Below are 57317 nucleotides of genomic sequence, written 5' to 3' on the forward strand. Positions count from 1 at the left end.
CCCGCCCCCGGCACGGGCACGGGCGCCGCCAGCGCCAGCACCGGCGCGGCCACCGACACCACGCCCGAGAAAGCCACCCCCGCCAGCGCCACCCCCGAGAGCGCCAGCCGCTGGTGGGCCCGCAACAAACCCCACCACAGCGACATCGAAAAAGGCATCCGCGCCCTACTCCACGAACGCCTCGACGAACTCATCGACCCACCACCGTTCTAGGCGGCTGGGTGGGCGCAGACCAGTGGGGCGTGGGTCAGTAACCGGTGTAGCGCTCCGGCTCCTCGCCGAAGGTGAATCCGCGGCCGGAGATCTTCTCGGGCGTGATCTCGACGAAGTTGTACTTCAGGGTCGGGATCCAGGGTTTGAGCCCGAGCTCTTCCGCGCGGTTGATCTCCGCGAAGCTGTCGAGCCGTCGCGCCGTCCCGCGGACGACGATCGACCAGGCGTCGTCGCCGTCGATGTGGTCGACTTGGAACACGACGTCCGGATGGACCGTGATCCCGGCGAGCTTGGAGCCCTCCGCGGTGCGGAAGAAGAGCTTGCCCTCCGGGGAGAGCGCGTAGTTGACGGGGAAGATGTCGGCACGGCCCTCGGAGACGGTGACCAGGCGTCCCAGGGAGACCGTGCCCAGAAGCTGCAGACTTCGCGCCTCGTCGAATTCGGTGATCGGGTTGGCGTCCATGTCCTGATTCTCTCACCGCAGGGCCGGCGCCGGAACCGTTGTCGGAGACTGCCGCGTGACCGACCTCACTCCCCGGCGGCCACCTGCACACTCATCGTGTTTTCAGGTAACGAATTGGGGAAGGGTGATGCAACAACGTGGGGACGTCACTACGGTGGACACCGACTATGAACCCAGGAGAACGAGTAGTACCCCGTAACCCTGATTCGTCCGACGCGCTGTTCCGAGTGCCCACCGCGGCCGACGGAACCCGCATGTGGGAGATCGCCCGAGACAGCGGCGTTCTCGACCTCAACTCCTCCTATGCCTACGTGCTGTGGGGGGCGGAGTTCTCGGAGAGCTCCGTGGTGGTGGAGGTCGAGGGCCGGGTCGTCGGATTCGTCACCGGATTCATCCGCCCCTCGGAGCCGGACACGATCTTCGTGTGGCAGGTCGGCGTCGACGCCGACCAGCGCGGCAAGGGACTGGCGGCGCGACTGCTGCACAGCCTCATGGACCGGCTGGCCGAGCGCGGCGTGGTGCGCCTGCGCACCACCATCAGCCCGGACAACGAGGCGTCCCAGCGCACCTTCGGTGCCGTCGCGCGAGACCGCGGGATGACGCTGTCCGACGAGGACTACCTGAGCTCCGAACTCCTCGGCGAAGGTCACGAGCAAGAAGACCTGTACACGATTTCCTAGACGAGGGCGCGCGGGCCGCCCGGCCCGCCACCGTCGCCCGCCTCTTCACAAATGGAGTGATCTGAAGACCATGACCGAGTCCACGCACGACACCAGCACCAATACGGACATCTTCTCCGACCGCGAGTCGGAGGTCCGTAGCTACTCGCGCAACTGGCCGGTGGTATTCGACACCGCCAAGGGCACCACGCTCACGACCGTCGACGGAGACGAGTACCTCGACTTCTTCGGCGGTGCCGGCGCACTGAACTACGGCCACAACGACGACGACATGAAGAGCGCGCTGTTGGAGTACATCCAGCGCGACGGCGTGACCCACTCGCTCGACAAGTACACCGTCGCCAAGCGCGCGTTCCTGGAGACCTTCTCCTCGAAGATCCTCGAGCCGCGCGGGCTGGACTACAAGGTGATGTTCCCCGGGCCGACCGGCACCAACGCCGTGGAGTCGGCACTCAAGCTGGCCCGTAAGGTCACCGGCCGCGAGGCCATCATCAACTTCACGAACTCTTTCCACGGCATGACCCTCGGATCGCTGTCGGTGACCGGCAACTCGATGAAGCGCGCCGGTGCCGGCATCCCGCTGGTCCACGCCACGCCGATGCCGTACGACAACTACTTCGGTGGCGTCACCGAGGACTTCCAGTGGATGGAGCGCGTCCTCGTCGACTCCGGCTCGGGCATGAACCGCCCGGCGGCCGTGATCGTCGAGTGCGTCCAGGGCGAGGGAGGCATCAACGCTGCGCGCGCCGAGTGGCTGAAGGCCCTCGACGAGCTGTGCAAGCGCCACGACATCCTGCTGATCGTCGACGACGTCCAGATGGGCTGCGGTCGCACCGGCGAGTTCTTCTCGTTCGAGTTCGCGGGCATCAAGCCGGACATCGTCTGCCTGTCCAAGTCGATCGGTGGCTACGGCCTGCCACTGGCGGTCACCCTGTTCAACCGCGAGCTCGACGAGTGGACCCCGGGCGAGCACAACGGCACCTTCCGCGGCAACAACATGGCATTCATCACCGCCGACGTGGCGCTGCGCAAGTACTGGTCCGACGACAAGCTGCAGAACCGCACGCTGGAGAACGGCCGTATCCTGCGCGAGCGCTTCTCCCCGCTGGTCTACAAGTACGAGGGCAAGCTCGAACTCCGCGGCCGCGGCATGGCGTTCGGTATCGCCTTCCTCGAGAAGCCGGAGCTGGCCGGAGAGGTCATGGCCCGCTGCTTCGACAACAGGATGCTGGTCGAGACCGCCGGCCCGAGCGACGAGGTCGTCAAGTTCCTCGCCCCGCTCACGCTGACCGACGAAGAGCGCGATCGGGGCATCGAGATCTGCTACGAGGCCGTCGACCACGTCCTCGCCCAGCAGTACCTCTGAGCGCCCAGACCACACACCCTCGACCCACGACCTCGCCGAGGAGGCCCCGCATGATCGTTCGTACCACCGCAGAGATCACCGACACCGACCGCCACATTAAGGGCAACAACGGCAACTGGGAGTCCAAGCGCATCGTCCTGGCCGACGACCGCGTCGGGTTCTCGTTCCACGAGACCACCATCGCGGCCGGCACGACCAACGACTTCCACTACGCCAACCACATCGAGGCCGTGTGGCTGACCCGTGGCAAGGGCACCCTGCGTGACCTGACCAACGACAAGGAGTACCCGCTCGAGGCGGGCTCCATGTACCTGCTCGATGGCAACGAGAAGCACCAGGTCATCGTGGAGGAGGAGATGCAGATGCTCTGCGTCTTCAACCCCCCGGTCGTCGGCGACGAGAACCACGACGAGAACGGCATCTACCCGCTCCTGCGTCTGCAGGACGACGGCTCGGTCGTTCGCGAGAAGTAGACTCCGGGTCGCTTCCGGGCCCTCCCCGGTCGATTTCGTCCAGTGCGGACGAAACCGGCCGGGGATTCTCGCGTTCTGGGGCAGTATCTGTACCCGTGCCCATCCTTGACACCCGTCCAGTCGCCATCATCGGGGCCGGGCCCTCCGGCCTGGCCGCAGCCCGCAACCTCGACCGCCAGGGCGTCGACTGGGTGGGCTTCGATCTCGCCGGAGACGTCGGCGGACTGTGGAACATCGATTCCCCGCGCAGCACGGTCTACGCGTCGGCCCACCTCATCTCCTCCGCCCGCACCACGGAGTTCGCCGAGTTCCCCATGCCGGCCGACACCCCCGACTGCCCGGACCACCGCCGGTTGCTGGCCTACTTCCGCGACTTCGCCGACCACTTCGGCCTACGCGAACGGTTCCGCTTCGGCACCGAGGTGGTCCGCGCGGAACCGGTGAGTGACGCGCGCGACTCCGGGTGGCGACTCCACGTGCGCGCGGTGGGTGGGGGCGGCGGTGGGACCGACGACGAGGTGGGCCCCGGGCCCGAGGCTGACGCCGGGGAGTTCTCGGCGCTGGTGATCGCGAACGGCACCCTCTCCGAGCCCAAGATCCCGGAGTTCGCGGGCCGGTTCAGTGGCGAGGTCCGCCACACCAGCCGCTACAAGTACCCGCGGGAGCTGGCCGGGAAGCGCGTCCTCGTGGTGGGCGGGGGCAACAGCGACTGCGACATCGCGGTCGACGCCGTCCACCACGCCGCGTCGGTCGACATCAGCGTGCGGCGCGGCTACCACTTCGTGCCCTAGTACCTCTTCGGCCGACCTGCCGACACCCTCGGGTCCGGCGGTCGCCCCCTGCCCCCGCGGATCAAGCAGTCCATCGACTCGCGGGTACTCAAGGCCTTCACCGGCGATCCGACCCGGTTCGGCTTCCCCGAGCCCGACCACAAGATCTACGAGTCCCACCCCGTCGTCAACAGTCTGATCCTGCAGCACGTGGGCCACGGCGACATCGGGGTCCGGGCGGACATCGACCGGTTCGACGGGCGGACCGTGCGTTTCGTCGACGGGACGTCTGGCGAGTACGACCTCGTCATGCTCGCCACCGGCTACGTGCTGAACTACCCGTTCATCGACCGCCGCCACCTCGACTGGGCCGAGAGCGCCCCCGCGCCGGACCTGCACGTCAACATCTTCCCGTCGGCCCGCGACGACCTCGCGGTACTCGGCATGCTCGAGGCCTCCGGCATCGGCTGGCAGGGCCGCTACGAACAGGCCGACCTCGTCGCCCGCTACCTCGCGGCACGCCGTGACGACTCACCGGCCGGGCGTGCGGCCCTCGCCGTCGTCGACTCCTCCCGGCGCGGCCCCCGCCCGGACCTCACGGGGGGCTACAACTACCTCGGGCTGGACCGGATGGCCTACTACGCCAACAAGAGCGCGTACCGCGGCGCCGTGACCGGGCTGGTCGCGCGCATGGAGGCGGCGGGTTCGGACTCCGCGCAGACACCGGGGGCCGGCTCGTGAACGTCGACGACATCCGGATCGCGTTCGACTCCGGGTCCCTCACCACGCTGAAGATCGTCCTGGGACTGATCCTGTTCGGCATCGCCATGGACACGCGGCTCTCCGACTACCGGCTGGCGCTGCGCAAGCCCAGGGCGTTCGCGGTGGCCGTGGCAGCACAGTTCGCGCTGCTGCCCGCGCTGACGTTCCTGCTGACGCTGCTGCTCGGCGTGCAGGGGTCGGTCGCGCTCGGCATGATCCTCGTGGCGTGCTGCCCGCCCGGCAACGTCTCCAACATCCTCACGCACCGGGCGCGTGGCGACGTGGCGCTGTCGGTGTCGATCACCGAGGACCACGCCGTCCGCGGCACCAGCGCGTTCGCCTACAGCCACCACAAGGCGCTCGTCGAGCACATGCTGGCCGACGCCCGCCGCGAGCACCCCCATCTCGACCAGGTCGTGTTGCGCATCGGCACGATCCTCGGCGACACCGTGGACAACAAGATCACCGCCCTGTTCCACCGTTGCTCGCCGTCCGGGGGTCGGACTCGCCGTTCGTCTTCATCTGGGACACCGACCTGGTGGCGATCATCGTGCGCGCCGTGGGCGACGGGCCGGCCGGTGTCTACAACGTCGCCGGCACGGGAACGCTCACCATCGACCAGATCGCTGCGCCGCTCGGCAAGCGCACCCTTGCGGTCCCCGAGCCGGTGCTCGACAACAGCCGGCTCCGTGAGGTCTTCGGCTACACGCCTGAGCTGACCAGCGCCGAGGCGTTCGACCGCTGGCTCGCGGGCCATCCCGACGCACGGGCGTGACGCCCCGCGCGGGGCGGCCGGCAGGGCAGAATGTCCGGGTGTCGACCATCGTGTTCCTCCACGCCCATCCCGACGACGAGACGTCCCAGACCGCGGGGATGATGGCGCTCGCCTCCCGCGCCGGGCACCGGGTGGTGACGGTGTTCGCCACCGACGGCGATCACGGTGAGCGCCCCGAGCACCTCGGACCCGACGGCGACCTGGTGGAGCACCGGCGAGGGGAGGCCCGTGCGGCGGCGGCGGTGCTGGGCGTGGCCCGGATCGACTGGCTGGGGTACCGGGATTCGGGGATGACCGGGTGGGAGCAGAACGATCACCCGCTGAGCCTCCACAGCGCCGACGTCGACGAGGCCGCCGCGCGGGTGGCGCGGATCTGCGACCGCGAGGACGCCGACGTCCTGGTGGGCTATGACCACCACGGGAACTACGGGCACCCCGACCACATCGCGGTCCACCGGATCGCCCGGCGCGCGGCGGAGGTGGCCGCGCGACGTCCCCGCCTGATGGAGGCCACGACCAACCGGGACGCCCAGTTGGAGATGCTCGACAGCCCCGCCGCGGCCGAGTTCATGCAGGCTCTCGCGGCCGGCGGAATGGACCTCGACGCGGATCGGATCCGGCAGGCGATCCTCATCGGCGACGACGGACAACCGATCGGGGTCGCGGAGTCGGAGATCGCGTGGGCGATCGACCTGCCGTCGGACGTGATCGACCTCAAGCGCCGCGCGATGCAGTGCCACGCCAGTCAGACCAGCGACATCGGCATGATGCTGGCGTTCCCGCCGGACATCTACGCCGCGGCCTTCGGCACGGAGTACCTCATCGAGCCCGACGCGAGTGGGTCCGGAACGGACGTGCCGATGCGGCGCGGGTGGCCGTTCGGCTAGCTCAGGGCAGGTCGAGCGCGCGGACCCAGTCACCGTGGCCGTGCGCCGTGGCCAGGGGGCGACCGTTGACGGCGACGACGAAGATGCCCTTGTGTCGACGGAGCGACTCCGGGACCTGCTCGGCGACGTCGGGCAGGAGGGTCACACCCTCGACCGAGATCCACACACAGTCCAGCTCGGTGACCCGGCGGACGAACTCGGCGCGGGCCGGCGGCTCGAGGTAGCCGAGCACCGCGGTGTGGAACACCACCGGTGTCGATCCCGCGGGACACGCGGCGACGGAGGCCTCCAGCTCCTCGACCAGGTCGCCGGCGATGATCTGCGGCGGGTCGGCGGCCGCGATGTCGAGCGCGGCGTCCAGGCGGGGCACGCGCTCGGCCTGCTGTCCGGGCCAGACCAGGCTGCGTAGCCAGTCGCGGGAATCCGGGTCGGCTGGATCGATGGGGGAGAGGTCGACGCCGCCCCGGTGGACGACCTCCGGCAATGCGCGGGGCAGCGGGACGCCGTCGCGCAGGTCGCAGTCCAGGACCGGGGGCGCCGCGGGAGAGGCGACGGTTGCGGGCGTCAGCTCGCGGGTGGCGCCGCCGTCGAGCGTGTACCGGTAGGCGTAGCGGTCCGGGTACAGGCACAGGCCGGCCGACGCGCCCATCTCCACCAGCGAGAGCGGTCCGGGCAGCAGGGACAGGAACGGCAGGAGCACCGCGCAGCGCTTGGCCTCGTTGGTCTGGGTGGAGTGGCTGAGGACGATCTGCTCGATCTCCGGCCAGTGATCGTGGACGAAGTCGCGGAAGGCCGGGTAGTCCTCGGTCTCGGGCGCGCCGGCGTGACGGGCGGCGGCGAAGAACAGTGCCGGCTGACGCTTGATCCGGGGCAGAGAGGCGATGAGGTCGCTGGTGGCGGGGTCGTCCGCGATGCCCCGGGCCCAGGAGAGGTACACCGGGGTGCGTCCGCGGACCTCGAACTCGGCGAAGTCGGAGTAGCGGGCGGGGACGTCGTCGACGTGCGCGGAGTCCATGGTGCCCAGCGTCGCACACCCCCTGTGGGGAGGAGGGCTGGCCTGGCCACATTCCACCCGGTATGTTGGTGATGCATCAATGACCTCACGCCGACCTCTGGAGGCCCTCATGGCTGCCGACACCGACTTCACGCCCGCCAGGAACGCCTCGACCGACGGCGAGTTCGTCCGCGACGCCACCTACATCAACGATCGCGTGGTGGCGGACGTACCGGCCGGGTCGGAACCTGTGGGGGACAGGGTGGGCGAGATGCGGTGGCCGGTGGAGCCCGGCCGGTATCGACTCATGGCCGCCCGCGCCTGCCCGTGGGCCAGTCGCACCATCATCGTGCGCCGACTCATGGGACTCGAGGGCGTCATCTCGATGGGTCTCGCGGGCCCCACGCACGATGTCAACTCCTGGGTCTTTGACCTCGACCCGGACGAGCGCGACCCGGAGACCGGCCTGCACCGCCTGCAGGAGGCCTACTTCAACCGGATCCCCGATTACCCGCGCGGCATCACGGTCCCCGCGCTGGTCGATCTGCCCACGAAGTCGGTGGTGACCAACGCCTATCAGAAGCTCAACTTCGATCTCCTCTCCGAGTGGACGGCCTTCCACCGCGAGGGTGCCCCGGACCTGTACCCGGCCGAGCACCGGGACGAGATCGACGAGCTGGACTCGTGGATCTACCCCACCGTGAACAACGGCGTGTACCGCTGCGGATTCGCGGCGGACCAGGACGCCTACGAGCAGGCGTACGACGAGCTGTGGGAATCGCTGGACCGGCTCGAGGAGCGGCTGTCCACGCGCCGTTACCTCGTCGGCGACACGATCACCGTCGCGGACATCCGGTTGTTCACCACACTGGTCCGCTTCGACGCGGTCTACCACGGCCACTTCAAGGCCAACCGCAACAAGATCTCCGAGATGCCCGCGCTGTGGGGCTACCTGCGGGACCTGTTCCAGACCCCCGGTTTCGGTGACACCTGCGACTTCCCGCAGATCAAGGAGCACTACTACGACGTCCACCGGGACGTGAACCCCACCGGTGTGGTCCCCAAGGGGCCGGACCTGTCCGGTCTGCTCACCCCGCACCACCGCGAGGAACTGGGCGGTCGACCGTTCGGCGACGGCACCGCACCCGGGCCCATCGAGGACCCGGCGGAACGCATCGCGGAAGGACACGGCGCGGCCTGAGAGGGCGGTGAACGCCTACACTCATCGCCTGTGACCCCAGCCCTCCCCGAACCCGGCCGCTACCGTCGTGGCGCCCGACAGTTCCTCATGTTCGGGATCGTGGGTGGCTCCGGCATGGTCGTGAACATGATCGTCACGGTCCTGATGAACAAGGCCAACGGCGGGACACAGAACGCCCAGGACATCCTCTTCCCGCTCGGGGGGACGGAGTTCAACTTCCGGTTCACCACGCTGGTGTGGATCGTGGCCTTCCTCGTGGCGAACGTCTACAACTTCCTGCTCAACCGGCACTGGACGTTCGGCAAGGGGCACAAGGCGCCGCCCTGGCAGGAGTTCTGGCCGTTCCTCGTGGTGGGGTCGGTGGCGGCGGCCGCGGGTATCTTCATCAAGCTCGCGTTCACCAACCCCACCAGCCCGTTCTACCTACCGGAGCCGCTGTTCCACGAGGACGCCGGGATCAACTCCCGTGAGTACTGGAGTCAGCTGCTGACGATCCTCATCACGATGCCGATCAACTTCATCGTCAACAAGCTCTGGACGTTCCGGGCGGTGCGCAACCGTCATCACGCGCGTTCCACCACGGATGCGTCGGACGCGGCCGACGCGGTGGTCTAGGCCCCGCCGTGGAGTCCTCGCCGCTGGTCCTGTGGTTCGACCTGATGGGTGTGTTCTTCTTCGCCCTGTCCGGGAACCTGCTGGCGGCGCGGAAGGACATCGACATCACCGGTGGCCTCGTGCTGGGGCTTCTCGCCGGTCTCGGTGGCGGCATCATCCGTGACGTCCTGCTGGGGGTCACCCCGCTCGCGCTGTCGGAGCCGATCTACCTGGTCGCGCCCGTGGTCGCGGCGGCGGTCGTGTACCTGCTCGGTTCGCTCATCCACCGCGTGCAGACCCTGATCGTCGCGTTCGACGCCGCGGGCCTAGGGCTGTTCTGCACCTTCGGCACCGCGCGGGCGCTGGATCACGGGATGCCGGTCGCGTCGGCGCTGCTGCTCGGGGTGGTCACGGCGGTGGGCGGCGGGTTGCTGCGGGACGTGGTCGCCAACGAGATCCCCGCGGTGTTCAGCGGCTCCAACCTGTATGTCATCCCGGCGGCGACCGGTGCCGCCCTGACGGCCCTCGCCGTGGCCACCGACACCTGGGGGCCGATCGCCGCGACCGTGTTGTCCTTCCTCGTGTTCGCGTTCCGCATGGTCGCGTGGTGGCGACAGTGGCGTGTCCCGGCACCGGTGCGGAGCTGGACCGTGCGGGACCTCGACGTGCTGCGGCGCCGCGAGCGGTCGGTGTTCGGCCGCCCGCGCCGGGAGGGGAGCTCTGCCGGCGAGCGGGACGACGGCGAGCGGGACGACGGCGAACGGGACGACAACGAGGGCCGCGACCGCGACGACGACGCTGATCCCGACGGCCTCCGAGACTTCCGGCCGGGCCGACGTCGGTAGGGTTGTCCGGTGCAGTACTACCTCAGCCTGCTGGGTTTCGCGGCGATCGATTCGCTCAACCTCCTGGCCTTCGCCGTCATCGCGGGCCTGTGGCTGACCTCTGCCGGACGCGGGGTCGCGTTCGCGCCGCGGGCCGCACGGTTCACCGGCGGCGCGTTCTGCGGCATCGTGTTGCTCTCGCTGATCTCGGTGTGGGTGATCGGCAACAACCAGGAGTTCGTCCGCAGCCTGTTCTACAACCTGTGGGCGATGGTCGCGCTCGGCGTGGTCGGCCTCGTCATCACGGTCATGGGGTTGCGGCAGCCCGCCGAGGCCAAGGAGGAGAGCGTCGAGGCGCCGCTGACGCAGAACATCCTGCAGAAGTTCGGGATCATGGCCACGGGTGTCGCCCTGGGCGTCATCCAGTCCGGGACGTCGGCGCCGTTCGCCGCGGGGATGGTGCTCATCTCCTTCGCCGAGACCCCGTGGTGGTCCAAGCTGCTGCAGATCCTGTACTTCGCGATCATCGCGATCCTGCCCAGTGCCGGGTTGATCGTCGCCCTGGCGCGGGTCCGGTCGGGCGGGATCACCGCGGCCACCCGCCGGATCGACCGGTTCCTGTCGTACGGCCGCGTGGCCGGGCGCGTGCTCACCCTCGTGGTGGGTGTGGCGCTGCTGGTCCTGGCTCTGGTGCGGATCGTCCAGCTCACGGGCGTGCTGTCGTAGCGCGGTCCTAGGGTGGCGGGCGACCGCCACACGGGTGGTCCGATGAACCCGGGAGACCCCATGCAGACCCAGCCCCAGACACAGATCCAGACCCAGAACCAGACCCAGAACCACGCCTCCGCCGCCGGCACGGTGCTCTGCGAGGACGGACTGAGGCGACCTCCCTGGGCGGCGCGGGACCCCCTGCTGCGGGAGTACTACGACACCGAGTGGGGCGTGCCCGTCCGCGACGAGGCCGGCCTGTTCGAGCGGCTGGTCCTCGAGGGATTCCAGTCCGGGCTCAGCTGGGTGACGATCCTGCGCAAGCGCCCGGCCTTCCGGGAGGCGTTCGCGGGGTTCTCCCCGGACGCCGTCGCCGCCTTCACCGAGGACGACGTGGCCCGGCTCATGTCCGACGAGCGGATCGTGCGCAACCGCCGGAAGATCGACGCCGCCATCGCCAACGCGCGTGCAGTGGTAGCCCTGCGGTCCGAGGGCGGGCTCGGGGAGCTGATCTGGTCGTACCGGCCGGAGACCACCCCGCAGCCGCGGACCGCGGACGAGGTACCCAGCCGCTCGCCGGAGTCGGAGGCGCTCGCGAAGGAGCTCAAACGACGGGGTTTCAGCTTCGTGGGACCGGTGACCGTCTTCGCGCTGATGGAGGCGATCGGGGTGGTCGACACCCACCTGGTGGATTCGCACCGTCGCGGATCCTCGGGCGTGTGGACCGGGGGCGCGGCGACTCCGGAGGGCGCGGGCTGACCGGTCAGCCAGGTGGCCCCGGCAGTGCGGGCAGTCCGGCGCGGGGGGCGAGGTCGGGGATCGGTGCGGACAGCGCGGCGGCGCCCTCGACCTGCCCGGTGGCGGGGCCGCCCACACAGCCGGGGATCCCGCGCAGTGCCGCCATGCGCATCAGGGAGCGGTCGAGGGCCTGTCTGCTCAGCGCGCCATTGGCCAGGGCCTGTTCGACGGCGTCCAAGGCCTCGCCGATCCCGGCCGTGGTGATCCACAGCGGGGAGTCCGCGCCGGCGATGAGCGACTCGGCGACCGCCCGGGGCAGCGGGAAGGCGTCGGTGACCGCGCGCATGCCGGACAGGTCGTCGGTGAAGATCGGTCCGTCGAACGGTTGAGCCCCGTAACCGTGGCCCTCCCGCAGGAGTCGGTACGCCGCCGGTGAGAGCGAGGCCGGACGGTTCACCCCGGTCAGTCCGGGCACCTGCTGGTGGCCCAGCATGATGCCGGCGCCGGGGGTCCCGGCGAGTTCGGCGAACGGGTGCAGGTCGTGGGGCACGAGCTGGTCCAGGGGTGGCACGGTCACCGACTGGTTGTGGCTGTCGCCGGAGGAGCGGCCGTGGCCGGGGAAGTGCTTGAAGACCGGGGCCACACCGGCGTCCTGCAGTCCGGTCGCGAACGCGCGGGCATAGCGCACCACGCGGGCCGGATCGGGGGAGAAGGAGCGGTCCCCGATCACGGCGCCGTCCGGTTGCGCGGACACGTCGACCGAGGGGGCGAAGTCGACGGTCACGCCCATCCCGCGCAGGAACTCGCCGCGCGCGCGGGCCGCCGACCGGACCTGCTCCGGACTCATGGTGGCCGCCATGACCCGGGCGGACGGCAGCGGGCCGGCGTAGGGGGCGATGCGGGACACGCGGCCGCCCTCCTCGTCGATCGCGACCAGCAGCGGGAGGGGAGAGTCCTGCTGGAGACGGGCGAGCGCGTCGCCCGAGACCACCTCGCCGACGACGCCGCCACCGAGGAAGATCCCCCCGATCTTGTGTTGCTCGACCGCCTGCCGGGCGTCTGCCATCGAACTCACGCCGACGGTGAACAGTTGCGCGATCCGCTCCCGCTGGCTCAGTGAATCCAGGGGCGACTCGCACGGCGGTGCAGGTGGCGGCGCCGGTGGCGCGGGCGGCGCAGCGCCAGCCGCTGTCGCTGCCGGGGTGGCCGCAGCGCTGACGGGGGCCGGGTCCACGGGTTCGTCGTCCGCGCACCCGCTCATCGCCAGTCCGGTGATGAGGACGGCAGCCGTCACGCGGAGCCGGCGGGTGAGGGACACGACCCCCAATGTATCCGGACCGGCGGGTGAGCCGAATTCGAGCGGGGGGCCGGGTGCCACGTTCATCTGCCGTCCACCCGGGTTTGTGATGGTGACACGGTGACGTCGACTCTGGAGCGCAGACTGGGCCTGTCCGATGCCGTCGTCCTGGGGCTCGGCGCGATGGTGGGGGCCGGGGTGTTCGTGGCGTTCGCGCCCGCCGCGGCCCGCGCCGGCTCGCTGGTGTGGGTCTCGCTCGCGGTGGCCGCGGTGGTGGCCGTGTGCAACGCGTTGTCGTCGGCCCGGCTGGCGGCGCAGTTCCCCTCGGCGGGAGGGACGTACGTCTACGGGCGCGAACTCCTCGGGCCGCTGCCGGGGTTCCTCGCCGGCTGGGGTTTCGTGGTGGGCAAGACCGCGTCCTGCGCGGCGATGGCCCTCACGGCGGGCCTGTACCTCTGGCCCGGGCACGCCGGCCTCGTCGCGGCCGCGGCGGTGCTCGCGCTGACGATCCTGTCGGTGCTCGGCGTGCAGCGCACGGCCGCCGCGTCGAAGGCGCTGGTCGGAATCGTGCTGGCGGTTCTGGCGGTGTTCGTCGCGATGGCGTGGGTGACGGGGCCCGCGAGTGCCGGACCGGTGGCGTCACCGCCCGCCGTCGACGGTGAGGCGTGGCCCGCCCGGGTTCTCGGGGTCCTCGGGGGCGCGGGGTTCTGCTTCTTCGCCTTCGCCGGGTACGCCCGCATCGCGACCCTCGGGGAGGAGGTGCGTGAGCCCGCCCGCACGATCCCCCGCGCGGTCGTCGTGGCGATCACCGTGGTGATCGGGGTCTACGCGGCGGTGTTGGCCGCCACGGTGCACCTCCTCGGGGTGGGGGGAGTGGCCGCGAGCGCGGCGCCGGTGCTCGACGCGGCCGCGCAGATCGGCGGTGCGGGAGGCGGTGGCGCAGGAGACGGTGGCGCAGGAGACGGTGGCGAGTCAGGCGGTGGCGGGGTGCTCGCGTCGGTGGTCCGGGTCGCCGCCGGGATCGCGGCCCTCGGGGCGTTGCTCGGCGGGGTGCTCGGCGTATCCCGAACGGCGATGGCGATGGCTCGCGACCGGCACCTGCCCGCGCCGCTCGCGGCCGTGCACCCCACCACGCGGACGCCGTACGTCGCCGAGCTCTGCGTGGGCGTGCTGGTGGCCGCGATCGTGCTGGTCGCGGACGTCCGTCAGGCGATCGGGTTCTCCTCCTTCGCGGTGCTGATCTACTACCTCGTGGCGAACACCGCCGCACTGCGCCTCGATCGGCGACGCCGGCGACTGCCGGCCTGGGTGCCGGTGCTGGGTGCGATCGGGTGCGTGGTGGTCGCCGGGAGTCTGCCCTGGCAGTCGGTGATCGGGGGCGTCGTCGTCTTCGTCGTCGGCGGCGCGGTCTATGCGGTGACCCGGCGCCGGGCGGTACCGCCGGGCGTATCGTCGGGGGCATGACCCACGACGACACCCGCCACGTCCGGCCCCGTCTCCTGCCGTCCCACCTGCGGCGTCCCGTGATCGGTGCGCCGATGGCGGGCGGACCCACGACACCGGAACTCATCGCCGCGGTCGGCGAGGCGGGCGGGCTCGCGATGATCGGTTCGGGGTACCTCGACGCCGCCGGCCTCCGCGCGGCGATCGCGCGTGTGCGTGAGCTGACGGACGCGCCGTTCGGGGTGAACGTCTTCCTCGTGGACCGGGACGACTCCGACGCCGCCCTGTCGGCGGCGGGTGGACGGGACGCGGTGGCGGGGTACGCGGCGGCGATCGGGCCGGTCGCACGACGGCTGGGGGTCACGCTCCCGGAGGAGCCGGAGTTCACCGACTTCGACCAGAACGCCAGCCTCGCGGCGCTGGTGGCGGACCCGGTCGCGGTGGTCTCCTTCACCTTCGGGATCCCGGATCCCGGCATGGTCCGGGCTCTGCAGGAGGCGGGGTCGGCCGTGGTCGTCACGGTGGCCGGGGTCGCCGACGCACGCCGGGCGGTCGAGGCGGGGGCGGACTGGCTGTCGGTGCAGAGCGCCGAGGCCGGAGGACACCGCTCCACCACGACGGTGGGGGAGGAGCCCGACGGCATCACCACAGTGGCGCTGGTGCGGGCGGTGCGTGAGGCGCTGCCGGAGACGCAGTTCGTCGCCGCCGGCGGGATCAGCACGCCGGAGGACGTGGTCGCCGTGCTCGACGCCGGGGCGGACGGTGTGCAGCTGGGCACCGTCCTGCTGCGCACCCCGGAGGCCGGCACGAGCGACCTGCACAGGAGCGCGCTGGCCGACCCCGGGTTCACGGAGTCCCGGCCGACCCGCTGCTACACCGGCCGCTACGCCCGGGCGCTCGTCAACGGTTTCGTGGAGGAGTTCGATGCGGTGGCGCCCCCGGCGTACCCGCATCTCCACCTGCTCACCGGGCCCATGCGCAAGGCCGCCGCGCAGGCCGGGGACTCCGAGGTGCCGCCGCTGTGGGCGGGGTCTCGCTGGCGGGCGGCCGACGCCTACGCCGATCGGCCGGCGTCGGAGGTCGTCGCGGACCTGTGGGACCGGGCGGTGGCGCTGCGGGGCTGATCGGCGCCCGGCCGGGTGCGGGTTACCCGGCCCGCCGCTCGGCCTCGGCGGCGATGTCCGCCAGGTCCTGCTCCATCGTCCTACGGGTCGACCTCTCCGCGAACCGGCCCATCACGGACATCACGACCCGGGAGACCGCGGGGGCGTGAGCGGTGTGTGCACCGAACCGCATCCGTAGGGTCGAACCGCCGTCGGCGTCCGGGGTGATGGTGAAGACGGTCTTGTACTCGGTGCCGCCGCTCTCGGCGACGATCGTGGTGGAATGTGGCGGCTCGGCGGCCTGCACCATCATCTCCTCGGTCGCCTTCATCCCGAACATCTTGCGCGTCTCACGCCAGCGCAGGCCGGGCTGATACGGGCCGGAGGTGAGGATCTCGACCGCCAGCACGCCACTGAGCGTGCGATGCGCCTCGGGGATGTCTGTGAGCACGGCCCACACGGTGTCGGGGTCGGCGGCGACGTGGCGGGTCAGGTCGAGTTCCATGGCTCCACGGTACCGGCGCGTGTGGACGAAACGGGTCGCGACAGAACGGGTTGCGGAAATGCGGAAACCGGCCCCCGCCGGAGCGGGGGCCGGTCTCACTGTGCGCTCGGGCCGACCGCAGCCGGGCCCGGGCGAGGCGCCGTCAGGCGCGTCGGCTCAGTTGGTCAGCGAGCCGGTGGCCTGCGCGACGAAGCCACCGATGGTGTTGAGCACCTCGGCGATGATGCCTGCGCCGGCGTCGACGACGTCGGAGCCGGTGTTAACGGCGGCGGAGCCGGTGGCGAGGCCGGGGAGGAAAGTCTCGATGGAACCCATGATGTGGTCCTTTCGTCGGGGGATGCGACGCCTGGTGCGTCGATCGGTGTGCGTGGTTCCCGGCGAGCTCGGGGCTCATCGGGAACTCACCTTCGGACACTACGTAGAGCTGCAGCGGGATTCACCCGGTTCAGTGCCAATCGCGGGCGGTCCACGGGGAATGTCTTTTACTTACGCTGGCCGGCCCGGGTTCGCGGTTTAATGTGATCTACGCCACATTCAGCCCTGAAAGGCGTGCTGCGCCTTTCCGGAAAAGCCCGGAGGCGGGAGAAGAAGGGGCTGGTAAATGCACAACGCCGGCATCCTCGAAAGAGAATGCCGGCGTTGAAAGTGACTAGGACCTCGTGGGTCCAGCGTCACTCAGCTCAGAGCGCGCCCACGACGTTGCCGAGCGAGCCGGTGACGGTGCCGTAGACACCGTCGGCGGCGGCGGAGCCGGTGCTGACGAAGCCCTCGGCGGCGTCGGAGCCGGTGCCGATCAGGCTGTTGAAGAAGTTGAGGAAACCGGTGAAGATGCTCTCGATCATGAGAGACCCCTTTCGTCTGTGGGCGGCGCGAGGGTGCGCCGCTCTCGTGGTGCAGTCCTGCTTTCGGACTCGTGATGTACATCCCGAATCCGCTGGAGGACGTTACGCAGCACCCGCGGAATTACTACCTCCGGGGAGGTTTTCGCCCGGTGTTCCGGTCGCACACTTTCTTATCAATGCAGATAAGGGGGCTCCCCATTTTTCTCGTGTTAGTTGGGTCACATTACTGAAATACCTCGGGCTTCAGCAGGCGCCCCGGCCCGACACGGGCGGTCGCATACCGCCGGCGGACCCCGGCGGGGGAGAATGGTCACCATGACTCCGCCGAACGCCGCCGTCGCCGCCCAGACGATCCCGCTCCCGCCGGGCTTCCGCGCCCACGCGGGTGCCGCGGGTCTGCGTGAGCGCGGGGATGACGTCTTCGTCGTCGTCAACGACGGTCCCTCCCCGGCGTCGTCGGCGGTGTTCACCCGATCCCTCTTCGCCGGACCGTCGGTCGTGCTCAGCCGCGCCAACGCGGCGAGCGGTCGGGCGCGCGGCGTGGTGGTCGTGGCCAAGAACGCCAACGTCGCCACCGGCGAACAGGGCATGGCCGACGCGCGCGAGGTGCTCGAGCATGCGGCCGCCGCCGTGGGGGCGGCGCCGGAGGAGATGCTCATCGCCTCCACCGGCGTCATCGGCCGGCGGTACCCGATGGACCTCCTGCGCACGCATCTCGACGGCCTGGCCGGTGCCGGGTTCGACGCCGACGCGGTCGCGCTGGCCACCGCGATGATGACCACGGACACCCATCCCAAGACGGCGCGGGTGGAGGTGACGACGACGACGGGCGGCACCGCCGAGATCGTGGGCATCGCCAAGGGCGTCGGAATGGTCGAACCGGACATGGCCACGATGATCGCGGTGCTGTTCACCGATGCCGCGGTGGAGCCGGGGGTGCTGGACTCCGCGTTCAGGGCCGCGGTGGACGAGACCTTCAACTGCCTGTCCGTCGACACCGACACCTCGACCTCGGACACCGCGATCGCCCTGGCCAGCGGCGCGGGCGACCCTGTCGGCGAGGTCGAACTGCGTGAGGCGTTCGAGGCGATCTGCCTCGACCTGACCCGCCAGCTCGCTCGCGACGGTGAGGGCGCCACCAAGCTCCTGACCGTCGAGGTCACCGGCGCGCGGGACCGGACCCAGGCCAAGCGGGTGGCCAAGGCGATCCTCAACTCCCCGCTGGTCAAGACCGCGGTCCACGGCGCCGACCCCAACTGGGGACGGGTCGCCATGGCGATCGGCAAGTGCCACGACGACACGGACATCGACCCCGAGCGGGTCCGCATCGTGTTCGGCGACCTCGAGACCTACCCGGCGTTCCCCGGCGAGGCCGAACTCGAGCGGCTCACCGAGATCATGCGGGCCGGGGAGGTCACCATCGCGGTCGACCTGGGTGTGGAGAGCGGCGCCGGCGTGGCCGGCGGGGCCTGCACCGTCTACGGCTGCGACCTGAGTCGCGAATACATCTCGATCAACGCTGATTACACGACATGAGCCGGCTGCACGACGGGAGCGCGGTGGAGGACCTCGAGGCGATCCGGGCGGTCTTCGCCCGGCGCCTGTACGTCATGGACACCAAACAGTGGGACGCCTACGGACCGTGCCACACCGAGGATGTGGTCAGCGAGTCGTGGGCGGCGAGCGGCGGCGCGGCCGAGGTGCGCGGGCGCGAGGCGCTCACCGCCGCGATCCGCGACACCCTCGACGGTCCGAACCCGGTGACGAGCGTCCACCATGGCCACACGCCGCTGCTGGAGCTGACGGGCCCGGACCCGACCACCGGTGAACCCACGGCCACCGGCATCTGGGCGATGGAGGACCGGTTGTGGTGGTCGGTCGACGGCCGTGAACGGCGGCTCCACGGCTGGGGGCACTACCACGAGCGGTACCGGAGGGTGGACGGGCAGTGGCTGATCGCCTACCGGCGGCTCGAACGGATCCGCGTGGACACCGGCTGGAATTGACACCGCCTGGAACTGACACCGCCTGGAGCTAACCCGCCGGGTTGGGATTGCGGCGGGCCATCGCCAGCAGCGTGTCGCGGGTGTCGTGCCACACGGTGCCGCTGATGTCGCCCCACGGGTCGTGCCCGCCGGGGACCAGTGAGACCCGGGCCGGGTCGCCGGCGCGGCGGGCCGCCCGGACATACGACTCGGACTGCTCGGGCAGGACCACCTTGTCGTCGCGGCCGTGGACGCACACCACCGGCACGCCGGCGGGAAGATGGGTGGTCGGTGAGGCGTCGACGTAGCGCTGGCGGCGATCGTCCGGGCGGCCACCGAGGAGCCTGTGGACGTACCGGTCGCCGGTGCGCTCGGCCATGAGCAGGTCCGTCACCCCGGCCAGGGAGACGCAGCCGGTGACCGGCACGACCGGTCGGGACCCGGGCAGTGAGGACGACAACCGCGCCCGCCCCGCGACCCACAGCGCGAGGTGACCGCCGGAGGAGTGCCCGGCCACCACCACCCGGCGTAGGTCCAACCGGCCGTCGAGCTGCGCGGAGACCTCGGCGAGGTGGTCGACGGCATCGCAGACGTCCGCCACGGTGGTGGGCCATCCGCCGCCGGAGTCCACCCGCCGGTACTCGACGTTCCACACCGCCACGTCGAAGGACGCCAGGTCGCGTGCATGGTTCTCCATGTACGCCAGGCCGAGCGAGTCCTTCCACCCTCCGCCGTGGACGAGCACCACCACCGGCAGCGCCGGGTTCGCGGAGTCGGGCAGGTACAGGTCGCCGAACGTCTGGCCATCGGTGTCGCCCGGATCGGCGTAGTAGTGGCGGCGGGGCTCCCGCACCGCGACGGCGCCCTCGGGCGGCACGTACGGGCGCGGCCCCACCGAGTCCGCATCCTGGCCGGAACCGGACCCCTCGTCGTCGTCACCCGCCCCGATCATCGACGTCAGGGCCCACCCCGCCGCCCCGCCGAGGCCGGCCGAGAGGCCGATCAACAGCGAGCGGCGGGACAGGTCGGGCCGGGCGCGGCGCGACGTTCGGCGGCTGGGCATGCGACTACTGGGCATGCGGCGGCTGGACCTCCTGGTAGGGGGGCGCCGGCCGGGTCGGGCGGGGGGACTCAGACGGTGCCGGCGACGACGTCGTTCTCCGCGCCATCGTAGAACGGGACGTACCCGTTCTCCTTGGACAACACGTAGAGCGGGTCATCGAACTTCGAGGTGTCGAACGCCTGATCACGTAATTCGTTCTTGCGGCTCTTGTAGGTCGAGGTCTGCTCGAGCTCCTTGGACAGCCGGACGAACAGGGGCACCGCGTACGAGGGCAGCGAGTCGCGCAGGTGCTTCGCCATCGCCGCACCGTCGAAGTCGGACTTGTCGTGCAGACGCACCGCCGCCATCCCCGCCTTGCCGTCGGCGTCCGGGACGGCCACGCCGTAGACCACGGCCTGGTCCACCTCGGGAAGGGAGCTGACCGCGGCCTCGACCTCGGTGGTGGCCACGTTCTCGCCCTTCCAGCGGAAGGTGTCGCCCAGGCGGTCGACGAAGGACGCGTGCTTGAGTCCCTGGTCGAGCATGAGGTCGCCGGAGACGAACCAGGCGTCACCGTCGCTGAAGGCGTCGCGGACGATCTTCTTCTCCGTGGCCTCGGCGTCGGTGTAGCCGTCGAAGGGCTGGGAGTCGGAGATCCCGCTGATCAGCAGGCCGGTCTTGCCCTTGCCGACCTTCGTCAGACGGCCGTCGTCGCCCCGGCGGGGCTCACCCGTCTCGGGGTCGTAGTCGACGATCGCGAAGTCCATGGGGCAGTAGCCGGTGGTCCGTGGGACGTTGAAGGCGTTGACGAACGCGATGTTGCACTCGCTGGCCGCGTAGAACTCGCAGATTCGACCGATCCCGAACCGCTCCTGGAACTCGTGCCAGATCTCGGGGCGCAGGCCGTTGCCGGTCATGACGCGGATGGAGTGGTCGCGGTCGCCCGGGCCGGGATCCTGGTTGAGCAGGTACCGGCAGATCTCGCCGATGTAGATGGCCGCGGTCGCGCCGGCCGCGCGGGCCTGGTCCCAGAACTTCGACGCCGAGAAGTGCTCCTCGATCGCCATGCAGGCACCCGCGGCGAGCACGCAGCCGAGGCCCACCGTGAGGGCGTTGTTGTGGTACATCGGCAGCGGACAGAGCAGGACATCGTCCTTGCGCAGGCGCACGCCCGACAGGCCGAACCCGGCCATCGCCTTGTTCCAGCGGTAATGGGACATCGTCGAGGCCTTGGGCAGGCCCGTCGTGCCCGAGGTGAAGACGTAGTAGGCGGTCTCGTCCCCCACGGTGTCGTCGGCTTCCGGCGGGTTGGTGTCACCCACGTCGTCGCCCAGTGCGTCGAGCTCGTCCTCCAGCCAGGTCAGGTCGGACAGCTCCTCCGGGCGGTGGTTCGCGCGGAACTCGCGGAAGGGCAGGTCGATCGGGGAGCTGACGGCGACGAGCTCGCCGACCCAGTTCTCCCGGGGGACGGACTGGACGGCCTCGGCGCACTCGGCGCCGACGAGCACGACCTTGGACTCGATGATCTTCTGCGAATGGTCGAGGACCTCGCCGCGCTGGTGGTGGTTGAGCAGGCCCACCGACGCGCCGACCTTGACCGCACCCAGGATCGCGAGCATGACCTCGGTGCGGTTGACCATGCAGATGCCGACGGTGTCGCCCCGCTGGACCCCGCGCGCCCTGAGCACCTCGGCGAAGCGGTTGGCCCGCCGGTTGGCCTCCCCGTAGGTGATCTCGGTGCCGAGGAACTTCAGGAAGGGGGCGTCGGGCCGGTCGGCCGCGAGCTTCTGGAAGCGGCGGCCGATGGACACCTTGTGGCTGCTGCGCGAGGTGCGGACGATGCGGAGACCGTTGAGGACGGACGGCAGGTCGGCGACCAGGGAGGGCAGGCCCTTGGCGAGGTCGGCCGGGCTGAGGGTCCTGGCGGCCTCGGACCGGCGGGCGGTGGCGGTGGACGTGTCGGTCACGGCTTCTCCTCTGTGGCGGTGGTGAGTGACTTCGCTGGGTCGCCCGCGAGGCCACGCCAGGCGAGCTCGACGACGACCCCGGCGGCCACCGACGTGGGGATCGAGCGGTGCGCGACGCGGTCGGCGACCGCCTCGCCCGCCCCGACGAGGGCGGTCGCGACGACCTCGAGCACCTCGCGGCTGCGCTCGTCGACGGAGTTCTGCGCGAGGAGGTCGGTGGTCAGATCCACCAGGACCGACCGGGTCTTCTCGACCTCCTCACGGAACTGGGGTTCGGCGAATGCCTGACGGTAGACGACGTTCCACGAGTCCGTGTGCTGGTCGACGAACTCCAGGAACGCCTGGACGACGCCCTCGAGTCTCCGCCGTGGCCCGGCGCTGCCGGTCGCGGCGTCGGTGAGGTGGTCGATGAGCCGCCCGGACTCCCGGACCACGCACGCGGCGAACAGTTCCTCCTTGGAGCCGTAGTACAGGTACAGCATCGGTTTGGAGATGCTCGCGTGGCGGGCGATGGTGTCCATCGAGGCCGACCGGTAGCCGAGATCGGAGAACACGCTGATCGCGGAATCGAGCATCTGTTGCTCGCGGATCGCGCGTGGGATGCGTTTGGTCCCCGTCGTCACAGGTCTCCTCCCGGCGGGCGCTCTGCGGTGCGGTGTGGTGCGGTCTGGTGTGGCGCGGTGTCATGTGCCACACCCAACTTACCCGCCGGTAAGGACTTATGGGAGCCGCTCCACCGATCCGGCGGGCCGCGGGTGCTACTCTTCCGGCGTCGGTGTGCTCCACAGCACCCGCCGTGAGACATCGTCAGACATTGTCACGTGAACCGCAGGGAGAACCCGATGAGCTTCGGTACCGGAGCGCTCGCCAGCGCAGTCGGCGGAATCGTCCTCGGCGGCATCGTCGCCTTCGGGGTCAACACCGCCATGGCCGAGAACTCCATCCCCGAGGTCGCGCAGCCGCCGGCCGACCAGGCCCTGCTCGGCCAGGTCGAGTACGGCGCGCGCTGATCCCGCGCAGCCGTCAACCCCTCACGCCGGCGTAGGTGATCCGCGGGGCCCGATTCGGCGCCGGCGCGCGTGACGCGGTCGTCGCGTTCCTCGCTTTTCTCCTGCTGGCGTGCCTGCAGTCCCCGGGTCTGGTCGTCCCGGACACCAAGTACGACCTCGTCGTGGACCCCGGGCGCTTCCTCGCCCAGGCCACCCACCTGTGGACCGGGCTGTCCTTCTCCGGCCAGGTGCAGAACCAGGCGTACGGATACCTGTTCCCGCAGGGCCCGTTCTTCGCGGTCTTCGACCTGGTCGGGATGCCGGCCTGGCTGACCCAACGCCTGTGGTGGGCCGTCGTGCTGACCGTCGCCTTCGTCGGCGTGGTCCGCGTCGCCGCCGCGCTGCGCATCGGCACCCGCGTCACCCGCCCGGTCGCGGGCGTCCTCTACGCGCTCGCGCCGCGCATGCTCGGCGACCTGGGCTCGATCTCGTCGGAGATCTGGCCGGTCGCCCTCGCGCCCTGGGTGCTGCTGCCGGTCATCCGGGTACTGCAGGGGCGGATGTCGCCGCGCCGGGGCGGGGCAGGTGCCGCGCTGGCGTTGGCACTGATGGGTGCGGTCAACGCCGTCGCCACCGCGGCCGCCTGCCTGCCCGCGGTGCTGTGGTGGGCCCTGCACCGTCCGGACCGCACCTGGGCGCGGCTCGCCGCGTGGTGGCTGCCGCTGTCTGCGGCGGTGTGCGTGTGGTGGGCGATGCCGTTGGTGCTGCTCGGCCGGGTCTCGCCCCCGTTCCTCGACTACATCGAGTCGGCTCAGGTCACCACCCGGTGGTCCTCGGTGACCGAGGTGCTGCGTGGCGCCTCGACGTGGGTCCCGTTCGTGTCGACCGACCGGACCGCCGGCGCGGACCTCACGAGCGAGCCGGTGTTCGTCCTGGCCACCGGGGTGCTCGCCGCGGCCGGCGTCGTGGGGTTGCTGTGGCGCGGGATGCCCGCACGGGGCCGGCTGCTGGTGATCGGCGCCGTCGGCCTGGTGGCGATGGCGGCGCCGTGGGTCGGGCCCGCCGGTGGCGGCCTCGCCGAGACCCTGCGCGCCGTCCTCGACGGCCCGGGCGCCGCGCTGCGCAACGTCCACAAGTTCGAGCCGCTACTGCGGTTGCCGCTGGTACTGGGCGTCGCCCACCTGCTGTCCTGTCTGCTCGCGGGACTCGCCCGGGGCGGCGACGGGGCCGCCCCGGGCGAGACCCCCCGCGTCCGCGTGGTGGACGCGCTGGCGCACCCGGAGCGCCACCGGTCGGTGGCCGTGGCGATGGTGATCGTGCTGGCCGCGGGTGTGTCCGTGGCCCCGGCGTGGCTGGGCAGGCTCGCGCCGGTCGGCGCGCATGAGTCGCTGCCCGACCACTGGCCGGACGCGGCGCGGTGGCTGTCGGAGAACGCGCCGGTGGACCGGCCGGGTGCGGACGGCGAGGACGGGGAGGACGGGGAGGACGGGGAGTCCGACCCGGCCGGCACCACGCGTGCGCTCGTGGTCCCCGGCGCGTCGTTCGCCCGCCAGGTGTGGGGGGTCACCCGGGACGAACCCCTGCAGCCGTTGGCCCGGACGCCGTGGGCGGTCCGCGACTCCGTGCCGTTGCAGCCGGCCCCCGCGATCCGCGCCCTCGACGCCGTGCAGCAACGACTGGCCGACGGCCGCGCCGCGCCCGGGATGGCCGCCACACTGGCGTCGCTGGGCGTCGGTTTCCTCGTGGTGCGCAACGACCTGTCCGAGGACGCCGCCGCGCCGCGCCCGGCGCTGGTGCACCAGGCGATCGACGGCTCGCCCGGGTTGGTGAAGGTCGCCGAGTTCGGCGACCCCGTCGGGGGATCCCGGGTCGGTGACGACGGGGTTGGTGACGACGGGGTTGGTGGCGACGGGGGTGGTGACGACGGGGTTGGTGACGACGGGGCCAGGAACGACGACGAGGTGGTCGTGGTGCCCGATTCCGGGCTGCGGCCGGCTTATCCGGCGATCGAGATCTACCGGGTCGACTCACGACTGGGATCGGATGCGGCGCCGCCCGGACCGCCCCGCTCGGCGACCGCGCCGTACACGGTGGAACTCCGCGACCTCCAGGTCGTCGCCGGAGGGCCCGAATCACTGTCCCGGTTGGACGACCTGCTGGCGTCTCAGGACACCGTCGGCTCGCCGTCCCGGGTCACGCGCCTGCTCGAGGCCGACGCGCTCGCCGCCGGCGTCGACCCGGCGTCCGATCCGTTCCCGCGGCCGCGGCCGCTGAACTCCACCGGCCCGGTCTTGACGGACTCGCCGGCGGATCGCGAGACCGACTTCGGCCGGGTCGACCACAACTCCTCGGCCGTCCGGGCCGAGGGCGACCTCCGCCGCAGCCGCGGCACGGTCCCCGACTACCCGGCGACCGTCGCCGAGGACGACCCGGCTCTCACGCGGGCCCGATGGTGGGACGCCCGGGTCACGGTGTCGTCCTCGGCGGCCGACTCGGCCCAGACCGGACCGGTGCGGCCGGCGCACTCCGTCGCCGCCGCCGTCGACGGTGATCCCGACACCGCCTGGCGATCCGGCGGGTACGGGTCCGCGTTCGGTGAATGGATCGAGATCGACCTGCCCGAGCCCCTCGACCGCGGCGTCCTGACGCTGACCGTCCCGGACCCCGCCGCCGGACCGCCCGTCAGCAGACTGGAGGTGCGCACCGACACCGGAACCACGACGGTGTTCCCCGCGGTGGGCGAACAGACCTCCGTGCCACTGCCGCCCGGCCCCACCGGGCGGGTCAGGGTGACGGCCACGGGCTTCGCCGACGGCGGCCGCGGCACCTACCTCGAGGTCTCCGAGATCGGACTGACCGCCGGTGGCCAGGACATCCCACTGCTACGGACCATCGCCCTGCCCGGCCGGCCCGAGGACTCCCGCGCGCCGTCCGGCTGGCTGCTGCGCCAGGAACTGTCCGGCCGCTCGGACTGCGTCCACGCCGGCAGCCCGGTCGAGGGACTCGCCGGGGCCGAGGAGTCCACCGGCGCCGCCAGGTGCGCCCCCGGCCTGGCGATCGACCCCGAGGAACCGGGCCGCTTCGCCCGCCTGCTCGACGTCCCCGCCGCCACGACAGTGATCCCGCGACTGCTCGTGCGCCCACGTCCCGGCCCCGCCCTCGACGACGTCCTGCGCGGGGACCCGGCCACCCGCGCACGGCAGGTCCGCGCGACGGGCGAGTCGCTCGTGGACGACCCCGCGGGCAGGCCGTCGGCGGCCGTCGACGGCGATCGTTCCACCAGCTGGCACGCGCCGGACGTTCCCGCGCCGTCGCTCGCCCTGAGCCTGCCCGGTCGCCAGCTCGTCGGCTCGCTCCGCCTCTGGGCACCCCGCTCCGCGGCCCCCGCCGCGCCCGAGGTCATCACCGTCGACACCGGGGTCCAACGCACCCGCGTCGACCTGGCCACGCTCACCCCGGAGGAGGACGGCTCCGTCGTCGTCGACGTCCCCGCCGACCACACCGATCGGATCACCGTCCGCGTCGACGACACCCGGGACGTGCGCGGTCCCACCGGCGCGCGGCTGCCCACCGGCATCGCCGAGGTGTGGGTACAGGACCCCACCGGCGCCCGCATCGGCGCGCTGCCCGCCGCCGACGACGAGCCCGTCACCCTGACCTGCCGGGACGGGCCGAAGCTGCACCTCGGCGACCGGGTCGTCGGCACGCGGATCACCGCCAGCCGACGGGCGCTGCTCGAGGGCCGCGCGGTCACGGCCGAGCTCTGCGACGACTCCGCCGTCCGGCTGGACGCGGGACCGCAGGAGGTCTCGGTGGACCCGGGTCAGGCGTTCTCCGTCGACACGGTGGGCCTCGTCGTCGTCGACCCGGGGACCGGGAGCCGCACGGGAGGCACCGGGGGCGGCCCCGCGCCGATCCTCGGCGGTGCCCCGCACCCCGCCCGGGCCGTCGCCACCGCGCTGTGGGACGACTCGCGGCGCGAACTGCGCATGCCGTCCGCGCCGCGCGAACGCGTCCTGGTGATCCCCGAATCCGTCACGCCCGCGTGGCAGGCCCGGCTCGTCGCCGACGACGGCACCGACCTGGCCGACCCGCGTCCGGTCACCGTCGACGGGTGGAAGCAGGGCTGGGTGCTGCCCGCCACCACCACCGGCGCCACCCTCGTGCTCACCGTGCCGCTCGATGCGCCGTACCGCGCGGCGCTGCTCACCGGGCCGCTCGCGCTGCTGCTGGTCCTGCTGCTGTTCCTCGTCCGCGGCAGCCGTGACCGGGCGGGGGCCCGCGCCACGCCGTGGCGCGGGCGCGGACCGTTGACGGTCGCCGCGACCGCCGCGTTCGGGTTCGCGGTGGCCGGGCCGGTCGGGCTGGGGGTGACCGCCGGGATGACCGTGGGTGCGCTGGTGGCGAGTCGGTACCTCGGAGCCGGGCGGGCCCGGCACCTGCTCGTCGTGGGGGCCGGGGCGGGGATCGTCGCCGGCGCCGCGGTGCTGTCCCGCGCCCCGTGGCCGGACCCGCTGGGCTACGCCGGTGACGGCTGGGGGCCTCAGGTCGCGACGGTGGCGGGGCTCGTCTGCGCCGGGCTGGCCGTCAGCTGGCCGTCCGCTGGCCGTCCGCGCGGCGCGCGCCGGGGTGCCAGCCAGCGTCCGGCCGGCACCTCGACCAGCGCGTAGCTGGCAGCCGCGACCACCGTCGAGACCACCGCGGTCACCAGCCAGATCCGCAGCATCTGTCCGGAGAACATGGGCACCGCCGCGATCTGGAACGCGAAGTGCAGGACCAGGACGTGCCACAGGAACACGCCGTACGACCACCGGCCCAGGGTCGTGAGGACGGTCGAGCCGAGAATGGCGAAGCGCAGCCCGCCGCCGTCCGCGGTGCCCGGGCCTGCGGGGGCGGTGGACGGCGCGCCGGCCGGGGCCAGCGCGGCCGGCGCGCCGGCCGGGGCGAGCGCGGCCGGGGCCAGGAGGCAGAACGCCACCACGGCGCCGAGCGCGGTGCGGATCGCGAACTCCGGACCCGACGGGTGCACGAACCCCTCGGTGAACCACTGCGGCACCGTGCTCACCAGGAACGCCGCGGCCGCGACCGCCCACCACCCCCACCGTGCGTGGCGGTGGCGGGCCAGCGCCGCCGCCCGTCCGGGCGGGGCGCAGGCGAGTTCGGCCAGGATCATCCCCGCCGCGAACCACGACGCGAACGCCGGCGGCAGGATCTGGTCGTTGAGCCGGTCGTGCAGACCCAGCTCGTACCACGGCAGGAGCGCCCACCCCAGGCTCGCCACCCCCACGACCGCGATCGCCGGGATGCGCCACCGCGCCGCCCGCCCGCGCAGGCCCGCGAGCGCCCACCACAGCAACGGCAGCACCAGATAGAAGCTCATCTCCACGGACAGCGACCACGCGTGCGTGAGCCCCTCGACGAGGGAGTCCGGGACGTACACCTGGGTGAGTGTCAGGTTGGACGTCCACGTGCTGGCGGAGCTCCGTGCGTTCCGGGGGATCAGCAGGAACACCGCGGCCACCAGGACCAGATACGCGGGCATGATCCGCACCAGTCGGGAGCGCAGATAGTCGCGGGCGGACCGGGCGGTCCCCGTGCCTCCCCGGCGTGCGTGCAGAGCGTGCGCGCGCCACAGCAGGAAGCCCGACAGAGCGAAGAACACGGCCACGGACAGGTCGAATCGGCCCCAGACGCGGTTGAGGAACGACCCCGTCGAGGCCCCGGTCTGGAACGCGACATGGGTGGTGAGAACGCCGAACGCGGCGACCGCACGGAGCCCCTCGAGCGCCGGCACGAAGCCCGTCGCCGAGGGCAGTGTCCCGACTCGGTGGTCGGGGGTGCCAAATGCGTTCTTCATCACTGTTAATCTTCTCCTGATGATGGTCCGGTCTGGCAGCCGACCCGGGGACGTTACCCGGGCGTGACCACGGACCGAGGGCGCGACTCCAGGAGGACAACCGATGGCACGACAGAGCAGTTCCGCGGGACGGAGGTCGTCAGTGCCCGCGCTGGTCCTCGTCGGGCTCGGCGCATTCTTGATCACTATCGCACTGGCGCTCGTGTTCTTCGTGGTGCCGGCGCAGAAGAAGACCCCGCTGGACATCAATTCGACGACCGTCACCGAGGTCGCGCCGGGGGCGGTCCTCGTGGGCAGGGCACTGGCGGGCAACGCACCCACCGAGCTCAACGCGGACCGGCCCGAGTGCCGCCCCGAGGACGGGGCCGAGGCCGCGTCCGGGGACGAGGGAGAGGCCGACGCGCCCGAGGGTGAGGCGGTCGAGACCCAGGACGGCGCCGAGGCCGACGACTCCGAGGTGCAGTTCCCCGTCTCGTGCTTCATCGACAACGACATCCCCCTGTACTCGCAGCGTCGGGTGATGGCCGTCGAGCCGTCGGACGCCGACGTCATCACCCTGCAGGCCGCCCAGTCGTTGCTGCGCGAGGACATCGCGGGCGGCGACGAGGTCGAGTCCCTGATCAACGCCACCGTCGACCGCATCACGCTGGACCGCGTCACGGCGCAGCCGGTCGACGAGGCCACCAGCACCCTGCAGGTCGTCGCCGGCGGCGCCGACGACACCGCCCCCACGGGCTTCGTCCGCGAGGGTCTGCAGTACAAGTTCCCGTTCGACACCGAGCAGCGGGCCTACGACTACTTCGACGCCAGCACCTTCACCACCAACCCGATCGAGTTCGTCGGCGAGACGTCCGTCGGTGGGATCGAGGCCTACGAGTTCACCCAGGACCTCGGCCCGATCGACATGTGGTCCTCGATCCGCGACCACTTCGCCTCGATCTCCGACGGCTACGACCCCGCCGTGGAGTCGGTCCTGGCCAGCTACCGCCGCGAGGGCATGACCGCCGGCCAGTGGGGCCTCGAGGGTGACCCCGAGCGCGAGGTCGACATGCGGCGCTTCTACACCAACACCCGCACGGTGTACGTGAACCCGGCGACCGGCCAGATCATCAACGGCAAGGAGGACATCTTCCAGTTCTTCGCCGAGGACCAGGCCGAGGCCGACGCCTTCTTCTCCGACAAGGCCCGTCTCGAGGAGGAGAAGGCCGAGCCGACCCGCACGGCCGTCCGCTTCCAGTCCGGCTGGAATGACGAGACCCAGGAGAGCACCCTGGCCGCGGCGCAGGACAGCGCGGACACGCTCAACACGTTCGGTCGCGTCGTCCCGGCGGTGCTGGGCATCCTCGGCCTGCTCTCGCTGATCGGTGGCATCGTGCTGGGCCTGCGCGGGAGCCGCGGCGGCACCGGCGGACGGACCACCCGGACCCGCGCCTGATTCGTCCTACCCCGCGGCCCCCGCCCTGTCCGGAGCGGGGGCCGCACCCGGAGGATCGCCGAGAGCGTTCCGCACACAACACCCGAGAGGGAGTGTGCGGAACGCTCTTCTCGTTGGGTGACGGACCCGCGACCGCCGCGCAGCCGCCGCGCAGCCGACCGCGACCGCCGCGCGACCGTCGGGGACACCAGCCGCCCGGCTCCCGCGATCTGTCCCTCGGATCGGGCGCTGCGAACCCGCAGCCGGCCTCGGCGATCCCGCTCCGCCAGCCGCTCCGCCAGCCGCTCCGCCAGCCGCTCCGCCAGCCGCTCCGCCTATCGGATCACGCGCCACCTAGCGGATCCGGTAGGTGAGTCGCCAACGGATAGGCGACGTGGCTCGGCTCGAGGGCGCGGCCCGCTCGGCGCCCTCGCCTCAGGCGGGGCGCACGCGCAGCGCCCGCCAGCCTGCGGCGACCGTGGTGAGGGCGACCGCGACGAGTGTCGCGCCCAGGACGCTCTCGACGCCGCGGGGCGCGAGCCACACCGCGACGGCGGTGAGCACCAGCCCGCACCAGGCGATCGCGGCCTCCACCGTCCGGTCGGAGGCGATGCTCGCCAGCAGGAACGCCTGCAGCACGCTCAGTGTCACGCCCAGGGCGGCGAACGCCCACAGCAGTCCGGCGACGGGCCGGTAGGCCTCGCCGACGACCACCGGCACGAGCGGGGCGGCCGCGGCGGCACCGATCACCACGACGGCACCGATGCCCAGCAGGACGCCCACCGCGGAACGGACCGCGCCCCGGTGCCCGGCCGGATCGGCCATCCGCGGGTAGAGGACGGTGCCCACGGCCTGGGGCAGCCAGAACGCGGCCTTGGCGGCGACCGCCCCGAGCGCGTAGCGGCCGGCGTCCCCCGGGGACAGCAGGGCACGTGCGAGGAGCAGGTCGACGGAGGTCAGGGCCATCATCACGAGCTGCACCTGACCGGCCGCAAGCACCGCCGCGACGCCGGGTGAGGTCGAGGAGGTCCCGGTCGGCGGTCGCCACGCCCCGGGCCCGAGTGTCGAGATCCACCCCGCCACCAGCCAGGCCACCGTCACGCCGACGGCCCCGGCCGCGAGCGCGAGCCCCACGCCCCCGCCCGCGGCGAGGACCGCGACGGCCGGCACCACCTTGCCGGCGCCGGCCAGGGCGAGCACTCCTCCGAGGGCGCGGAACCGTTCGGCGCCCTGCAGCACGCCCTGCTCGGTGGTGAGCAGACAGAGCACCGGGCCGGGGGCCAGCGCGGCGGCGGTGGCCAGGACGGGGGTGTCCAGCAGCAGCGACACCGGGACGACCGCCAGTGCGGCGACCACCGCGACCAGGAGCGCGACCCGTCTGCCGAGCGAGCGCAGGACCCCGTCCGGTACTCCGCGCACGTGGTCGCGGGCAACGACCGCCTGCAACGCCAGTGACGGAACGGCGACCAGCAGCTGCGCGGAGAGCAGGGCGGCGAAGGCGCCGTAGCCCTCGGGCCCCAACCACCGGGAGGCCGGTAGGTGCAGCAGGTAGGCGGCGATGTTGGCCAGCATCGACCCGGCCGTCACCGCCCCCGCGCCGGTCAGGAAGCGCCTGGTGGCGGTGCCGGGTGCCTCCTCGCGCGCCTGATGGTCCACACCGGGAATCGTAGGGGGCAGCCGCGGTGGCCCGGTGGCTGGCCGCCGGCGGCGCGGCCGCGCGGTGGCGGCGGGCCCCGCGCGCGGGCGTGGTGGAATGAGCGCATGTCGTCCGCTGTCGGTTCCCGTCGCGTGACCTTGCGATCCACCGGGAGGGACGCCGCGGTGGACGCGGCCGTGGGGGCGGTGGTCACCGCCCTGCTGCTGGCGGGGGTGGCGCGGCCCGGGTTCCCCCTGATCAGGGACTGGGTGGCGACGCCGACGCCGCCCCTGTCGGACGCCGCGCTCGGGCTGGGGGAGTCGGCGGCGCGGGCGGTGCCCCAGGATGTGGCGGTGGTGTGGGCGACCCGCGCACTGCAGGCGGTGGGGCTGCCGGTGTGGCCGCTGACCGGCGTGCTCACCGCCGTGTTCTGCATCTGGTTGGCGGTGGCGGCGGGGGCGCTGGTGCGCCGGGTCCTGCCCGGCGACGCGGCCGTGGGGCTGTCCGGGCTCTGGCTGCGCCTGCCCGCCGTGGTGGGGGCGGTGTGGAACCCGTTCGTGGTGGAGCGGCTGCTGCAGGGGCACTGGTCGGTGCTGGCCGGGGCGGCGGCGGTGATGTCGATGCCGGTGCTGCTGGCCCCGTCCCGGGCCCTCGGTGGCGCGCTCGGTGGGGCTCCCGGCCGGCGCCGGGTGGCGGCGGCGTGCGCGGCGCTGGCCGCGGCGGGCCTCACGCCGACGGGCTGGGTGCTCGCGGTCGTCGCCGCGGTGGTGTCCCTGGTCAGTGGCAGTGGCAGTGACAGTGGCAGTGCCGGTGCCGGTGCCGGTGCCAGTGCCAGCGCCGGTGACAGTGCCGGTTCCGCCGCGCGGCCGGGCCGACGCACCCGGGCGGCGCTGCCGTTGGCCGCCACGGCGGGGGTGACCGCGCTGCCGTGGCTGCTCGCGACCGCGCTCGCCCCGGCCGGGACCGGCACCGCGCCGACCGCCGCCACGGGCGTGAGCGCGTTCGCCGCCCGCGCCGAGCCCGGCATCGGCACCCTCGGGTCCGTGGTCGCCCTGGGCGGAATCTGGAACTCGGAGGCGGTGCCGCCGTCGCGGTCAACGTGGTGGGCGGCCGTGGCGCTCGTGCTGCTGCTCGTCGTGTGGGCGGTGGCGGCGCGCGGGGTGTGGCGGGAGCGCCGCGATCCGGTGGTGCGGGCGACGGTACCGCTGGCGGTCGGGACGTGGCTGCTGGTGGCGGCCGCCGCGACGGGGCCGGGCCTGGCCGCGCTGGACGCCGTCGTCGCCGCGGTCCCCGGCGCGGGTCTGCTGCGCGACACCCAGAAGTTCGTCGCGCTGGCGCTCCCGGCGACCGTGCTGGCGCTGGGCTTCGCCGCCCGCGAGCTGGCCGGCCCGGACCCGGCCACCCGTGCACAGGCCACTCGGGCACCGGCCGGGCGACTGCGACCGGCCGGGGCGGGCCTGCTGCTCACGGCGGTGGCCGTCGCCGCCGTCCCCGACGCCCCGCGCGCCCTGTGGGACCAGCTGCGGCCGGTCACCTACGGCCAGGACTGGGAGCAGGTGGCGCGGATCGTCGACGGGAGGCCCGGTGACCTGCTGGTCCTGCCGGCGGGGTCCTTCCGCTCGACGCCGTTGTGGGCGGGCGGCGCGGCGGTGCTCGATCCGGCGCCCCGACTGCTCGACACCCGCGTGCTGGTGCCCGGAGACCTGGTCGTCGGCGGGGCGGCCGGCGACGACGCGGCCGCGGTGCCGGGCGAGGGTGATCGCGCGAGGCGGGCCACCGCGGCGCTGCTGCGAGGGGACGACCCGAGCGTCCTGGCCGGACTGGGGGTGCGGTGGGTGCTCGACGAGCGCACGTCCGCCGGCCCGCGCGGGCGGGCGGCGCGGACGCTGGCCGGGACACCGCCGGAGTCGACGACAACGAGGTTCACCGGCTCCGAACTCGTCCTGCACGAGCTGGCCGCGCCGAACGGGCCGGGTGGGGCGGATGCCCGATGGGAGGCCACCGCCGAGCCCGCGGCTCCGGCGTCGGCCCGCGGATGGGTGCTGGCGGCGCACGCGCTGTGGCTGCTCACGCTGGTCCTCGCCCTGGTCGTTGCCAGCGTCTCCACCGCGACCACCACGGCGCGCCGGGACGCGTACGCCGCGGAAGGTCCGGTCAGCCGGCCCGGCCGCTGATCACACCGCTCACGCGCCGGCCCTCGGTGACCGCCCGGAGGACCTGCGCCATCGCCGCTCCGGTGGCGGGCCAGGACAGTCCCGCGGCCTTGCGGCGGGCGGCCTCACCCATGCGCGCTCGCAAGTCGGGGTCCGCCAGGAGGCGATCGGTGGCCAGGGTCATGGCCGCGACATCGTCCACGAGGAGGCCCGTCTCGCCGTCGTCGATCGAGTCCCGTAGTCCCGCGGCGTGGTGGTAGCCGACGGTGGGCACCCCGTGCTGCGCGGCCTCGGACACCGCCAGGCCCCAGCCCTCCTTGCGGGACGGCATGAGGTGCAGTGTGGCCCCGGCGAGGATGCGGTGCTTGGTGGACTCGTCGACGTGCCCGTGGAGCCGGACCGCGCCGGTGTCCGGGCCGTCCGGGTCGAGGAGCCCGCGCTCGGCGGCGTACTCACGCAGTCGGTCGGACCACCAGCCGCTGCCGATGACGTCCAGCACCAGGCCGGGCCTGCTCGCGCGCAGGGTGGCGACCACGTCGAGGGCGTCCTCGACGTGCTTGTGCGGCACCAGCCGGGACAACACGACCAGCCGCGGGGCGTCGGTGTCGGTGTCAGTGCCGGGGCCCTCGTGCGCGGCCGGCTCGCCCGGCTCGACGTCCGCCGGGAGCGGGTCGAGTCCGTTGCGCACCACGGCGATGCGCGCGGGGTCCACGCCGAGCCCGGCGAGCTCGTCGGCGGACGGCAGCGACACGGTGACGTACTGGCTGCGCCGGTGCACCCACGGGGACAGTCGCGACTCGATCCACCAGCCGATCCGCGCGACGAGCCACCCGGCGACCGGCCACTGCTCGCGGTGGATGTGGTGGACCAGGACCACGACGGGCGCCGTGGTGGCCAGGCGGGAGAAGAAGGGGACGCCGTTCTGGGTGTCGACGACGACGTCGGGCCGCCGTAGCGAGCCGAGCGGCCCCAGTCCGACCCTGCCGAACAGGATGGCCAGCAGGGCGCGCGGGTAGACCGTGAAGCGCCCACCGGCCCGGCTGAACGTCACCCCGGACCCGGTCGTGGTGGAGCGGGCCGCACCCCGCGAGCGTGAGGTCCGGTAGATGACGGTGTGCCCGGCGTCGGCGAGGCCGTCGGCGACGTGTTCGAGGTAGCGTTCGCTGCCACCGCCCTGGGGATGGGTGCTGTCGCGCCAGCACAGCAGCAGGATACGAGCCACGCGGACACTGTACGCGGGCGTCGGGACCGCCGACGGGGTGGTCAGCGCTGCCGCCGGTATCGTCACCGCCGTGATCACCGACCCGCTCCACCGCTCGACCGCACTGCGTTCGGTGGCCCGCCGCGCCACCCTCGGGCGGTCGCTCGGACTACTGCGCTCGTTCCCGCTCGAGCAGTCCGACCCGGACGTCTTCTACTCCGGCCTGGCCCACGACACGGTGGAACTGGTGGCCGACCTGTGGGAGCGCTCGGGGGACCGGGCGGCCGAGCCGGGCACCGGGCCGGGCACCGGCAGGCTGCCGGGGCTCACGGTGCTGGACGTCGGCGGCGGGCCGGGCTACTTCTCGGATGCCTACGCCGCCGAGGGGGCGCGGTACGTGTCGGTCGAGCCGGACGTCGGCGAGATGTCGGCCGCGGGCCTGGACCAGGCGGGCTCGATCCGCGGCAGCGGCATGTCGCTGCCGATCAGGTCGGACGCCGTCGACGTCTGCATCTCGTCCAATGTGGCCGAACACGTCCCCGAGCCCTGGACGATGGCCGAGGAGATGTGCCGCGTCACGCGACCGGGCGGCCTCGTCGTCGTCTCCTACACGCTCTGGTACGGACCCTTCGGCGGCCATGAGATGGGGCTGACCCACTACCTCGGCGGCGAGCGGGCACGGCGGATGTACGAGCGGCGCCACGGCCGCCCGCCGAAGAACGTCTACGGGGAATCGCTGTTCGAGGTGGGGTGCGCCGAGGGGCTCGAGTGGGCGCGCAGCACGTCCTCGGGCGAGCTGCTGGCGGCGTTCCCGCGCTACCACCCGCGGTGGGCGTGGTGGCTGGTGCGGGTGCCCGGCGTCCGCGAGGCGCTCGTGTCCAATCTGGTTCTGGTGTTGCGGGCTGAGTAGGCACCCACGCCGCGGCGGACCCTCGACTACAGTGAGGTGGAACACGTTCTTGTTTTCTACCTCCCGGAGGTCCTCCCGTGGTCGTCGTCCATGACAAGCTCTTCTCCGGCACCCGCTGGACCGATCCCATCACCACCGGCGTCCTCGAGGTGACCTCGCCGGCCACCAACGCCGTCGTGGGCCGGGTCGCCGAGACCACCACCGAGGACCTGGACGAGATGGTCAGCCAGGCGCGCGACTCGTTCGAGTCCGGCGTGTGGCGCTCCACCCCGCCCGCCGAGCGCGGCGCCCTGCTGGCACGCGTGGCCGACATGCTCGAGGAGCGCCAGGCAGAGGTGTGCCAGATCCTCTCCGACGAGATGGGCACCCCGCCCGGCACCGCCGCCATGATCCAGGTGACGCCGACCCTGGGCGTGCTGCGCTACTACGCCCGCCTGGCCGAGACCTTCCCGTGGTCCGAGGTGCGCCACGGCGACTTCGGCGCCTCCGTGGTCACCCGCCAGCCCGTCGGCGTCGTCGCCGCCATCACGGCGTGGAACGTCCCGCTCTACCTCAACACCGCCAAGCTGGCGCCCGCGTTGCTGTCCGGCAGTTCGGTGATCCTCAAGCCGTCCTCGGCCACGCCGCTGTCCGCGCTGTGGCTGGCCGACCTGTTCCGTGAGGCCGGGCTGCCCGAGGGTGTGCTGTCCGTGGTCACCGGCCCCAGCTCCGTGGGCGACCACCTCGTCTCCCACGTGGACGTCGACAAGATCTCGTTCACCGGCTCCACCGGCGTGGGCAAGCACATCGCCGGGATCGCCGCCCAGAGCCTCAAGCGGTGCTCGCTGGAGCTGGGTGGCAAGAGCGCCGCCATCGTGCTCGAGGACGCCGACATCGCCGCGCACGCCGGCACCATGGTGTTCTCCGCGCTCATGAACTCCGGCCAGGCGTGTGTGTCGCAGAACCGCATCCTCGCGCCGCGGTCGAAGTACGACGAGGTCGTCGAGGCGCTGGTGGAGAACGTCAAGGCCATGCCCGTGGGTGACCCGGCCGACGACGGCACCGCCTTCGGCCCGCTGGCCAACCACAAGCAGAAGGCGTCCGTCGAGGGCTACATCCGCAAGGGGGTCGAGGAGGGCGCGACCATCGCCTACGGGGGCGGCACGGTCGAGGGACTGCCCGAGGGTGTCGCCGAGGGCGCCTACGTGCAGCCGACCGTCTTCCGGGACGTCGACAACTCCATGACCATCGCCCAGGAGGAGATATTCGGGCCGGTCCTGCAGGTCATCGCCTACGACACGGTCGACGAGGCAGTGCAGATCGCCAACGACTCCGAGTACGGCCTGGCCGGGGCCGTGTACTCCGCAGACCCGGACGCCGCGCTCGCCGTGGCCCGGCGGGTGCGAACCGGCACGATGGGCATCAACTGGTACGCCTTCGACCCGAGCGCGCCCTTCGGCGGGTTCAAGAACTCGGGCCTGGGTCGCGAGAACGGCCCCGAGGGGCTCGAGGCCTTCTGCGAGCTGCAGAGTGTACTCATGCCGTTCGGTTGGGAGCCCGGCGAGGGCTGAGCCGCTCCGGCGGTCCCCGCTCCGACGGCCCCCGCTCCGTGGTGGGGGCCGTCAGCCGGGAAACAGGCCGCCCAGTTCGCGTACCGTCTCGTCGAACAGGGACAGCGGGTCACGGTCCCGTCCCTCGAGCTCCTCGCGGTCGAAGGACTGCCACGCCACCCGCCAGGCCGCGGTCACGACCTCCGCCACCAGGTGCGCCTGCAGGTGGGGCAGGGCGCCCCGTGCGGTCAGGGCGGTTCTGAGCGTCTCCACCAGGACCCTCTCCTGCTGTGCGACCGCGTGCAGCAGGTCGGGCTCCCGCATCAGCAGTCGGGAGACCCGGCGGAAGACGCGCCGCTCGACCTCGTGCGCGAACACCTCGCGGCTCGCCGCGAGCAGGTCGTGGAGGATCCCGGCGGGGTCGGATCGGGCGCTCTCGACGGTCATCAGGGCGTCGATCAGCCCCTGCTGTCCGGGCATCAGTGCGTGGACCTTCGAGGAGTAGTAGCGGAAGACCGTCCGTTCGGAGATGCCCACCCGGGCCGCGATGTCCGCGACCGTGGTGGCGTCCAGCCCGTTCTCCTCGACCAGGTCGAGGGCCGCCCGCTGGATCTCGACCAGCATCCGGGCGCGGTGCTCGTCGCGGATTCCCATGGCCGTCGGCCCCCTCACCATAATGTGTGTCACACTCTGACAGCTTCAGCTTACCGATTCTGTCAGTGGGTGACATGATTCGTCGGGTTCAGCTCCCATAGACGAGGTATCCCCGATGACGAATATCGCCGAGGGCGAGGCCGCCCCGCCGGCCCCGCCGACCTCCGCCACCCCGGCGGACACCGCCGCGACCTCCGCGGTACCCCCCGGCCCGCCGGCCCCGGTACCGGCCGAGGCTCCCGCCCTGCCCCGACGGCAGCTCGTCGGCATCATCGGCGCGCTCGCCCTCGGCGCGTTCCTCATGATCCTCAACGAGACGGTCCTGACGGTGGCGTTGCCGTCGATCATGGCCGACTACGGTGTCTCCGCCGCGGCCGGTCAGTGGCTCACCACCGGGTTCCTGCTCACCATGGCCGTGGTCATCCCGACCACGGGCTTCCTGCTGCAGCGCTTCCCGATGCGGGCCCTGTTCGTATTCGCGCTGGGCAGTTTCCTGGCCGGCACGCTGCTGGCCATCGTCGCGCCGGTCTTCGGCGTCCTGCTGGCCGCCCGCGTCCTCCAGGCGGTCGGCACCGCCATCGTGATGCCACTGCTCATGAGTACGACCCTGACCCTCGTCCCGCTGCGGCACCGGGGCACGGTGATGGGACTGAACTCGATCGTCATCGCGGTCGGTCCGGCGATCGGCCCCACCGTCTCCGGCATCGTCGTCAACTCGCTGTCGTGGCACTGGATCTTCGTCGGCATGACCCCGCTGGCCGTGCTCATCCTCGTCCTGGGCATCGTCTTCATCAAGATCCCCTCGGCCACCCGCAGGGTGCCCCTCGACGTGCCGTCCGTGGTCCTGTCGGTGCTCGCGTTCGGTGGTCTCGTGTACGCGATCTCCATCTTCGGCGACGTCCTCACCGAGCCCGTACTGCCGCTGGCCGGTGCGGCCATCGGCCTGGTCTCGCTCGCCGCGTTCGTCGCCCGTCAGATCGGCCTGGCCCGCACCGGTGGCGAGCTGCTCAACCTGCAGCCGTTCGCCAACCGGACCTTCTCGTTGAGCGTGGCCATGATCATGATCGCCATGGGCACCCTGCTCGGCACCGTGGTCATCCTGCCGATCTTCCTGCAGAACGGCAGCGGCCTGAGCACGTTAACCATCGGCATGATGCTGCTGCCCGGCGGCCTGGTGCAGGTCGCGGTGGGGCCGATCTTCGGCCGCGTCTTCGACCGCCACGGCCCGCGCCCGGTCCTGATCCCGGGAGCCCTCATGCTGGCGCTGGGCCAGTGGTTGTTCACCACCATCCACCCCGACACCGCGCTCGGGCTGATCGTCGCCTTCCACACCGTCTTCTGCATCGGTCTGGCCATGCTCATGACCGGTCTGCTGTCCGCGGCGCTGAGTGACGTCCCGCAGCGGCTCTACGGTCACGGCTCGGCGATCTTCAACACCGCCCAGCAGCTCGGCGGGGCCATCGGCACCACGATCTTCGTGACCGTCATGAGCACGGTCGCCCTGGGGCGGACCGACGGCGGGGCCCCGCTCGTCGACGGGCTGTTCGAGGGGGCCCACATCGCGTTCCTCGTCGGCGGGGTCCTCGCGACGATCGCCGTGGTCTGCTCGCTGTTCGTCACTCGCGCGCCGCAGCGCCACTGACCGCGCCTCCCGGTCCCGCCGCCGACGAGGAGACCCCCGGCCGTAGCCGGGGGTCTCGTCGTCTCGGACGGGTCGGCGCGGCGCCGGCCTGTCGGGTGTCACTCCACGCGGTAACCGACGCCGCGGACGGTCTGCACCTTGTTCTCGCCGATCTTGCGGCGCAGGGAACGGATGTAGACGTTGACGATGTTGGAGCCCGGGTCGAAGTCCATGCCCCACACGCTCTCGAGCAGCTGCTCGCGGCTGATGGTCTCGCCCTTGTTGCGCAGCAGCATCTCGAGCAGCGAGTACTCGCGGTTGGTCAGCTCCTGGATCCGGCCGTCCACCTCGACGCGGCGGGTGCGGATGTCCAGGCGCATGCCCGCGTGCTCGAGGATGCCCGGATCCTCGGTGGCCTCGTGCTCGCGCAGCCGCAGACGGATGCGGGCGAGCAACTCGGGCACGCGGAATGGCTTGACCATGTAGTCGTTCGCGCCGGACTCCAGCCCCTCGACGGTGTTCGCCACACTGTCGCGGGCCGTGAGGATGATGACGGGTGCGGCGAACCCGCGGTCGCGGGCCTCGCGGAGGAGGGTCAGCCCGTCGGTGTCCGGCAGGCCGATATCGAGCAACATCAGGTCGATGTCGGAGATCGTCGACAGGATCGCCTGGGCGCTCTCCCCGTCCACGGCCTCGAGTGCGGTGTACTCCGCGCCGCCGAGTGCCTTCACCAACACCGATCGGATGAGATCGTCATCCTCCACGACGAGAACATTCGTCATGCAACCCTCCTTCTCGAACCCGGAGTATCCCACGGGAGGACATCAGTTGGACGCTGCCCGGTACCGTGTCCGCAGTTTCGTTCGAGGGGTGCGCAGGATCAGCGCGTACCGCTGTCCCCCGACACGACCGGGCCGGCGCCGGCGTCCCCGTCGTCGCGGGGCCGCTTCTCCGGTGGTGGTGCGATGAGGGGGACGACGATGCAGAACACCGCGCCCCCGCCCTCGGCGTTGAACGCGAACGCACGTCCCCCGTGCGCCTTGGCGATGGTGGAGACGATGGCCAGACCGAGGCCGGTGCCGCCCCGGCCGTCGCGGAGCTGGCCGCGCGCGGTGTGGAAACGCTGGAAGATGCTCTCCTCTTCCCCGGGCGGGATCCCCGGTCCGCTGTCGCGGACCCACCACAGGAGCCGTCGGCGGTAGTCCTCCCGCTTGGGCGACGGGGCGACGGGCCCCGCGGCGAACCCGTCGGGCACGGTGGGATCCCCCGGCTCGATGATCCGGCACCCGATCTCGATGGCGTCGCCGGGGCCGGTGAAGCGGACGGCATTGGAGCAGAACTGCATGAGTGCCTGCGTGATGCGGTGCTGGTCGAGTCGGGCCACGCCCTCGGCGTAGGGGAGCACCCGCCAGTCACGGTCGGCGATCACGTCGATCTTCGCCTCGACGTCCAGCACGAGTTCGGCGACGTCGGTCGGGACGGTCCGGAGGAAGTCGGGACGGTCGGCCCTGGCGAGGGTGAGCAGGTCCTCCACGATGCGGGTCATCCGCGACAGCTCGTCCTGCATGAGGCGGGTGGCCTCGGCACGCCCGTCGGGGTCGTCGGGCATGAGGTCGAGGTTGCCCTGCACGACGGTCAGGGGCGTCCGCAGTTCGTGCCCGGCATCGTCGAGGAACTCCCGCTGGGTCCGGTAGGCCTCCTCGACGCGTTCGAGCATGGCGTTGACCGTGTCGGCGAGTGAGACGATCTCGTCGGGTCCGTCGGAGGGGACGCGCCTCGACAGGTCGGCGGCGGAGATGGTCTCGGCGGCCTCGCGGATACGGCGCACCGGCACGAGCATCCGCCCGGCGATCCACCACGCGAGTACCGCACTGACGACCATGCCTCCGGCGCTGGCCCAGCGCATGTAGAACACGACGCGCCGTGTCTCCTGGTGGGTGCCCCGGTCGTTGACGGCGACGACGATGTTGGCCAGCCCGGCGGGGCTCTCGACCGTGGTCTTGCGCCACCGCACCGAGCCGTCGAGGATCCCCGAACTCTCGGTGGAGACCAGGCTGATCCGTTGGATCTGTGAGCGTATCGCCGGCGGGAAGAGCTGGTCCTCCTCGGGCCCGTACCGGGAGAGCGTGAACTGGGTGCCCGACTCGGTGGCCGTCCCGACCAGCAGCAGCTCCGAGGACGGGTACTGCTGGGCGAGGTATGCCCGGATCAATTGCTCGACCGTGGGGTTCTCCGACTCGAAGGACGGCAGGATCCCGGCCGTCATGAAGGTCGTGAAGTCGGCGGCCTCCCGGTTGAGCCGCGAGTCCATCACCCGTTCGGTGCTGAGGTTCAGCAGCTGGAACGTGAACACCATCATCGCCGCGAACACGGCGGCGGTGATCAACGTGATGCCGAGGGTGATGCGGAGCCGGGCGGAGTGCCACCAACGGATCGGGGCCGACGTCCGTATCGAGGCGTTCACCTCGGCATCGGGTGGTCGTCGCCGGACGCTCTCGGGCTGGACACCGTCGGGCTCGCCTCCGTCGCGCCCGCCCCCTGCGAGGTCGTCACCAGCCCGCTCGCGGCACGGTCCCCCACGGGAGGTCGGCCGAGCACCGGAGCGCCGCCGGCGGGCGACCGACCCGCGTGTGGGGGAGGCCCGGTCTCGTCGGCATGGGCCGGTCGGCCGGTCTCTCCGGCGTGGGGCGGGGGCCCGGGCAGCGGGCCACCTGCTGCGGGCGGTCCGGGAACGGACACGGGAGGCCGACCGGCATCGGGCGCCGGTACGGCGGGACGGCCGCCCGGCCCGCGGTCGTCAGGCGTGTCGCCTCGATCGACCCCGCCCTCGGAGTGGGGTTCGAAGGTCACCGGCTGGTCGTCCGCCCCGGAGCCGGGACCGGGGCCCGTCGTGGGGTCGCGGGGCACGAGGTCGTCCCGGACCCGGTCCGGGCCCTGCCCGGCGCGCGGACCGACGGTGTCCGCGGGAGCAACCCGGCCGTCGACCTGCGGGGGAAGCGGTGCCAGCGGCACGGAGGGCACCGTCAACAGCGAGAGGAACGACGGGATCGGCTCCGGTACGGGCAGGGCCGACCTGCCGTCGATCACCGTGAGGAACGGCTTGATCCCCTCGATGGCGGTGCCCGCGTACTCCTCGTCGACGGCCGGGGACGCGTCCGTCGACTCGCCGGTGATCCCGGCGGTGGCGGTCGGCCCGGCAGGAACGGACGTCGGGGCGGGGAGCCCGAAACCGGCCACGGCGGCTGCTGCGACGCCGCTCGCCACGATGGGAAGCGCGATGAGGCCGATCACGCTGGCTCTCATGCCCCTCCTTCCGGGCGGGAACGCTGTTGCCCGCACAGCCAGTAACTGTGACATCAACAAGGGCAGTAGTACAGGGCTTCGCCCAGATTGTAGAGGCGGACGGGCCACACCGGGGAATGGTGTGGCCCGTCCGCGTGGGTCTTTCCGTGCAGGTGCCGGTGTCAGCCGAGCCGCTCCTTGAGGGCGGCGAACTGCTCGTGGACCTCGGCCGGGACCTTGGGTCCGCAGAACTCGAGCCACTCGGTGATGAGCGGCAGCTCGCGGCGCCACTCCTCGGGGTCGACGGCCAGGGCGGCCTCGACGTCCTCGATCGGGGTGTCCAGGCCGGTCATGTCGATGTCCGCGGCGCGGGCGGTGATGCCGGCGGCGGTCTCGTCACCCTCCACGCGACCCTCGATGCGGTCCACGACCCACTTGAGCACGCGGCTGTTCTCGCCGAAGCCGGGCCACACGAAGCGGCCGTCGGCGCCCTTGCGGAACCAGTTGACGAGGAAGATCTTGGGCATCTTGTCGCCGCCCCGGGCGCCCATGTCGACCCAGTGCTGGAAGTACTCGCCGACGTTGTAGCCCACGAACGGCAGCATGGCCATGGGGTCGCGACGCACCGCGCCGACCTGCCCCTCCGCGGCAGCGGTCTGCCCGGAGGACAGGGTCGCGCCGATGTACACGCCGTGGTTCCACGAGTAGGCCTCGCTGACCAGCGGGACCGTGTCGGCGCGGCGACCGCCGAAGAGGATGGCCGAGATCGGCACGCCCTCGGGCGAGTTGAACTCCGGCGCGGTGACCGGGCACTGGTTGATCGGGACGCAGTAGCGCGAGTTGGGGTGCGCGGCGTTGCCGGCCTTGCCGTCGCCCTCCGGGGTCCAGTCGTTGCCCAGCCAGTCGATGAGGTGGTCCGGGGTGCCCTCGAGGTCCTCCCACCACACGTCACCGTCGTCGGTCAGCGCCACGTTGGTGTAGATGGCGTTGCCCGGCTCCAGCGTCTTCATGGCGTTGGGGTTGGACGAGTAGTTGGTGCCCGGGGCGACGCCGAAGAAGCCGTACTCCGGGTTGACGGCGTAGAGCCGGCCGTCGGCGCCGAAGCGCATCCACGCGATGTCGTCACCCACGACCTCCGCGCGCCAGCCCTCGATGGTGGGCTGCAGCATCGCGAGGTTGGTCTTGCCGCAGGCGGACGGGAAGGCCGCGGCGATGAAGTGGACCTCGTCGGCGGGGGAGATGAGCTTGAGGATGAGCATGTGCTCGGCCATCCAGCCCTCGTCGCGGGCCATGGCGGAGGCGATGCGCAGCGCGAAGCACTTCTTGCCCAGAAGGGCGTTTCCGCCGTAGCCGGACCCGAACGACCAGATCTCGCGGGTCTCGGGGAAGTGGGTGATGTACTTCTCCTCGTTGCACGGCCAGGGCACGTCCTGCTCGCCCTCGGCGAGCGGGGCACCCACGGAGTGCAGGCCCTTGACGTACTCGCCGTCCGTGCCGATCTTCGCCAGGGCCGCCGAGCCCATGCGGGTCATGATCTTCATCGAGACCACCACGTACGCCGAGTCGGTCAGCTCGATGCCGAGCTTGGGGTCCTCCGCCTCCAGCGGGCCCATGCAGTACGGCACGACGTACATCGTGCGGCCCCGCATGCTGCCGCGGAACAGTCCGGTCATGTGCTCGCGCATCTCGGCCGGGTCGCGCCAGTTGTTGGTGGGGCCGGCGCCCTCCTCGGTCTCCGAGCAGATGAAGGTCCGCGACTCGACGCGGGCGACGTCCTTCGGGTCCGACTGGGCCAGGAAGGAGTTCGGCTTCTTCTCCTCGTTGAGCTTGACGAAGGTCCCGGCCTCCACCATCTCGGTCGTGAGGCGATCCCACTCAGCGTCGGAGCCGTCGGCGAAGACGACCCGGTCCGGCTGGGTGAGCTCGGCGACCTCGGCGATCCACGCGAGCAACTCCGCGTGATCGGTTGGTGCCTGACCCTCGAGGCCGGGAATGGTGGTGGTGGTCATCACAGCTCCTCGCGCGTGGTGCATGGTGTTAGTCACAGAGTATCGTCAAGCGTTGTCGACTGCTCAGTCGCAGCCCCCTTTGCACACCCGGACATGAGGGATTCCTCAGGTCGCCGGTCAGATGTGGCCGTGGTCGATGCGTTCCCACCGGGCGGGCGACGGGAAGTCGCCGGTCGTGTCCCCGCGAGCCTCGTTCGTGAATCCCCCGAAGGGCACGCCCTCCGCGGGGTTCGCCAGCCGCCATGAGTCGTAGCTGCCGTCGAACCGCACGGTCGAGACGTGGTCGACGGTCCCGTCACCGTCGGCGTCGGTGTACACGGTCAGCCCCCGATCGTCGCCGAGGGTGACCGCCTCCATGAAGCCGTCCCCGTCGAGGTCCGCCTCGGGGGAGCCGAGGTCGAGGACGTCCTCGCCCACGGGCACGTGCAGTCCCAGCGACGAGGGTTCGGCCAGCGGGGCGTCCTGGAGGCCGCACACGTCGGGCGCCGGGTGGTGATCGAAGGAGTCCGCACCGACCAGCGGATCGGTCATGAGGGACTCCCTGTCGTGGGGGCCGGCGGGGCGGTCTGTCCCGCGCGGGTGGCTCGGATGCGGCGTTCGAGGTCGGCGACCCGGGGGCCGGGATCGTGGGCGAAGCCGTCGGTGATGGTGGCCTCCGCGGCGAGGATCCTCGAGCCGAGTGACTGCTCGGCATCGGCCCGCAGCGCCGCGAGCCTGTCGGCCACGGCCGCGACGGTGTGGGTGCGCAGCGCCTGCGTGCGGCGGACGGTGACGGTGATCCACCCCAGCACCAGCCCGCACAGGAGGGCGAGCGGGATGACCACCGCCGCGACGCCGGGGATCTCGGCGAGCGGGGACAGCAGCATGCGTCCCACCCCGGTCCCGCCGGCGGCGCCCATGATCATGACGAGCAGTTCCTCGCCCGTGTTGCGCGGCGGTCGACCCGGGGCGATGCCGCTGGTGGGCGGGGGGATGCGGGGACCCGCCGGCGCGGCGGCGCCGAGATGCCGGGCCACGAGGGCGTCGGCGCGGAGGTCTGCGCGGGCGATGGTGCCCGCCACCGCGGAGTCGGCATCGGCGGCGAGCTGGTGGACCAGCGCGTCGACTCGGGAGCGGGGGGCCGCGGCGAGCTCCTCGCGCGCCCGCCCACCGAGGTCGCGCACCGATCGGTGGAGATCCTGGATGACCTGCATGCGCAGCGCCTGGACGTCCTGCCGCAGCGCCTGAGAACGGGTGGTGATGGCCTCGGTGCGACGGGCGAGGAGCCAGTCGACGGTCGCGACGGCCGGATCCGGTGGCGGCGCTCCGCCGGGGCCGGGGCGCGCGGTGGGCGGACGGCGGCCGCTGGAGACGAGGGCGGCGACGGCGGCGAGCAGGGCGGCCGGGGCCCCGGGGCGACTGGCGTCGACCACGTGGACCGGCGCCGTCACGCCCACCTCGGCCAGTCGCCGGGTGGTGACGTCGACCGTCTCCGACAAGCCCTCGGCCGTGCACTGGCCGGCGCGCCCGGCCAGGGCGACCGCCATCGGCAGTCGGGAGGCGACGCCGCGCGCGACCTCGACGTCGTCGGGGCGCACCGGACAGACGGCGTCGACGACGAGGACAGCGGCGTCCGGCCGGTCCTCGGGTGCCGCGTCGACGAGCACACGGATCCGGGCCCCGCCATCGACGGCCGGGCCCGCGGCCGAGGTCAGCGCCTCGGCGACGGCGGGCGCGGCGGAGTCCCGTGCGCCCAGGACCGCGATCGTCAGGTCACGGGGTGGGGAGTCGCGGGGCGGAGAGTCACGGGGCGGAGAGTCACGGGGCGGAGAGTCACGGAGCGGTGCGGGTGCGGCGGTCACGACGGGCCCGATCCCGCGAGGACGCAGAGGGCGGCCTCCGCGAGGTCGCCCACCTCGTCGTGGACCGCGAGGCGTTCCAGTTCCGCCTCGAGACGGGCCACCCGGACCGTCGCCAGGGCGTCCAGGGCGCGCTCGAGGAAGGACACGACGCCGTCAACTGACCGGTGCCCCGGCTCGCGCGCATCCACGGCGGGCAGCCCACGGGCCCACCGCGGCAGGACCTCGTCGTCGTCGGATTCGCCGCCGTCGGTGCGACTGTCGGCGCCCCCGCCACCGACACCCGTGGCCACCACCAACAGGGCGTGCCGGCGCGGGCGCCGCACCCACGCCTCCTCGTGGCGGCAGGGGGCGGTGCGCAGGCACACGATCTCCACATCGGGCGCCGTCGTGGCCGACGCGCCGGGAGCGGCGAGCACGTCGAGGTCGTCGACCTGCGCCCGCCACCCGCGCCGCGCCCGCAGCGCCGCGGCCAGGGTGCGGCGCCCCGACCCCAGGCCGCCGCGGATCCGGATGTCGACGGGCGCGTCGAAACGCGCGAGGGCCTCCTCCACCGGGCCGTACGCACCAGGGTCGTACACGACAGGGCCGACGGCGGGGTCGACCGACCGTCCGGAGCGTTCCCGGGCGGAGGAGAGCAGGCGTCGGACGCGCGCGGCGGGATCCGGGCTCTCGGGTCGCACCGGGGCCTGGGGCTCGGTGTCGTGGGTCACGGTCGGCACGCGATAATCGTGACGTGGGGACCTGCCCGCGGCAAGACCTTCCCCCAGGCAGGGTCACCCGCGCGGCGCGGCGAGCGGCCCTTCGGCACGGGCGGGGACGTCGGTCGGATTCGTAACCCGACCACGGATTACGGGATGATGGCCGGGTGAACCAGAGCGAGAACCCCGCCCCGGCGGCTGACGGGACCCCGGACGACGGTGCCACTCCGGACGACGGTGCCACTCCGGACGACGGTGTCACTCCCGACGACAGTGCCCGTCTGTTCCCCCGGGTGACGGCCTACCGGTTCCGCCGCGGAACCCTGCGGCCGGGCCAGCAGCGCAACTGGGAGGAGCACTGGCCCACCTACGGGCGCAACGTCTCCGACGAGATCGTGGACCCCGAGCAGATGTTCGGGCGCCGCGCACCGTTGATCGTGGAGATCGGGTCCGGGACCGGGACCTCGACCGCCGCGATGGCCGCCGCCGAGCCGGACGTCGACGTGATCGCCGTGGAGGTCTACCAGCCCGGACTGGCCCAGCTGCTGGGCATGATCCTGCGCGAGGGGCTCGAGAACGTGCGGATGATCCGCGGCGACGGCGTGGACGTGCTCACCAACATGATCGCGCCGGCGAGCCTCACCGGTGTCCGCGTGTTCTTCCCCGACCCCTGGCCCAAGGCCCGCCACCACAAGCGGCGGCTGCTGCAGTCCGGCACCTTCGAGCTCATCGCCTCACGCCTGGCCCCCGGCGGCGTGTTGCACGTGGCCACCGACCACGTCGACTACGCCGAGTGGATCGGCGAGACCGGCGACGCCGAGCCCGCGCTGAGACGGCTGGACCCCGCGACCGACCTCGGGCACGTACCGTTCAGTCTTGACAGACCCGTGACGAAGTTCGAGGGCAAGGGGCTGCAGGAGGAACGAGTGATCAACGAATTCCTCTGGCGTCGTACGAACTGACGCCCCTTCTCCACAGCCCCCGAACCACGACGACCGAGGCGGACGCGATGACCCCACCTGACGAGATGCGCAACCACGACACGACGGACGTGGTCACGCCCGACGCCCCGGGAGTGGTGCTCCTGGTGTGGGACGCGCCCAACGTCGACATGGGGCTGGGGTCCATCCTGGGCGGCCGTCCCACCGCGATCTACCGGCCGCGCTTCGACGCGCTCGGCCGCTGGCTGCTCGGGTACACCGCCGACCTGTCCCTGCAGACCGAGGACACCCTCGAAGCCGAGGCGACGGTCTTCACCAACATCGTCCAGGGCACCTCGGACAACGTCCGCCCGTGGGTCGAGGCTCTGCGCAACGTCGGCTTCGCCGTGTTCGCCAAGCCCAAGACCAGCGACGACTCCGACGTCGACGACGACATGCTGCAGCACATCGACCTGCGCGCCGCCTCCGGGCGCCTCGCGGGTGTGGTGGTGGCCTCGGCCGACGGGCAGGCGTTCCGCGAACCGCTGGAGGACCTCGCCCACGACATCCCGGTCACGGTGATCGGGTTCCGCGAGCACGCCACCTGGGCCGTCCAGCACGACACCATCACGTTCCTCGACCTCGAGGACATCCCCGGTGTGTTCCGCGAGCCGCTGCCCCGGGTCAGCCTCGAGAACCTGCCCGACGAGGGTGCCTGGCTGCAGCCGCTGCGGCCGCTCACGGCCCTGCTCACCTCGCGCTAGGAGTCCTGCGGTGTTCAACTCACTCGGGCGGTTCGTCGCCCATCGCCGCGTGCTGGTCCTGGTGTGCTCGGTCCTGGTCATGGCCTTCATCAGCCTCGCCGGCACCGCGTTCGGCAACCCCTTCGGCCAGGGCGGCTTCGAGGATCCCGAGAGCGGGTGGGCGACCGCCGAACAGCTCGAGCAGGAGGCGTACGGGCGCGACGCGCTCGGCGACGTCGTGGTGTCGTACCACGCACCCGAGGGCACCTCGGTCGACGATCCCGCCTTCCAGGACCCGATCCGCGCCTCGCTCGAGTCGATCCGCACCGAGCACCCCGACGAGGTCACCGGCGTCACCAGCTTCGTGTTCAACCAGTCCCCGGCCCTGGTCAACAGGGACGAGGGCATCGTCGTGGCCTCCATCCAGATCGCCGGCGAGGAAGAGGAGATCCTCGAGAACTTTCGGGTGATCGAGGACGGGATCGCCATCGACGGCATCCAGACCGACGTCGCGGGTGTGCAGGCGGTCGCCGGTGCGCTGCAGGACGGGATGGACGCCGACCTGGTCCGCGCCGAGCTCATCGCGCTGCCGCTGGTGTTCCTGCTGCTGATCGTGGTGTTCGGTGGTGTCGTGGCCGCGTTCATGCCGGTCGCGGTGGGCGTGCTCACGATCCTCGGTTCGCTCGGGGCGCTGCACCTGCTGTCGCTGGTCACCCCGGTGAACTCCTTCGCCCAGAACGTGGTGACCCTGATCGGCCTCGGCCTGGCGATCGACTACGGCCTGTTCGTGGTGAGCCGGTTCCGGGAGGAGATGGCCGAGGGCTACCCACCGGACGCGGCGGTGCGCCGGGCGGTCGCCACCGCCGGACGGACCGTGGTGTTCTCGGCGGTCATGGTGGGCGTGACCCTGTCCGGGCTGCTCATCTTCCCGCAGGCCTTCCTCAAGTCCGTCGCCTACGGCGCGATCGCCGCCGTCATCCTCGCCGCCGCACTGTCGGTGACGCTCCTGCCGGCCGTGCTGATGCTGCTCGGCCACCGCATCGACATGCTCGGCATCAAGCGACTGCAGCGTCACCGCTCGCGCGAGCAGGTGGAGAACGGCCTGTTCGGTCGCGTCGCCGACTTCTCCATGAAGCGCCCGGTGGCTGTGGCCATCCCCGTCGTCGTGGTGCTGGTCGCGCTCATCATCCCGTTCTCCGGCGTGAAGTTCGGCGGCATCAACGAGACCTACCTCCCGCCGGACAACACCACCCGCGTCGCGCAGGAGCAGTACGACGAGAACTTCCCCGGCACCCGCACCGACCCGGTCAAGCTCGTGGTGATCGGCTCCGACGGGGCGACCCTGTCGCAGATCCGCTCGGCGGCCAACGAGGCGCCGGGTCTGACCGGTCCGTTCCAGTTCGCCCGCTCGGGCGAGCAGGACGCGCAGGGGCGCGACGTGGTGGTGTTGCAGACCGGCGTGATCGACCGGAACGACGCCGCCGAGACCGTCGAGTACCTGCAGTCCTTCCCGATCCCCGCGGACACCGAGGTGTACGTCGGCGGCAACCCGGCCATGGAGCGCGATTCGGTCGAGGCCCTGGTCGACGGTCTGCCGTGGTTCGTGCTGTACGTCCTACTGGCGACCACGCTCCTGATGTTCCTGGCGTTCGGGTCGCTGGTGCTGCCGATCAAGGCCGCGATCATGAACCTGCTCGGGCTCGGCGCCACTCTCGGCATCCTCACCTGGATCTTCGTCGACGGGCACCTGTCCGGGTTGCTCGGATTCACCGCCGGCCCGCTCACCTCGCCGGTCGTGGTGCTGCTCATGGCGATCATCTACGGGCTGTCCACGGACTACGAGGTGTTCCTGGTCTCGCGGATGGTCGAAGCACGCTCGCGCGGCGCCCGCACCACGGAGGCCATCCGCAGCGGTGTGGCCAACACCGGCCGGATCATCACCTCGGCCGCGCTCATCCTCATCGTGGTGACCGGCGCGTTCGCGTTCTCCGAGATCGTGATGATGAAGTACATCGCGTTCGGCATGATCGCCGCGCTCATCATCGACGCCACCGTAATCCGCATGCTGCTCGTGCCGGCGGTCATGCAGATGCTCGGCACCGACAACTGGTGGGCGCCCGGGTGGATGAAGCGCGTCCAGGAAAGGATCGGCCTCGGCGAGGCGGAGATCGACGACGAGCCCGAGCTGCTCACCGGCCGATCCGCCACCACCGGTGCCGCCGAGCCGGTCCCCGCCGCGGACTCCGCGAACGCTGCGGACTCCGCGGATTCCGAGGGCGCCGGACGGGCAGAGGGCGTCGGACGGACAGAGGTCGCCGGACCCGCCACCGCCGTGGCCGTGCTCGACCGCGAGCCCGGGGCCGAGCCGGAGCTCGAGCCGGAGGCGGAGTTCGAGCCGGAGCTCGAGCCGGAGGCGGAGTTCGAGCCGGTCCGTGACCCCGAGTACGGCGAGGAACCCGACATCACCGAGGACGGGAAGATCCCCGCCTCCGACCTGATCGCCCGTCTGATGCGGGAACGTCAGCAGGGGCGCGACGCGTGACGCTCGCCAGGGCCCGGCGGTGTGGGTCCTGGGCCGGGTCGGATCCTTTGGATATGGTGGATCGATGATGGGCACGCGGGGCGCCGAGGCGCGGCGTCGCATCCGGGTGGTCCTGGGCAATCCGTGGTTCAAGGCCATCGCGACCCTGACTGTCCTGGGCTTCATCCTCTACTGGCTCCGTGGCCAGATGCCGTTCTTCGCCGAGGGATTCGCGGCCGTCACCCGCCCGCACTGGGGTTGGGTCGCGGCCGCGCTGGTGTTCTCCTACCTGTCGATGTCGAGTTACGGCTCGGTACAGAAGCTGCTGCTGCAGTCCGCCGGTGTCAGGGTGGGCTACTGGGGCAGCGTCGGCCTGGTCTTCTCCGCCAACGCGTTCTCCACGAGCATCCCGGGCGGCCAGGTCTTCGGCACCACCCTGACGTACCGCAAGACCCGGCAGTGGGGAGCCACCCGCGTCGTCGCCTCGTGGCAACTCGTCATCTCCGGCGTGCTGTCGACCGTCGGCATCGTCCTGCTGGCGCTGCTCGGCTTCTTCCTGGTGGGGACGGTGTCCAACCCGTTCCTGCTGGCGCTTTCTGCCATGGGCCTGGTGGGGATCGTGGTGGTGGTCCAGTGGGCCGCCCGGAACCCCGACAGGATCGAGGGGGCGCTCCTGGCCCTCCTCGAGTGGATCAACGCGCGGCGTCGCAAACCCGCCGACCACGGTGCCGCCGCGGTGCGCAAGGTCGTCGAGCAGGCCGAGGCCGTCGAACTGACCAAGACGCAGTTGTCCAAGGCCTTCGCGTTCTCCCTCCTCAACTGGGTCGCCGACATCGGCTGCCTGTGGGCGGCGGCCAACGCGGTCGGTGCCCAGCACAGCATCGGCGGCCTGTGCATCGCTTACGTGACCGGCAAGATCGTGGCCAGCGCGCCCATCACGCCCGGCGGGCTGGGGACCGTGGAGTTCGCGCTCATCACGACCCTGACCGCGGGCGGGCTCGGTGCGCATCAGGCGTTCGCGACGGTGTTCGTCTACCGCATCGTCAGCTTCGTGCTGGTCGCCCTGGCCGGATGGGTGGTCTTCTTCCTCTTCTACCGGGGTGCCGTGGACCTCGACCCCGACGCCGACCCGGACGACGCCGACGACCCGGGGGAGAAGACCTCGTCGTCGTCCCCCTCTCCGTCCCCCGCGTCGGCGTATCCCGCCGCGTCGAAGCAGACCGTCGCGGCGGCCCCGCCGGCCGGGATTTCGGCGATGTGGCCGCTCAAGGGCACACCGTGGCGCCCCCACGTGCATCACGACTCGGGTCCCATCCCGCTGCTGCGCGTCCGTGAGGACGGGGTCGTGGACGAGGCCGGCGACGCGTCCTGCTCGGTCAGCGCGAGCGAGCGACGGGAGGGGAAGAGACGGTGAGTCGAGTGGCGGTGCCGGTGATGATCGCGCTCGACGCGGCGCTGGTGGTGGTGTTCTCCACCTTCGGCCGGGGCGCGCACTCCGAGGGGCTCGGCGTGACGCAGGTCTGGGGCACGGCGTGGCCGTTCCTCATCGGGCTGGCAGTGGGGTGGCTGATCCTGCTGGCGACCCGCCGCGCGCCCGCCGCCGTCGGGTCGGGCGTACTGCTGTGGCTGGCCACGCTGGTGGTGGGCATGGTGATCCGCGGTCTCGGCGACGGGCGTGTGCCGCACTGGAGCTTCATGGTGGTGGCGGGCGTCGTCACCGCCGTCCTCCTCATCGGATGGCGTGCGATCCGCGCCGCCGTGGTGCGGCGCCGCGAACCCGCACCGCGCTGACATCGCCGGAGGCCGGCGCGTTCCGGGTCAGCGCGTTCCGGGCGGCAACTGGGCCACGACCTCGCGGGGGACCTCGATGGTCTCCGGCAGCCGCACCCCGTCCGGGGTCGGCAGGTCGCGCGGGACGGGGATCGTGAACGGCTCGACGGGGACGGGCACCTCCGGCGGGATCCCGGCGGGCGCCTCGACGATTTCACGATCCGCCACGAGCTCGGGGGCGGGTGCGGGAGACGGCGCCTGTGCGGGTTCCAGTGTGGCTTCGGGCGCGGGTGCGGGGGCCGGGGCCGGGGCCGGGGCGGGCTCGACGTGGCCGAGCCAGGCGTGGAGGTCGTCGCGGGTGCCGGCGAAGACGTTGAGGTCCACTGCATCGGTGAAGCCGGGCACCTCACCGGTCTCGGAGCGCTGCCAGAACAGCCATTCGTTCCAGCCGCCGATCACGGGCAGCGTGGGCTCGGAGACCCCGTACTCGGCGAGCCACAGCGGGAACTCGGCGAAGCGGTGGGTGTTGGCCATCCGATCGATCCAGAAGTAGCGGTAGGTGTAGAGGATCGGCGCGCGGCCGGTGCGGTGGGCGAGAGTGTCGAGGAAGACCTGCGTCCAGTCGGCCAGCTCGGCGGGGTCGAGGCCCTCGTCCTTCTCCAGATCGAGCACCGGCGGGAGCTGCGGGCCGCCGACGGACTGCAGTCGGTCGGCGAACGCGTGGGCCTGCTGCGCGGGGTCCATGGCGGGGCGCGCCATGTGATAGCTGCCGACGAGCATGCCGGCGGCGCGCGCATCCGCGACGTCGGACTCGTAGTAGCGGTTGGCGGGTCCGGTGCCCTCGGTGGCCTTGATGAAGGCGAAGGACTGACCGGACGCGGCGGCCGCGTGCCAGTCGACGCCGGCACCGTGCGGATGCTGCCAGCTCGCGGCGTCGACCCCCTGCGCGAGGCCGTGGTAGGCGGGCGCCAGGGGGACGCCGGCGTCGGCGCGCGGGGAGATGACGACGACGAGGAGGCCGAGAGAAAGGGCTGCTGCAGAGGCCACGGCGACGAGAAGGCGGGGAAGGGGGGCGCGTCGGGCCGACGGTCCGGCAGATGTCATGGGCTGAGTATGTTGCAACCCCTTCAGTCACACAAGCAACTCACGCAACATTTCTCACATCTGTCCAGTTCCGGCCCGGGCAGCGGTCGCGGTGAGGCGCCGGAGGGTGGCCGGAGAGCGACCGGAGAGTGGCCAAGATCACGGGTTGATCACAACCTGTAACACGCTGCCCCACGCGTTCGATGACCTGCTTTCCTCACCTACGATTAAGGCAATCCCACCGACCAGTCGGGAGTGCCCCTCAATGAACAATGCGATCGACCTGACCACCCCGCGTTACCGCCAGGACCTCGTGACCGAGGTCGATGGCCCGGGCGACGACCCCTTCCTGGAGGTGTCGGTCGCCGAGACCGTGATGCTGGACGAGCACGGGGCGGGGCGGGGGGTTCCGGAGTTGCGGCTGCAGACCGGGGCGGAGGGCATCACGCTCACCGATCGTGACCAGATCCTGCAGCTCCAGGCGATCATCAACCGCGCGGTGAACCAGTGGCGCGAGTCCGCCTCGCACCTGATCTGAGCTCTCCTCGAGCGACTCGACGCGCTGCGCCCTGAGGTCGGGGCGGTCGGATGTGGGTGACCGGTCAGTCGACCCGGATCCCCGCCTCGCCGATCAGCGCCAGGCCCACGCCCAGCACCTGGTCGGGCGAGATGAGGGCGCCCCGCAGTGCCGACGCCCCGCGTAGGTCCTCCAGGTCGGCGCCGCGCAGGTCCACGGCCGAGAGGGTGGCCCGGTCGAACGCGGCCCCACGCAGGTCGGTGCCCTCGGTGGTCAGATCGGCGATGCGCGCCTCGAGCAGGTCGGCCTGCCGGCACCGTGTCGAGGCGAGGCGGACCCGCTGCAGTCGGGCCATCCGTAGGTTGATCATGTCCGCGTGGCAGTCCTCGAATGTCACGTCGGTCAGTCGTGCGTCGGACAGCACGATCCCGGTCAGTCGGCAGCCCGCGAACCTCACGCGGGTGAGCGAGGCGCCGTCGGCCACCAGTCCCGACAGGTCGCAGCCGCTGATCACGACATCGGTCAGCCTCAGGCCGTCCGCGCGGGCGCCGCTCAACCGGAGGTTCTCGAGTGCGGATTCCCGGATCTCCATCCCGCCGATCTGCGCCGCGCCCTCCTCCGGGTCGGGCGCGTGTTCGGCGGCGGCCAGGACCCCGTCCCACAGGCCGTCCGTCTCGAGTTCGGTGCGCGGCGGCTCGAGCTGCTCCCGTCTCGGGATGACGGGGGCGGCGGGTGGACGAGGTGAGTTCGAGCGGCGACGCAGCGGTGGGGGCACGTCCGTCAGCGTAGAGGGGGGGCGCGTTCAGGGGAGGTCGCAGAGTCGCCGGAACTGGTCCCACTGGGCCTCGAGCGCTGCCGGGGAGACGGTCGGCTGCACTGCGATGCCCGACAGTCGACTCGCCACCGCGGACAGTGCGTTGTCGGTGACCCCGTCGGAAAGGCGGCGGACCTCGGCGGAGACGGCCTCGCGATCGGTGCCGGCGCCGTGGACGAGGCGATGGACGGGTTCGGTCAGTGTCCCGCAGCCCGGGGTGGCCTCCGGACCGGGCGTCGGGGGCGGCGTCGTCGCGGTGGGGGCCGCGGCTCCCGGGGATGAGGTGGCCGTCGCGATGGTCGAGGTGGCCGTGGCCGGGACGGCGGGGTCCGCGGTCCCGGGGGTCTGGTCTCCGACGCTGACCTGGCCGCACCCGGACACCGCCAGCGCGAGGGACGCGGCCGCCGCGACGACGGTGCCGGCCGCTGCTCTACCGGGGATCATGGGCCGACACTAGCGGCATCTGGGATTCCGCGGGGCGCGGGCGTACTCTGGTCCGCGAGGTAGACCGATCGGTCTATCGGAGTGCGTGAGGAGCGAGAACTGTGAGTCTGCGAGAAGCGTTCGTCTTCCCCGAGATCGTCAACGACTACGCCGCGCGGTGCACCGCCGCCCTCGTGGTGACGCTCGCGGTGATCACCCTCCTCGCTCCCGAGCCCGCCCGGACATGGCTGGCGGGAGCGCTGGTGGTGGGTTTCGTGCTCCGGGTTGCCGGCGGCCCGCGGTACTCGCCGTTCGGTCGCCTGTCGGTTCACGTGCTCGCGCCGCGGGTCAGCGACGAGCCCAAGATGGTCGCCGGCGCGCCCAAGCGATTCGCCCAGACGATCGGCCTGGTGATGTCCTCGATTGCATTCGGACTGTTCCTCGCCGGGTTCGCGGTGGCGGGCAACGTCGTGCTCGGTGTGCTGGTCGCCGCCGCGCTCGCCGAGGCCGCGCTCGGCTTCTGCCTGGGCTGCTGGGTGTACGGGCAGCTCCAGCGGGTCGGCATCGTCTCGGAGGACGCGTGCGTGGAGTGCGCGGACATCTGGGCGCGGCGCGGGATGACGGCCCGCAATTAAGGGGCGGCCCGGGAGGACCTCCCGGCTACGCGCCCGCGATGGTCCATTCACGCAGCCCAACCCCTCGATGAGTGTGCAATCGGGCAGCGTAGGCCAGTGAGGACGTGCAGCCGGGGCCGCTTGTGGTGGCGGTGTGAGCGGTCTTCATCGCGGACGACCTGTCGTGGTGCCGCGATAGTGTGGATCCATGAGTACTCCCGCTGACGGCAACGCCTCCGACCGGCCCGACGACCCGTTCGGCGGTCGGGCGAACGAGCAGTGGCCCGGTCACGACGGTGGTCAGCAGTACGGGAGCCCGCAGTACGGAACCCCGCCGTACGGGAGCCCGCAGGGCGGCGGTCAGTTCGACCCGGGTCAGTACGGCGCGCAGCCCTTCTACGGCGCCGAGTACGCCTACGGGGCGCAGCAGCCGTACGGGATGCAGTCCTACGGTCAGTTCCCGCCGGCGGCCCGCAAGGACCCGGC

At 71.9% G+C, this 57317-nt stretch carries 51 protein-coding genes and 3 pseudogenes (1 of these 54 running past the window's edge); 31 read left to right on the plus strand and 23 right to left on the minus strand.

Going from position 1 to position 57317, the window contains the following annotated elements; genetic code table 11:
* Positions 1-213 (plus strand): annotated as a pseudogene (locus AYO52_RS18565) (HNH endonuclease); the annotation flags it as partial.
* Between the two features lie 34 nt (positions 214-247).
* On the opposite strand, the gene AYO52_RS08470 reads toward AYO52_RS18565, so the two are convergent.
* Positions 248-676, minus strand: a complete 429-nt coding sequence (locus tag AYO52_RS08470; RefSeq protein WP_067715897.1) for a pyridoxamine 5'-phosphate oxidase family protein — start codon at positions 674-676, stop codon at positions 248-250.
* Positions 677-843: 167 nt separating this feature from the next.
* Here AYO52_RS08470 and ectA point away from each other — a divergent pair, with 167 nt between their 5' ends.
* From ectA to AYO52_RS08500, 6 genes and pseudogenes are all read left to right on the plus strand, one after another.
* The gene (ectA, locus tag AYO52_RS08475) at positions 844-1356 is read left to right on the plus strand and encodes a diaminobutyrate acetyltransferase (RefSeq protein ID WP_067715900.1); all 513 of its coding nucleotides are present in this window, start codon (positions 844-846) and stop codon (positions 1354-1356) included.
* 70 nt (positions 1357-1426) lie between these two features.
* Positions 1427-2722, plus strand: a complete 1296-nt coding sequence (gene ectB, locus AYO52_RS08480; RefSeq protein ID WP_067715902.1) for a diaminobutyrate--2-oxoglutarate transaminase — start codon at positions 1427-1429, stop codon at positions 2720-2722.
* Between the two features lie 50 nt (positions 2723-2772).
* Positions 2773-3195, plus strand: a complete 423-nt coding sequence (locus AYO52_RS08485) for an ectoine synthase (RefSeq protein WP_067715905.1) — start codon at positions 2773-2775, stop codon at positions 3193-3195.
* A 95-nt stretch (positions 3196-3290) separates the two neighbouring features.
* Positions 3291-4706, plus strand: a pseudogene (locus AYO52_RS08490) (flavin-containing monooxygenase).
* Positions 4703-5446, plus strand: coding sequence for a bile acid:sodium symporter (locus tag AYO52_RS17675; RefSeq protein ID WP_082923883.1), 744 nt, complete (start codon positions 4703-4705; stop codon positions 5444-5446). Before AYO52_RS08490 ends, AYO52_RS17675 begins: the two are co-directional and overlap by 4 nt.
* 94 nt (positions 5447-5540) lie before the next feature.
* Positions 5541-6389 (plus strand): PIG-L deacetylase family protein, encoded by an 849-nt coding sequence (locus tag AYO52_RS08500; RefSeq protein WP_067715908.1) that lies wholly within the window; start codon positions 5541-5543, stop codon positions 6387-6389.
* Position 6390: 1 nt separating this feature from the next.
* Here the strand turns inward: AYO52_RS08500 and AYO52_RS08505 are convergent, their stop codons facing one another.
* Entirely contained in the window at positions 6391-7404 is a 1014-nt protein-coding gene (locus AYO52_RS08505; RefSeq protein ID WP_067715910.1) for a DUF2332 domain-containing protein, read from the minus strand.
* A gap of 109 nt (positions 7405-7513) precedes the next feature.
* On the opposite strand from AYO52_RS08505, the gene AYO52_RS08510 reads away from it, so the two are divergent.
* From AYO52_RS08510 to AYO52_RS08530, 5 genes are read left to right on the plus strand one after another with little or no spacing between them, the layout of a single operon-like run.
* Positions 7514-8584, plus strand: coding sequence for a glutathione S-transferase family protein (locus AYO52_RS08510; RefSeq protein WP_067715913.1), 1071 nt, complete (start codon positions 7514-7516; stop codon positions 8582-8584).
* Between the two features lie 30 nt (positions 8585-8614).
* Positions 8615-9199 carry a GtrA family protein gene (locus tag AYO52_RS08515; protein ID WP_082923884.1) on the plus strand — a complete coding sequence of 195 codons (585 nt, stop codon included), beginning with the start codon at positions 8615-8617 and terminating at the stop codon, positions 9197-9199.
* 8 nt (positions 9200-9207) lie between these two features.
* Positions 9208-10023 carry a trimeric intracellular cation channel family protein gene (locus tag AYO52_RS08520; RefSeq protein ID WP_067715918.1) on the plus strand — a complete coding sequence of 272 codons (816 nt, stop codon included), beginning with the start codon at positions 9208-9210 and terminating at the stop codon, positions 10021-10023.
* Between the two features lie 9 nt (positions 10024-10032).
* Entirely contained in the window at positions 10033-10728 is a 696-nt protein-coding gene (locus AYO52_RS08525; protein ID WP_067715919.1) for a hypothetical protein, read from the plus strand.
* A 60-nt stretch (positions 10729-10788) separates the two neighbouring features.
* On the plus strand, positions 10789-11469 hold the full coding sequence (locus tag AYO52_RS08530; RefSeq protein ID WP_067715923.1) for a DNA-3-methyladenine glycosylase I: 681 nt from the start codon (positions 10789-10791) through the stop codon (positions 11467-11469).
* Positions 11470-11473: 4 nt separating this feature from the next.
* On the opposite strand, the gene AYO52_RS08535 is transcribed toward AYO52_RS08530, so the two are convergent.
* Positions 11474-12766: a glycoside hydrolase family 3 N-terminal domain-containing protein gene (locus AYO52_RS08535; RefSeq protein ID WP_067716000.1), complete on the minus strand. Its 1293-nt coding sequence runs from the start codon at positions 12764-12766 to the stop codon at positions 11474-11476.
* A gap of 99 nt (positions 12767-12865) precedes the next feature.
* On the opposite strand from AYO52_RS08535, the gene AYO52_RS08540 reads away from it, so the two are divergent.
* Together AYO52_RS08540 and AYO52_RS08545 are read left to right on the plus strand one after the other, a co-directional pair.
* Entirely contained in the window at positions 12866-14209 is a 1344-nt protein-coding gene (locus AYO52_RS08540) for an APC family permease (RefSeq protein WP_067715926.1), read from the plus strand.
* Entirely contained in the window at positions 14206-15312 is a 1107-nt protein-coding gene (locus tag AYO52_RS08545) for a nitronate monooxygenase family protein (protein ID WP_067715929.1), read from the plus strand. The genes AYO52_RS08540 and AYO52_RS08545 overlap by 4 nt, the downstream gene beginning before the upstream one ends.
* A 22-nt stretch (positions 15313-15334) precedes the next feature.
* On the opposite strand, the gene AYO52_RS08550 is transcribed toward AYO52_RS08545, so the two are convergent.
* From AYO52_RS08550 to AYO52_RS18250, 3 genes are all read right to left on the minus strand, one after another.
* Complete coding sequence (locus AYO52_RS08550; protein ID WP_067715932.1) at positions 15335-15796, minus strand: SRPBCC family protein; 462 nt, start codon at positions 15794-15796, stop codon at positions 15335-15337.
* A gap of 156 nt (positions 15797-15952) precedes the next feature.
* Positions 15953-16111 (minus strand): hypothetical protein, encoded by a 159-nt coding sequence (locus AYO52_RS18570; protein WP_172812139.1) that lies wholly within the window; start codon positions 16109-16111, stop codon positions 15953-15955.
* 365 nt (positions 16112-16476) lie between these two features.
* A complete protein-coding gene (locus tag AYO52_RS18250; RefSeq protein WP_156523569.1) occupies positions 16477-16638 on the minus strand; it encodes a hypothetical protein in 162 nt (53 codons plus the stop codon).
* Positions 16639-16953: 315 nt separating this feature from the next.
* Here AYO52_RS18250 and argJ point away from each other — a divergent pair, with 315 nt between their 5' ends.
* Together argJ and AYO52_RS08560 are read left to right on the plus strand one after the other, a co-directional pair.
* The gene (gene argJ, locus AYO52_RS08555) at positions 16954-18174 is read left to right on the plus strand and encodes a bifunctional glutamate N-acetyltransferase/amino-acid acetyltransferase ArgJ (protein ID WP_067716002.1); all 1221 of its coding nucleotides are present in this window, start codon (positions 16954-16956) and stop codon (positions 18172-18174) included.
* Positions 18171-18644, plus strand: a complete 474-nt coding sequence (locus tag AYO52_RS08560; RefSeq protein WP_067715934.1) for a nuclear transport factor 2 family protein — start codon at positions 18171-18173, stop codon at positions 18642-18644. Before argJ ends, AYO52_RS08560 begins: the two co-directional genes overlap by 4 nt.
* Before the next feature lie 28 nt (positions 18645-18672).
* Here AYO52_RS08560 and AYO52_RS08565 read toward each other — a convergent pair whose 3' ends face one another.
* Genes AYO52_RS08565 through AYO52_RS08575 form a run of 3 tightly spaced genes read right to left on the minus strand, consistent with a single transcriptional unit; the run spans position 18673 to position 22255 of the window.
* Positions 18673-19701, minus strand: a complete 1029-nt coding sequence (locus tag AYO52_RS08565) for an alpha/beta hydrolase (RefSeq protein ID WP_067715937.1) — start codon at positions 19699-19701, stop codon at positions 18673-18675.
* Positions 19702-19754: 53 nt separating this feature from the next.
* Positions 19755-21632 carry a long-chain-acyl-CoA synthetase gene (locus AYO52_RS08570; RefSeq protein ID WP_082923885.1) on the minus strand — a complete coding sequence of 626 codons (1878 nt, stop codon included), beginning with the start codon at positions 21630-21632 and terminating at the stop codon, positions 19755-19757.
* Positions 21629-22255, minus strand: a complete 627-nt coding sequence (locus AYO52_RS08575; protein WP_082923886.1) for a TetR/AcrR family transcriptional regulator — start codon at positions 22253-22255, stop codon at positions 21629-21631. The genes AYO52_RS08570 and AYO52_RS08575 overlap by 4 nt, the downstream gene beginning before the upstream one ends.
* A gap of 219 nt (positions 22256-22474) precedes the next feature.
* Between AYO52_RS08575 and AYO52_RS17680 the strand changes: the two genes are divergently transcribed.
* Together AYO52_RS17680 and AYO52_RS18845 are read left to right on the plus strand one after the other, a co-directional pair.
* Complete coding sequence (locus AYO52_RS17680; RefSeq protein ID WP_082923887.1) at positions 22475-22642, plus strand: DUF2613 domain-containing protein; 168 nt, start codon at positions 22475-22477, stop codon at positions 22640-22642.
* A 35-nt stretch (positions 22643-22677) separates the two neighbouring features.
* Positions 22678-24996: pseudogene (locus AYO52_RS18845) on the plus strand (DUF3367 domain-containing protein); the annotation flags it as partial.
* Between the two features lie 2168 nt (positions 24997-27164).
* On the opposite strand, the gene AYO52_RS17685 reads toward AYO52_RS18845, so the two are convergent.
* On the minus strand, positions 27165-28478 hold the full coding sequence (locus tag AYO52_RS17685) for an acyltransferase (protein ID WP_082923888.1): 1314 nt from the start codon (positions 28476-28478) through the stop codon (positions 27165-27167).
* 103 nt (positions 28479-28581) lie between these two features.
* Between AYO52_RS17685 and AYO52_RS08590 the strand changes: the two genes are divergently transcribed.
* Entirely contained in the window at positions 28582-29913 is a 1332-nt protein-coding gene (locus AYO52_RS08590; protein WP_067715944.1) for a DUF3068 domain-containing protein, read from the plus strand.
* A gap of 414 nt (positions 29914-30327) precedes the next feature.
* Here AYO52_RS08590 and AYO52_RS08595 read toward each other — a convergent pair whose 3' ends face one another.
* The gene (locus AYO52_RS08595; RefSeq protein ID WP_067715947.1) at positions 30328-31548 is read right to left on the minus strand and encodes a polysaccharide biosynthesis protein; all 1221 of its coding nucleotides are present in this window, start codon (positions 31546-31548) and stop codon (positions 30328-30330) included.
* Positions 31549-31653: 105 nt separating this feature from the next.
* Here AYO52_RS08595 and AYO52_RS19185 point away from each other — a divergent pair, with 105 nt between their 5' ends.
* Positions 31654-33702 carry a hypothetical protein gene (locus AYO52_RS19185; protein ID WP_082923890.1) on the plus strand — a complete coding sequence of 683 codons (2049 nt, stop codon included), beginning with the start codon at positions 31654-31656 and terminating at the stop codon, positions 33700-33702.
* Here the strand turns inward: AYO52_RS19185 and AYO52_RS08605 are convergent.
* Positions 33683-34903: a glycosyltransferase family 4 protein gene (locus AYO52_RS08605; protein ID WP_067716016.1), complete on the minus strand. Its 1221-nt coding sequence runs from the start codon at positions 34901-34903 to the stop codon at positions 33683-33685. The two genes, AYO52_RS19185 and AYO52_RS08605, sit on opposite strands and share 20 nt — an antisense overlap.
* A 70-nt stretch (positions 34904-34973) precedes the next feature.
* Here AYO52_RS08605 and AYO52_RS08610 point away from each other — a divergent pair, with 70 nt between their 5' ends.
* Together AYO52_RS08610 and AYO52_RS08615 are read left to right on the plus strand one after the other, a co-directional pair.
* On the plus strand, positions 34974-35792 hold the full coding sequence (locus AYO52_RS08610) for a class I SAM-dependent methyltransferase (RefSeq protein WP_082923895.1): 819 nt from the start codon (positions 34974-34976) through the stop codon (positions 35790-35792).
* A 77-nt stretch (positions 35793-35869) separates the two neighbouring features.
* The gene (locus AYO52_RS08615) at positions 35870-37342 is read left to right on the plus strand and encodes an aldehyde dehydrogenase (RefSeq protein ID WP_067715950.1); all 1473 of its coding nucleotides are present in this window, start codon (positions 35870-35872) and stop codon (positions 37340-37342) included.
* Between the two features lie 51 nt (positions 37343-37393).
* On the opposite strand, the gene AYO52_RS08620 is transcribed toward AYO52_RS08615, so the two are convergent.
* Positions 37394-37975, minus strand: coding sequence for a TetR/AcrR family transcriptional regulator (locus AYO52_RS08620; RefSeq protein ID WP_067715953.1), 582 nt, complete (start codon positions 37973-37975; stop codon positions 37394-37396).
* Between the two features lie 115 nt (positions 37976-38090).
* On the opposite strand from AYO52_RS08620, the gene AYO52_RS08625 reads away from it, so the two are divergent.
* Positions 38091-39617, plus strand: a complete 1527-nt coding sequence (locus AYO52_RS08625) for an MDR family MFS transporter (protein WP_082923892.1) — start codon at positions 38091-38093, stop codon at positions 39615-39617.
* Positions 39618-39715: 98 nt separating this feature from the next.
* On the opposite strand, the gene AYO52_RS08630 is transcribed toward AYO52_RS08625, so the two are convergent.
* From AYO52_RS08630 to AYO52_RS08660, 7 genes are all read right to left on the minus strand, one after another.
* Positions 39716-40378 carry a response regulator transcription factor gene (locus tag AYO52_RS08630; RefSeq protein ID WP_067715955.1) on the minus strand — a complete coding sequence of 221 codons (663 nt, stop codon included), beginning with the start codon at positions 40376-40378 and terminating at the stop codon, positions 39716-39718.
* A gap of 98 nt (positions 40379-40476) precedes the next feature.
* On the minus strand, positions 40477-42060 hold the full coding sequence (locus AYO52_RS08635) for a cell wall metabolism sensor histidine kinase WalK (protein ID WP_067715958.1): 1584 nt from the start codon (positions 42058-42060) through the stop codon (positions 40477-40479).
* The gene (locus tag AYO52_RS08640; RefSeq protein WP_156523570.1) at positions 42057-42899 is read right to left on the minus strand and encodes a hypothetical protein; all 843 of its coding nucleotides are present in this window, start codon (positions 42897-42899) and stop codon (positions 42057-42059) included. The genes AYO52_RS08635 and AYO52_RS08640 overlap by 4 nt, the downstream gene beginning before the upstream one ends.
* Before the next feature lie 161 nt (positions 42900-43060).
* Positions 43061-44887, minus strand: a complete 1827-nt coding sequence (locus AYO52_RS08645) for a phosphoenolpyruvate carboxykinase (GTP) (RefSeq protein ID WP_067715963.1) — start codon at positions 44885-44887, stop codon at positions 43061-43063.
* Positions 44888-45004: 117 nt separating this feature from the next.
* Entirely contained in the window at positions 45005-45418 is a 414-nt protein-coding gene (locus tag AYO52_RS08650) for a DUF6802 family protein (RefSeq protein ID WP_067715966.1), read from the minus strand.
* Positions 45415-46728 (minus strand): hypothetical protein, encoded by a 1314-nt coding sequence (locus tag AYO52_RS08655; RefSeq protein ID WP_253702013.1) that lies wholly within the window; start codon positions 46726-46728, stop codon positions 45415-45417. Before AYO52_RS08655 ends, AYO52_RS08650 begins: the two co-directional genes overlap by 4 nt.
* Positions 46725-47447 (minus strand): hypothetical protein, encoded by a 723-nt coding sequence (locus tag AYO52_RS08660; protein ID WP_067715969.1) that lies wholly within the window; start codon positions 47445-47447, stop codon positions 46725-46727. The genes AYO52_RS08655 and AYO52_RS08660 overlap by 4 nt, the downstream gene beginning before the upstream one ends.
* Before the next feature lie 146 nt (positions 47448-47593).
* On the opposite strand from AYO52_RS08660, the gene trmB reads away from it, so the two are divergent.
* The 5 genes from trmB to AYO52_RS08685 all read left to right on the plus strand — a co-directional run bounded on the left by trmB (position 47594) and on the right by AYO52_RS08685 (position 53401).
* Positions 47594-48388 (plus strand): tRNA (guanosine(46)-N7)-methyltransferase TrmB, encoded by a 795-nt coding sequence (gene trmB, locus AYO52_RS08665; RefSeq protein WP_067715972.1) that lies wholly within the window; start codon positions 47594-47596, stop codon positions 48386-48388.
* A gap of 47 nt (positions 48389-48435) precedes the next feature.
* Positions 48436-49110 (plus strand): NYN domain-containing protein, encoded by a 675-nt coding sequence (locus AYO52_RS08670; protein WP_156523571.1) that lies wholly within the window; start codon positions 48436-48438, stop codon positions 49108-49110.
* A 10-nt stretch (positions 49111-49120) separates the two neighbouring features.
* Positions 49121-51631: an MMPL family transporter gene (locus tag AYO52_RS08675; RefSeq protein WP_067715975.1), complete on the plus strand. Its 2511-nt coding sequence runs from the start codon at positions 49121-49123 to the stop codon at positions 51629-51631.
* Between the two features lie 64 nt (positions 51632-51695).
* On the plus strand, positions 51696-53024 hold the full coding sequence (locus tag AYO52_RS08680) for a TIGR00374 family protein (RefSeq protein WP_067715978.1): 1329 nt from the start codon (positions 51696-51698) through the stop codon (positions 53022-53024).
* Positions 53021-53401, plus strand: a complete 381-nt coding sequence (locus AYO52_RS08685; RefSeq protein ID WP_206473045.1) for a DUF3054 domain-containing protein — start codon at positions 53021-53023, stop codon at positions 53399-53401. Before AYO52_RS08680 ends, AYO52_RS08685 begins: the two co-directional genes overlap by 4 nt.
* A gap of 27 nt (positions 53402-53428) precedes the next feature.
* Here the strand turns inward: AYO52_RS08685 and AYO52_RS08690 are convergent, their stop codons facing one another.
* Positions 53429-54484: a glycoside hydrolase family 25 protein gene (locus AYO52_RS08690; protein WP_067715980.1), complete on the minus strand. Its 1056-nt coding sequence runs from the start codon at positions 54482-54484 to the stop codon at positions 53429-53431.
* A 244-nt stretch (positions 54485-54728) separates the two neighbouring features.
* On the opposite strand from AYO52_RS08690, the gene AYO52_RS08695 reads away from it, so the two are divergent.
* Positions 54729-55001, plus strand: coding sequence for a hypothetical protein (locus AYO52_RS08695; RefSeq protein WP_067715983.1), 273 nt, complete (start codon positions 54729-54731; stop codon positions 54999-55001).
* Positions 55002-55065: 64 nt separating this feature from the next.
* Here the strand turns inward: AYO52_RS08695 and AYO52_RS08700 are convergent, their stop codons facing one another.
* Both AYO52_RS08700 and AYO52_RS08705 read right to left on the minus strand, forming a co-directional pair.
* Positions 55066-55755, minus strand: a complete 690-nt coding sequence (locus tag AYO52_RS08700) for a pentapeptide repeat-containing protein (RefSeq protein WP_067715986.1) — start codon at positions 55753-55755, stop codon at positions 55066-55068.
* A 27-nt stretch (positions 55756-55782) separates the two neighbouring features.
* A complete protein-coding gene (locus tag AYO52_RS08705) occupies positions 55783-56238 on the minus strand; it encodes a hypothetical protein (RefSeq protein WP_067715989.1) in 456 nt (151 codons plus the stop codon).
* A 101-nt stretch (positions 56239-56339) separates the two neighbouring features.
* On the opposite strand from AYO52_RS08705, the gene AYO52_RS08710 reads away from it, so the two are divergent.
* On the plus strand, positions 56340-56852 hold the full coding sequence (locus AYO52_RS08710; RefSeq protein ID WP_067715991.1) for a DUF4395 domain-containing protein: 513 nt from the start codon (positions 56340-56342) through the stop codon (positions 56850-56852).
* Between the two features lie 187 nt (positions 56853-57039).
* A protein-coding gene (locus AYO52_RS19190) for a hypothetical protein (RefSeq protein ID WP_082923894.1) crosses the window boundary here: on the plus strand, positions 57040-57317 show its 5' portion. The gene runs 217 nt beyond the window's last position; 278 of the gene's 495 nt are visible here — the first part of the coding sequence; it begins with the start codon at positions 57040-57042; the stop codon falls past the right edge of the window.

The organism is Dietzia sp. 111N12-1 (genome assembly GCF_001658045.1).
Classification (GTDB): domain Bacteria; phylum Actinomycetota; class Actinomycetes; order Mycobacteriales; family Mycobacteriaceae; genus Dietzia; species Dietzia kunjamensis.

Bases quoted from the DNA above. Each gene is read 5' to 3' on its own strand.
- AYO52_RS08470 (WP_067715897.1), bottom strand. From the start codon at position 676: ATGGACGCCAACCCGATCACCGAATTCGACGAGGCGCGAAGTCTGCAG.
- ectA (WP_067715900.1), top strand. From the start codon at position 844: ATGAACCCAGGAGAACGAGTAGTACCCCGTAACCCTGATTCGTCCGAC.
- ectB (WP_067715902.1), top strand. From the start codon at position 1,427: ATGACCGAGTCCACGCACGACACCAGCACCAATACGGACATCTTCTCC.
- AYO52_RS08485 (WP_067715905.1), top strand. From the start codon at position 2,773: ATGATCGTTCGTACCACCGCAGAGATCACCGACACCGACCGCCACATT.
- AYO52_RS08505 (WP_067715910.1), bottom strand. From the start codon at position 7,404: ATGGACTCCGCGCACGTCGACGACGTCCCCGCCCGCTACTCCGACTTC.
- AYO52_RS08510 (WP_067715913.1), top strand. From the start codon at position 7,514: ATGGCTGCCGACACCGACTTCACGCCCGCCAGGAACGCCTCGACCGAC.
- AYO52_RS08530 (WP_067715923.1), top strand. From the start codon at position 10,789: ATGCAGACCCAGCCCCAGACACAGATCCAGACCCAGAACCAGACCCAG.
- AYO52_RS08545 (WP_067715929.1), top strand. From the start codon at position 14,206: ATGACCCACGACGACACCCGCCACGTCCGGCCCCGTCTCCTGCCGTCC.
- AYO52_RS08550 (WP_067715932.1), bottom strand. From the start codon at position 15,796: ATGGAACTCGACCTGACCCGCCACGTCGCCGCCGACCCCGACACCGTG.
- AYO52_RS18570 (WP_172812139.1), bottom strand. From the start codon at position 16,111: ATGGGTTCCATCGAGACTTTCCTCCCCGGCCTCGCCACCGGCTCCGCC.
- AYO52_RS18250 (WP_156523569.1), bottom strand. From the start codon at position 16,638: ATGATCGAGAGCATCTTCACCGGTTTCCTCAACTTCTTCAACAGCCTG.
- argJ (WP_067716002.1), top strand. From the start codon at position 16,954: ATGACTCCGCCGAACGCCGCCGTCGCCGCCCAGACGATCCCGCTCCCG.
- AYO52_RS08560 (WP_067715934.1), top strand. From the start codon at position 18,171: ATGAGCCGGCTGCACGACGGGAGCGCGGTGGAGGACCTCGAGGCGATC.
- AYO52_RS08565 (WP_067715937.1), bottom strand. From the start codon at position 19,701: ATGCCCAGTAGTCGCATGCCCAGCCGCCGAACGTCGCGCCGCGCCCGG.
- AYO52_RS17680 (WP_082923887.1), top strand. From the start codon at position 22,475: ATGAGCTTCGGTACCGGAGCGCTCGCCAGCGCAGTCGGCGGAATCGTC.
- AYO52_RS17685 (WP_082923888.1), bottom strand. From the start codon at position 28,478: ATGAAGAACGCATTTGGCACCCCCGACCACCGAGTCGGGACACTGCCC.
- AYO52_RS08590 (WP_067715944.1), top strand. From the start codon at position 28,582: ATGGCACGACAGAGCAGTTCCGCGGGACGGAGGTCGTCAGTGCCCGCG.
- AYO52_RS19185 (WP_082923890.1), top strand. From the start codon at position 31,654: ATGTCGTCCGCTGTCGGTTCCCGTCGCGTGACCTTGCGATCCACCGGG.
- AYO52_RS08620 (WP_067715953.1), bottom strand. From the start codon at position 37,975: ATGGGAATCCGCGACGAGCACCGCGCCCGGATGCTGGTCGAGATCCAG.
- AYO52_RS08625 (WP_082923892.1), top strand. From the start codon at position 38,091: ATGACGAATATCGCCGAGGGCGAGGCCGCCCCGCCGGCCCCGCCGACC.
- AYO52_RS08630 (WP_067715955.1), bottom strand. From the start codon at position 40,378: ATGACGAATGTTCTCGTCGTGGAGGATGACGATCTCATCCGATCGGTG.
- AYO52_RS08640 (WP_156523570.1), bottom strand. From the start codon at position 42,899: ATGAGAGCCAGCGTGATCGGCCTCATCGCGCTTCCCATCGTGGCGAGC.
- AYO52_RS08645 (WP_067715963.1), bottom strand. From the start codon at position 44,887: ATGACCACCACCACCATTCCCGGCCTCGAGGGTCAGGCACCAACCGAT.
- AYO52_RS08650 (WP_067715966.1), bottom strand. From the start codon at position 45,418: ATGACCGATCCGCTGGTCGGTGCGGACTCCTTCGATCACCACCCGGCG.
- AYO52_RS08670 (WP_156523571.1), top strand. From the start codon at position 48,436: ATGACCCCACCTGACGAGATGCGCAACCACGACACGACGGACGTGGTC.
- AYO52_RS08680 (WP_067715978.1), top strand. From the start codon at position 51,696: ATGATGGGCACGCGGGGCGCCGAGGCGCGGCGTCGCATCCGGGTGGTC.
- AYO52_RS08690 (WP_067715980.1), bottom strand. From the start codon at position 54,484: ATGACATCTGCCGGACCGTCGGCCCGACGCGCCCCCCTTCCCCGCCTT.
- AYO52_RS08695 (WP_067715983.1), top strand. From the start codon at position 54,729: ATGAACAATGCGATCGACCTGACCACCCCGCGTTACCGCCAGGACCTC.
- AYO52_RS08705 (WP_067715989.1), bottom strand. From the start codon at position 56,238: ATGATCCCCGGTAGAGCAGCGGCCGGCACCGTCGTCGCGGCGGCCGCG.